Source organism: Curtobacterium sp. 1544 (genome assembly GCF_040544915.1).
GTDB classification, from domain to species: domain Bacteria; phylum Actinomycetota; class Actinomycetes; order Actinomycetales; family Microbacteriaceae; genus Curtobacterium; species Curtobacterium pusillum_C.
In genome coordinates this window covers 173015-229039 of record NZ_JBEPKX010000002.1, presented here as the reverse complement: position 1 = coordinate 229039, position 56025 = coordinate 173015, and the positions used below count along the sequence as shown (strand labels likewise).

General features: G+C 71.8%; 58 protein-coding genes (2 of these 58 only partly in view). 25 read left to right on the top strand and 33 right to left on the bottom strand.

Annotated elements, in window-relative coordinates:
• Positions 1-88, top strand: partial view of an ADP-dependent NAD(P)H-hydrate dehydratase gene (locus ABIC61_RS02625; RefSeq protein WP_354028712.1) — the 3' end only. Its footprint begins 773 nt before the window's first position; 88 of the gene's 861 nt are visible here — the last part of the coding sequence; the start codon falls outside the window, past its left edge; its stop codon occupies positions 86-88.
• Between the two features lie 157 nt (positions 89-245).
• Here ABIC61_RS02625 and ABIC61_RS02620 read toward each other — a convergent pair whose 3' ends face one another.
• Complete coding sequence (locus ABIC61_RS02620; protein WP_354028711.1) at positions 246-956, bottom strand: YceI family protein; 711 nt, start codon at positions 954-956, stop codon at positions 246-248.
• Positions 957-1038: 82 nt separating this feature from the next.
• Between ABIC61_RS02620 and ABIC61_RS02615 the strand changes: the two genes are divergently transcribed.
• From ABIC61_RS02615 to ABIC61_RS02600, 4 genes are all read left to right on the top strand, one after another.
• Complete coding sequence (locus tag ABIC61_RS02615) at positions 1039-2295, top strand: hypothetical protein (RefSeq protein ID WP_354028710.1); 1257 nt, start codon at positions 1039-1041, stop codon at positions 2293-2295.
• On the top strand, positions 2292-2600 hold the full coding sequence (locus ABIC61_RS02610) for a thiamine-binding protein (RefSeq protein ID WP_354028709.1): 309 nt from the start codon (positions 2292-2294) through the stop codon (positions 2598-2600). The genes ABIC61_RS02615 and ABIC61_RS02610 overlap by 4 nt, the downstream gene beginning before the upstream one ends.
• Positions 2601-2718: 118 nt before the next feature.
• Positions 2719-2898, top strand: a complete 180-nt coding sequence (locus ABIC61_RS02605) for a hypothetical protein (RefSeq protein ID WP_354028708.1) — start codon at positions 2719-2721, stop codon at positions 2896-2898.
• A 281-nt stretch (positions 2899-3179) separates the two neighbouring features.
• Positions 3180-4445, top strand: coding sequence for an MFS transporter (locus ABIC61_RS02600; RefSeq protein WP_354028707.1), 1266 nt, complete (start codon positions 3180-3182; stop codon positions 4443-4445).
• Positions 4446-4739: 294 nt separating this feature from the next.
• Here the strand turns inward: ABIC61_RS02600 and ABIC61_RS02595 are convergent, their stop codons facing one another.
• The 6 genes from ABIC61_RS02595 to ABIC61_RS02570 form a co-directional block, all read right to left on the bottom strand.
• Positions 4740-5411, bottom strand: a complete 672-nt coding sequence (locus ABIC61_RS02595) for a response regulator (RefSeq protein WP_079236281.1) — start codon at positions 5409-5411, stop codon at positions 4740-4742.
• 115 nt (positions 5412-5526) lie between these two features.
• Complete coding sequence (locus ABIC61_RS02590; protein WP_354028706.1) at positions 5527-6855, bottom strand: hypothetical protein; 1329 nt, start codon at positions 6853-6855, stop codon at positions 5527-5529.
• On the bottom strand, positions 6852-8009 hold the full coding sequence (locus ABIC61_RS02585; RefSeq protein WP_354028705.1) for an ATP-binding protein: 1158 nt from the start codon (positions 8007-8009) through the stop codon (positions 6852-6854). Before ABIC61_RS02585 ends, ABIC61_RS02590 begins: the two co-directional genes overlap by 4 nt.
• A 168-nt stretch (positions 8010-8177) precedes the next feature.
• The gene (gene metX, locus ABIC61_RS02580; RefSeq protein ID WP_354028704.1) at positions 8178-9377 is read right to left on the bottom strand and encodes a homoserine O-acetyltransferase MetX; all 1200 of its coding nucleotides are present in this window, start codon (positions 9375-9377) and stop codon (positions 8178-8180) included.
• 311 nt (positions 9378-9688) lie between these two features.
• Entirely contained in the window at positions 9689-11020 is a 1332-nt protein-coding gene (locus ABIC61_RS02575; RefSeq protein ID WP_354028703.1) for a bifunctional o-acetylhomoserine/o-acetylserine sulfhydrylase, read from the bottom strand.
• A 242-nt stretch (positions 11021-11262) separates the two neighbouring features.
• On the bottom strand, positions 11263-12342 hold the full coding sequence (locus ABIC61_RS02570) for an acyltransferase family protein (RefSeq protein WP_354028702.1): 1080 nt from the start codon (positions 12340-12342) through the stop codon (positions 11263-11265).
• Positions 12343-12423: 81 nt separating this feature from the next.
• Here ABIC61_RS02570 and ABIC61_RS02565 point away from each other — a divergent pair, with 81 nt between their 5' ends.
• The 5 genes from ABIC61_RS02565 (at position 12424) to ABIC61_RS02545 (ending at position 15873) form a co-directional block, all read left to right on the top strand.
• Positions 12424-13218: an SDR family oxidoreductase gene (locus ABIC61_RS02565; protein ID WP_354028701.1), complete on the top strand. Its 795-nt coding sequence runs from the start codon at positions 12424-12426 to the stop codon at positions 13216-13218.
• A gap of 80 nt (positions 13219-13298) precedes the next feature.
• The gene (locus ABIC61_RS02560; RefSeq protein ID WP_260852455.1) at positions 13299-13832 is read left to right on the top strand and encodes a phosphoribosyltransferase; all 534 of its coding nucleotides are present in this window, start codon (positions 13299-13301) and stop codon (positions 13830-13832) included.
• On the top strand, positions 13829-14551 hold the full coding sequence (locus tag ABIC61_RS02555) for a Type 1 glutamine amidotransferase-like domain-containing protein (protein ID WP_354028700.1): 723 nt from the start codon (positions 13829-13831) through the stop codon (positions 14549-14551). The genes ABIC61_RS02560 and ABIC61_RS02555 overlap by 4 nt, the downstream gene beginning before the upstream one ends.
• A 4-nt stretch (positions 14552-14555) precedes the next feature.
• Positions 14556-15260, top strand: coding sequence for a uracil-DNA glycosylase (locus ABIC61_RS02550; protein ID WP_354028699.1), 705 nt, complete (start codon positions 14556-14558; stop codon positions 15258-15260).
• 10 nt (positions 15261-15270) lie between these two features.
• On the top strand, positions 15271-15873 hold the full coding sequence (locus ABIC61_RS02545) for a GNAT family N-acetyltransferase (RefSeq protein ID WP_144749447.1): 603 nt from the start codon (positions 15271-15273) through the stop codon (positions 15871-15873).
• A 303-nt stretch (positions 15874-16176) separates the two neighbouring features.
• On the opposite strand, the gene ABIC61_RS02540 is transcribed toward ABIC61_RS02545, so the two are convergent.
• Positions 16177-16875 (bottom strand): FadR/GntR family transcriptional regulator, encoded by a 699-nt coding sequence (locus ABIC61_RS02540; protein WP_144749449.1) that lies wholly within the window; start codon positions 16873-16875, stop codon positions 16177-16179.
• A gap of 206 nt (positions 16876-17081) precedes the next feature.
• On the opposite strand from ABIC61_RS02540, the gene ABIC61_RS02535 reads away from it, so the two are divergent.
• Both ABIC61_RS02535 and ABIC61_RS02530 read left to right on the top strand, forming a co-directional pair.
• Positions 17082-18653: a GntP family permease gene (locus ABIC61_RS02535; protein WP_354028698.1), complete on the top strand. Its 1572-nt coding sequence runs from the start codon at positions 17082-17084 to the stop codon at positions 18651-18653.
• Positions 18650-19162: a gluconokinase gene (locus ABIC61_RS02530; RefSeq protein WP_440130690.1), complete on the top strand. Its 513-nt coding sequence runs from the start codon at positions 18650-18652 to the stop codon at positions 19160-19162. Before ABIC61_RS02535 ends, ABIC61_RS02530 begins: the two co-directional genes overlap by 4 nt.
• Here ABIC61_RS02530 and ABIC61_RS02525 read toward each other — a convergent pair.
• Together ABIC61_RS02525 and ABIC61_RS02520 are read right to left on the bottom strand one after the other, a co-directional pair.
• Positions 19134-19865, bottom strand: coding sequence for a 3-keto-5-aminohexanoate cleavage protein (locus ABIC61_RS02525; protein WP_144749451.1), 732 nt, complete (start codon positions 19863-19865; stop codon positions 19134-19136). The genes ABIC61_RS02530 and ABIC61_RS02525 overlap by 29 nt on opposite strands.
• Before the next feature lie 32 nt (positions 19866-19897).
• Positions 19898-21562 (bottom strand): ABC-F family ATP-binding cassette domain-containing protein, encoded by a 1665-nt coding sequence (locus ABIC61_RS02520; protein WP_354028697.1) that lies wholly within the window; start codon positions 21560-21562, stop codon positions 19898-19900.
• A 103-nt stretch (positions 21563-21665) separates the two neighbouring features.
• Between ABIC61_RS02520 and ABIC61_RS02515 the strand changes: the two genes are divergently transcribed.
• On the top strand, positions 21666-22082 hold the full coding sequence (locus ABIC61_RS02515) for an HIT family protein (protein WP_354028696.1): 417 nt from the start codon (positions 21666-21668) through the stop codon (positions 22080-22082).
• A 13-nt stretch (positions 22083-22095) separates the two neighbouring features.
• On the opposite strand, the gene ABIC61_RS02510 is transcribed toward ABIC61_RS02515, so the two are convergent.
• Genes ABIC61_RS02510 through ABIC61_RS02500 form a run of 3 tightly spaced genes read right to left on the bottom strand, consistent with a single transcriptional unit; the run spans position 22096 to position 24358 of the window.
• Entirely contained in the window at positions 22096-22968 is an 873-nt protein-coding gene (locus ABIC61_RS02510) for a 5-oxoprolinase subunit C family protein (protein WP_354028695.1), read from the bottom strand.
• Positions 22965-23591 carry a 5-oxoprolinase subunit B family protein gene (locus ABIC61_RS02505; RefSeq protein ID WP_354028694.1) on the bottom strand — a complete coding sequence of 209 codons (627 nt, stop codon included), beginning with the start codon at positions 23589-23591 and terminating at the stop codon, positions 22965-22967. Before ABIC61_RS02505 ends, ABIC61_RS02510 begins: the two co-directional genes overlap by 4 nt.
• Positions 23588-24358 carry a LamB/YcsF family protein gene (locus ABIC61_RS02500; protein WP_354028693.1) on the bottom strand — a complete coding sequence of 257 codons (771 nt, stop codon included), beginning with the start codon at positions 24356-24358 and terminating at the stop codon, positions 23588-23590. Before ABIC61_RS02500 ends, ABIC61_RS02505 begins: the two co-directional genes overlap by 4 nt.
• A 51-nt stretch (positions 24359-24409) precedes the next feature.
• On the opposite strand from ABIC61_RS02500, the gene ABIC61_RS02495 reads away from it, so the two are divergent.
• Positions 24410-24715 carry a hypothetical protein gene (locus tag ABIC61_RS02495; protein ID WP_354028692.1) on the top strand — a complete coding sequence of 102 codons (306 nt, stop codon included), beginning with the start codon at positions 24410-24412 and terminating at the stop codon, positions 24713-24715.
• A 21-nt stretch (positions 24716-24736) separates the two neighbouring features.
• On the opposite strand, the gene ABIC61_RS02490 is transcribed toward ABIC61_RS02495, so the two are convergent.
• Together ABIC61_RS02490 and ABIC61_RS02485 are read right to left on the bottom strand one after the other, a co-directional pair.
• A complete protein-coding gene (locus ABIC61_RS02490) occupies positions 24737-25360 on the bottom strand; it encodes a TetR/AcrR family transcriptional regulator (protein WP_354028691.1) in 624 nt (207 codons plus the stop codon).
• 9 nt (positions 25361-25369) lie between these two features.
• Positions 25370-26158, bottom strand: coding sequence for an acetoacetate decarboxylase (locus tag ABIC61_RS02485; RefSeq protein ID WP_354028690.1), 789 nt, complete (start codon positions 26156-26158; stop codon positions 25370-25372).
• 89 nt (positions 26159-26247) lie between these two features.
• Between ABIC61_RS02485 and ABIC61_RS02480 the strand changes: the two genes are divergently transcribed.
• From ABIC61_RS02480 to ABIC61_RS02465, 4 genes are read left to right on the top strand one after another with little or no spacing between them, the layout of a single operon-like run.
• On the top strand, positions 26248-27111 hold the full coding sequence (locus ABIC61_RS02480) for a 3-hydroxyacyl-CoA dehydrogenase family protein (protein ID WP_354028689.1): 864 nt from the start codon (positions 26248-26250) through the stop codon (positions 27109-27111).
• Between the two features lie 38 nt (positions 27112-27149).
• Positions 27150-27455, top strand: a complete 306-nt coding sequence (locus ABIC61_RS02475) for an EthD family reductase (protein WP_354028688.1) — start codon at positions 27150-27152, stop codon at positions 27453-27455.
• Positions 27452-28351, top strand: coding sequence for an NmrA family NAD(P)-binding protein (locus ABIC61_RS02470; protein WP_354028687.1), 900 nt, complete (start codon positions 27452-27454; stop codon positions 28349-28351). The genes ABIC61_RS02475 and ABIC61_RS02470 overlap by 4 nt, the downstream gene beginning before the upstream one ends.
• 20 nt (positions 28352-28371) lie before the next feature.
• A complete protein-coding gene (locus ABIC61_RS02465) occupies positions 28372-28974 on the top strand; it encodes a dihydrofolate reductase family protein (RefSeq protein ID WP_354028686.1) in 603 nt (200 codons plus the stop codon).
• A gap of 4 nt (positions 28975-28978) precedes the next feature.
• Here ABIC61_RS02465 and ABIC61_RS02460 read toward each other — a convergent pair whose 3' ends face one another.
• From ABIC61_RS02460 to ABIC61_RS02450, 3 genes are read right to left on the bottom strand one after another with little or no spacing between them, the layout of a single operon-like run.
• Positions 28979-29650, bottom strand: a complete 672-nt coding sequence (locus ABIC61_RS02460; protein ID WP_354028685.1) for a response regulator — start codon at positions 29648-29650, stop codon at positions 28979-28981.
• Positions 29647-30981 (bottom strand): sensor histidine kinase, encoded by a 1335-nt coding sequence (locus ABIC61_RS02455; protein WP_354028684.1) that lies wholly within the window; start codon positions 30979-30981, stop codon positions 29647-29649. The genes ABIC61_RS02460 and ABIC61_RS02455 overlap by 4 nt, the downstream gene beginning before the upstream one ends.
• Entirely contained in the window at positions 30968-31894 is a 927-nt protein-coding gene (locus ABIC61_RS02450; protein WP_354028683.1) for a CPBP family glutamic-type intramembrane protease, read from the bottom strand. Before ABIC61_RS02450 ends, ABIC61_RS02455 begins: the two co-directional genes overlap by 14 nt.
• A gap of 104 nt (positions 31895-31998) precedes the next feature.
• Between ABIC61_RS02450 and ABIC61_RS02445 the strand changes: the two genes are divergently transcribed.
• Positions 31999-33438 carry an amidase gene (locus ABIC61_RS02445; protein WP_354028682.1) on the top strand — a complete coding sequence of 480 codons (1440 nt, stop codon included), beginning with the start codon at positions 31999-32001 and terminating at the stop codon, positions 33436-33438.
• A 189-nt stretch (positions 33439-33627) separates the two neighbouring features.
• On the opposite strand, the gene ABIC61_RS02440 is transcribed toward ABIC61_RS02445, so the two are convergent.
• From ABIC61_RS02440 to ABIC61_RS02430, 3 genes are all read right to left on the bottom strand, one after another.
• A complete protein-coding gene (locus tag ABIC61_RS02440; RefSeq protein WP_354028681.1) occupies positions 33628-35280 on the bottom strand; it encodes an extracellular solute-binding protein in 1653 nt (550 codons plus the stop codon).
• 96 nt (positions 35281-35376) lie between these two features.
• Positions 35377-36270 (bottom strand): carbohydrate ABC transporter permease, encoded by an 894-nt coding sequence (locus ABIC61_RS02435; protein ID WP_079236243.1) that lies wholly within the window; start codon positions 36268-36270, stop codon positions 35377-35379.
• Complete coding sequence (locus tag ABIC61_RS02430) at positions 36267-37250, bottom strand: ABC transporter permease (protein WP_354028680.1); 984 nt, start codon at positions 37248-37250, stop codon at positions 36267-36269. The genes ABIC61_RS02435 and ABIC61_RS02430 overlap by 4 nt, the downstream gene beginning before the upstream one ends.
• 119 nt (positions 37251-37369) lie before the next feature.
• Between ABIC61_RS02430 and ABIC61_RS02425 the strand changes: the two genes are divergently transcribed.
• The 4 genes from ABIC61_RS02425 to ABIC61_RS02410 all read left to right on the top strand — a co-directional run bounded on the left by ABIC61_RS02425 (position 37370) and on the right by ABIC61_RS02410 (position 42202).
• Positions 37370-38494, top strand: coding sequence for a substrate-binding domain-containing protein (locus ABIC61_RS02425; protein WP_354028679.1), 1125 nt, complete (start codon positions 37370-37372; stop codon positions 38492-38494).
• An 84-nt stretch (positions 38495-38578) separates the two neighbouring features.
• Complete coding sequence (locus ABIC61_RS02420; RefSeq protein WP_354028678.1) at positions 38579-39649, top strand: hydroxyacid dehydrogenase; 1071 nt, start codon at positions 38579-38581, stop codon at positions 39647-39649.
• Between the two features lie 16 nt (positions 39650-39665).
• The gene (locus tag ABIC61_RS02415; RefSeq protein WP_354028677.1) at positions 39666-41537 is read left to right on the top strand and encodes a heparinase II/III domain-containing protein; all 1872 of its coding nucleotides are present in this window, start codon (positions 39666-39668) and stop codon (positions 41535-41537) included.
• Positions 41534-42202, top strand: a complete 669-nt coding sequence (locus tag ABIC61_RS02410) for a ThuA domain-containing protein (RefSeq protein WP_354028676.1) — start codon at positions 41534-41536, stop codon at positions 42200-42202. The genes ABIC61_RS02415 and ABIC61_RS02410 overlap by 4 nt, the downstream gene beginning before the upstream one ends.
• A 301-nt stretch (positions 42203-42503) precedes the next feature.
• Here the strand turns inward: ABIC61_RS02410 and ABIC61_RS02405 are convergent, their stop codons facing one another.
• The 7 genes from ABIC61_RS02405 to ABIC61_RS02375 form a co-directional block, all read right to left on the bottom strand.
• On the bottom strand, positions 42504-44090 hold the full coding sequence (locus ABIC61_RS02405) for a DUF4832 domain-containing protein (RefSeq protein WP_354028675.1): 1587 nt from the start codon (positions 44088-44090) through the stop codon (positions 42504-42506).
• 280 nt (positions 44091-44370) lie between these two features.
• Complete coding sequence (locus tag ABIC61_RS02400) at positions 44371-45153, bottom strand: ABC transporter ATP-binding protein (RefSeq protein WP_354028674.1); 783 nt, start codon at positions 45151-45153, stop codon at positions 44371-44373.
• Entirely contained in the window at positions 45150-45992 is an 843-nt protein-coding gene (locus tag ABIC61_RS02395) for an ABC transporter ATP-binding protein (RefSeq protein ID WP_354028673.1), read from the bottom strand. The genes ABIC61_RS02400 and ABIC61_RS02395 overlap by 4 nt, the downstream gene beginning before the upstream one ends.
• A complete protein-coding gene (locus tag ABIC61_RS02390) occupies positions 45989-46894 on the bottom strand; it encodes an ABC transporter permease (protein ID WP_354028672.1) in 906 nt (301 codons plus the stop codon). The genes ABIC61_RS02395 and ABIC61_RS02390 overlap by 4 nt, the downstream gene beginning before the upstream one ends.
• The gene (locus tag ABIC61_RS02385) at positions 46891-47844 is read right to left on the bottom strand and encodes an ABC transporter permease (RefSeq protein WP_354028671.1); all 954 of its coding nucleotides are present in this window, start codon (positions 47842-47844) and stop codon (positions 46891-46893) included. The genes ABIC61_RS02390 and ABIC61_RS02385 overlap by 4 nt, the downstream gene beginning before the upstream one ends.
• 37 nt (positions 47845-47881) lie before the next feature.
• Complete coding sequence (locus tag ABIC61_RS02380) at positions 47882-49420, bottom strand: ABC transporter substrate-binding protein (RefSeq protein ID WP_354028670.1); 1539 nt, start codon at positions 49418-49420, stop codon at positions 47882-47884.
• 57 nt (positions 49421-49477) lie between these two features.
• On the bottom strand, positions 49478-50428 hold the full coding sequence (locus ABIC61_RS02375) for an alpha/beta fold hydrolase (RefSeq protein ID WP_354028669.1): 951 nt from the start codon (positions 50426-50428) through the stop codon (positions 49478-49480).
• Between the two features lie 64 nt (positions 50429-50492).
• Here ABIC61_RS02375 and ABIC61_RS02370 point away from each other — a divergent pair, with 64 nt between their 5' ends.
• The gene (locus tag ABIC61_RS02370) at positions 50493-51389 is read left to right on the top strand and encodes a siderophore-interacting protein (protein WP_354028668.1); all 897 of its coding nucleotides are present in this window, start codon (positions 50493-50495) and stop codon (positions 51387-51389) included.
• A complete protein-coding gene (locus ABIC61_RS02365) occupies positions 51386-52192 on the top strand; it encodes an ABC transporter ATP-binding protein (protein WP_354028720.1) in 807 nt (268 codons plus the stop codon). Before ABIC61_RS02370 ends, ABIC61_RS02365 begins: the two co-directional genes overlap by 4 nt.
• A gap of 194 nt (positions 52193-52386) precedes the next feature.
• On the opposite strand, the gene ABIC61_RS02360 is transcribed toward ABIC61_RS02365, so the two are convergent.
• The 5 genes from ABIC61_RS02360 to ABIC61_RS02340 all read right to left on the bottom strand — a co-directional run.
• Positions 52387-52743, bottom strand: coding sequence for a Fe-S oxidoreductase (locus tag ABIC61_RS02360; RefSeq protein WP_186321857.1), 357 nt, complete (start codon positions 52741-52743; stop codon positions 52387-52389).
• 2 nt (positions 52744-52745) lie between these two features.
• Positions 52746-54149: a dihydrolipoyl dehydrogenase family protein gene (locus tag ABIC61_RS02355; protein WP_354028667.1), complete on the bottom strand. Its 1404-nt coding sequence runs from the start codon at positions 54147-54149 to the stop codon at positions 52746-52748.
• An 89-nt stretch (positions 54150-54238) separates the two neighbouring features.
• On the bottom strand, positions 54239-55060 hold the full coding sequence (locus tag ABIC61_RS02350) for an arginase family protein (RefSeq protein WP_354028666.1): 822 nt from the start codon (positions 55058-55060) through the stop codon (positions 54239-54241).
• A 45-nt stretch (positions 55061-55105) separates the two neighbouring features.
• The gene (locus tag ABIC61_RS02345) at positions 55106-55831 is read right to left on the bottom strand and encodes a PspA/IM30 family protein (RefSeq protein WP_354028665.1); all 726 of its coding nucleotides are present in this window, start codon (positions 55829-55831) and stop codon (positions 55106-55108) included.
• 72 nt (positions 55832-55903) lie between these two features.
• Positions 55904-56025, bottom strand: the final stretch of a protein-coding gene (locus ABIC61_RS02340; RefSeq protein WP_354028664.1) for a TPM domain-containing protein. 1867 nt of this gene lie beyond the right edge of the window; the window shows 122 of its 1989 coding nt (coding positions 1868-1989); its start codon lies beyond the right edge, outside the window; it ends in the stop codon at positions 55904-55906.

Genomic DNA, 56025 nt, shown 5'->3' with positions numbered 1-56025 from the left:
CGGCGGGCCGTTCACGATGGCGGCGCTGATCGAGCAACTGCCGGGCGTGGTGCGGGACCTCGTGGTCGAGGGCGACGCGCGGGGCTAGGTGCGGTGCGGGCCCGGCGTGGCCGACTCGGGACGACAATTCCGACGTCGTACGACAGCGCGCATGTCGCCTCGTGCAGACGCGACCGGATGCCGGACTGGAGGCGCGGTGCGGGCTGGCACCGCGCCTCCAGTCCGGTGGACGGGAACGCCCGGCGTCAGCTCCCGGGGGTGGCGTGCACGAGGAACTCGACGGCTCCGGCGTCGTCGACCTTCACGAAGCCGAGGCTCGGGGCCTGCACGCCGTAGTCGGAGAACGTGATCGGGATCGAGCCGGAGATGTCGACGCCGTCCCCGTTCAGGCCGACCTCGAGCGTCGCGGTGACCGCCTTCGTCACACCGTGCAGGGTGAGGTTGCCGGACGCCTCGACCTTCGTCGTGCCGGAGCCGCTCGGCACCGCGTCCGCGACCGGCTCGGTGAGCTCGAACGTCGCGGTGGGGAACGCCGACGTGTCCATCGCCGAGTCGCGGAAGTACGAGTCGCGCTGGTTCGAGTCCGTGGCGATGTCCGCGACCTGCACGGTGATGGTCGCCTTCGTGATCGAGGTCCCGTCGACGGTCGCGCTGCCCGTGACGCTGTCGGTACGCCCGGTCACGGTGACGTCCGAGCCGTTGAGGACCTCGTGGACGCGGTACCCGGCCTCGGAGTTCCCGCCGACGGTCCACTCGCCGGACAGGTCCGAGTCGTCGATCGTGGACGGCGCGCGACTCGCGGCGACGGACGGCGCTGCCGATGCCTTCGCGTTCTCGCTGCTCGTGTAGAGGTTCGTGCCGACGATCGCCGCGACGACGCCGATGACGACGACGGCGGCGATGACGGAGATCCAGATGACGGCCTTGCGGCGCTTGCGCGGGGTGTCGGTGGTCACGAGCAGAACGGTGACACGTCATGCTCGGGAAGCGCTGTGTCCGCCCAGTGGCTTGCGTGTGTGCTGCCGCTACGCTCGTCCGGTGCAGAGGACGCGGTGGCTCGAGGTGGTCGGCTTCGCCGTGGCGTTCGTGGCCGTGCACGCGGTGCTCTGGTGGCTGACGTCGATCTCGGCGAACCTGCCGCTCGGCGACGTCACCATCACCTACCGGCGGTGGATCGAGACCGGGCACGCGTCCCACTTCTGGGTCGGCATCGACGAGGACTGGGTGTACCCGATCCTCGCGATCGTGCCGATGGCCGCCGCGGCGCTCGGTGGCGTCGCGTCGATCGGCACCGGCTGGCTCGTCCTGATGATCGTGCTGGACGCGGTCGCGTGCGGGTTCCTCTGGCGGTTCCGGGGCCTCGGCGTGCGCGTCGTGTGGTGGTGGCTGGCGTTCCTGCTCGCCCTCGGACCGATCGGGCTCGGGCGCATCGACACCGTTGCCACCGTGCTCGCCCTGATCGGCGTGGCCTACGTCGCGACGCGGCCTGCGGTCGCCTCGGCGCTGTTCACCGCCGGAGCCTGGACGAAGGTGTGGCCCGCGGCGCTCGTCGGGGTGCTCCTGCTGCTCCGGCGCGGACACCGACGGGGTGTCCTCGCCGGGGCGCTCGTGCTCACGGCGCTCATCGTCCTCGTCGACGTCCTGTACGGGGGAGCGGCGCACCTGCTGTCGTTCGTCGGGCAGCAGACCGGGCGTGCCCTGCAGATCGAGGCGCCCCTCGCGACGCCGTTCATGTGGGCGGCCGCCTTCGGGGTGCCCGGGGCCGCGGTCTACTACAACCAGGAGATCCTGACGTTCGAGGTCTCCGGCGCCGGGACGCACGCAGCCGCTGCGGTGTCCACGCCCCTGATGGCCGCGGTCGTCGTGGCCGGGGTCGTGCTCGCGCTGTGGGCCGTCCGCCGCGGTGCCCACCGCGCCGAGGCCGCGCCGCTGCTCGCACTGCTGTTCGTCGCCGCGCTCGTCGCCACCAACAAGGTGGGGTCGCCGCAGTACATCGGGTGGTTCGCCGTGCCGATCGTGTGGGGGCTCGTCGCCGGCCGTCCGAGCGCCCGGCGCTTCCTGCCGGTCGCGGTGGCCGCGATCCCGATGGCCCTGCTCACCCAGGTCATCTACCCCGGGTTCTACGACCAGGTGCTCACCGTGCAACCGTGGATCCTCGTCGTGCTGACGCTCCGGAACGCCCTCGAGGTCGGCGTGCTCGTGTGGAGCGTCGTCGCGATCGTCCGGCTGGGACTCGGGGCGGCGCGCCCGGCGGCTGGGCGTGCGGTCGTCACCCCGGGCAGGATGGACTCATGATCGTCGCGTTCTCCGTCGCCCCGTCCGGTGGTCCTGCCGCAACCTCGGACGGCTCCGTCCACGACGCCGTCGCCGCGGCCGTGCGGGTCGTGCGCGAGAGCGGCCTGCCGAACCGTACCTCGTCGATGTTCACCGAGGTCGAGGGGGAGTGGGACGAGGTCATGGACGTCGTCAAGCGCGCCACCGAGGCCGTCGAGGCGTACGGGACGCGGGTGTCGCTCGTGCTGAAGGCCGACATCCGTCCCGGCCACACCGGCGAGATCGACGGCAAGCTCGAGCGACTCGAGGCCGCGCTCGGGGAATGACCGTCGTGCGTGCGCTGAGGCGACACGCCGGTCGCCTCCCACGGATGTCGGTGGTCGGGTGTGTCCTGTCGGTGTCGGACGCGAGTGGCGTCCACACGACGACGACGAGGAGCGCGTGATGATGCACGACGGCTGGTGCCCCGACTGCGACCTGCGAACGGTCGTCATCGACACGGACGAAGCAGGGACCCACGCCTGGGCGAGCTGCACCGAGTGCGGCGCCGGGTGGGTCCACCGTGACGAGCTCCCCGGGCTCGTCGCCGTCGCTCCTGCGCAGGTCGAACGCCGCGCCGCCTGACACGGGTCGAATCGATTCGTCCGCCGGACTTCCGTTGGGGTTTGGAGCGGTCTACACTGCTGAGACCGGACGCCCGCAGCGCCCGGTCGTCCCCGTTCGCCGCTGAACCAGGACCGCCCTCCACCCGATCGGGTCGCGGCGCAGGCTGCTCCGGCCGCGTCGTCCCGGGACCCTCGGATCGGAGGCCCGGTGCGGCGACCACGCACACCGACGGTCCCAGCCGACTCACGCGAGTCGACGTCCGGAACCCGTCCCGCTCCTCCCGTCCCGAAACAGGCACCATGTCCCAGCTCACGCCTGCGCGCCGCGCACTCGCGCTCATCGCCCTCGCCCTCGGCGGGTTCGCCATCGGTTCGACCGAGTTCGTCGCGATGGGCCTCCTGCCGAACATCGCCCAGGCGCTCCTGCCGCACCAGTACGGGATCGACCCGGACGCCGGGATCGCCCACGCCGGCTGGCTCGTCAGCGCGTACGCCCTCGGCGTCGTCGTGGGTGCGCCCACGATCGCGGCGATGTCGGCGAAGTTCCCGCGCAAGGGACTGATCCTCGTGCTGCTCGTCGGGTTCGTCCTGGCGACGGTGGCGAGCGCGGTCCTGCCGTCGTTCGGCCTGGTGCTCGTGGCCCGCTTCGTCGCGGGGCTGCCGCACGGCGCGTACTTCGGCATCGCGTCGATCGTGGCGGGCGACATCATGGGCCCGGGCAAGCGCGGCAAGGGCATCGCGATGGTGCTGCTCGGTCTGTCCGTCGCGAACGTCGTGGGCGTGCCGTCGATCACCTGGGTCGGACAGGTCGCCAGCTGGCGCATCGCGTACGGCGTCGTCGCCGTGCTGTTCGCGCTGACCTTCCTCGCGGTGTGGGCCTTCGTGCCGCGCAGCGCCCGGGACGAGCACGCGACGATCGGCCGGGAGCTCCGCGCCTTCCGCGTGCCGCAGGTCTGGATGGTCATGGGCCTCGGCGCGGTCGGCTTCGGCGGGTTCTTCGCCGTCTACTCGTACATCTCGCCGCTCGTGCAGAACGTCACCGGGCTGTCGGAGTCGTTCGTGCCGCTCGTCCTCGTGGTCGTCGGCATCGGCATGGTCATCGGTGGCGTCCTCGGCGGGCACCTCGCCGACCACAGCGTCAAGCGCACGATCTACGTCGGCATGTTCGCGCTGATCGGGGCCCTCCTCGTCACCGTCCTCACCGCGCAGTGGGTGTGGGGCATCTTCCTCGGCGCGTTCCTGCTCGGGGCGACCTCGTCCGCGATCCCGCCGGCGGTGCAGTCCCGCCTGATGGACGTCGCCGGTGACGCGCGCACCATCGCGGCGGCGCTCAACCACTCGGCGTTCAACATCGGCAACTCGATCGGTGCGGCCCTCGGTGGCGCGGTCATCGCGGCCGGGTTCGGGTTCACGGCCCCGGGGTGGCTCGGCATCGTGCTGGCGCTGCTCGGAGTCCTGATGACGATGGTCAGCTACGGTGCCGAACGCCGCAGCACCCGCCGTGCCGCCCTGCGTTCGCCGTCGCCGTCCACCGGCCCGATCACCGCGCCCGTCCGGGTGGTCTGAAGCGCGCGCAGCGCGCGGCGCGCGGCGTCGCTGGGGTTCGCCCCTGCGAAAGCGACAGGGTGCCGCGGAACGTTCGCGGCACCCTGTCGCTTTCGCGGCACAGCAGCCGCGGCATCGCGCGCATCTGTCGCTTTGGCCGATTTCGGACTCGACCGCCCACCGGCCTGGAGGCACGCGTCGGCCCCGCCCCGCTCCTCCAGGCCGTCACGTGGTGCGGCAGACAGCATCCAGTGAGCAGGAATCGTCGGGTCCCTTTTCGGGACCCGACGATTTCTGCTCAGTCGAACGAGCGCACTACAGGCCCAGCGGGCTGCCGTCCTGGACGATGATGCCGTCGGTGATCGCACGCTTCCGGAGCGCCACCTTCGTGCCGACGTCGAAGCCGGCGACGCGGTACTTCTCGCGGATGCGCTTGAGGTAGCTCTTCGCGGTCTCCTCGGAGATGCCGAGCTGGTACGCGACGCTCTTCACGGGCTCGCCGCCGCCGTACAGGGCCATGACGCGACGCTCCTGGGCGCTGAGCTTCGGCACGCCGCCGACGTCACCGCTGTTGATCGCCAGGTCGAGTTCTGCCGACACGTACTGCTCGCCACGCTGGGCGGCACGGATCGCCTCGACGATCATGTCCGCGTCCTCGCTCTTCACGAGGTAGCCGAGGGCGCCGGATGCCAGGGCCTCGCGGACGACGTTCGGCTCGGAGTACGTGCTCATGACGACGGTCTTCACGCCGGCGGTCTTGAGCGTCGAGATCTTCAGCGAGACCGGGATGGAGTCCTTGAGGTCCAGGTCGAGCAGCACCACGTCCACCGGGAACGCCGGGCTGGTGAGCAGCTCGGGCCAGGTCGTGACGGCGGCGACGAGCGTGATGTCGTCGGCGGCGCTGCGGATCCACTCGGTGAGCGCGCCGAGGAGCATCCTGTGGTCGTCGACGAGCGCGAGTCGGATCGGTTCCTCTGGAGTCGCCATGGTGGCGTCCTTTCTCGGGGGCGGTCGTGGCCGATCCTAGGGGGACGGGCCACGTGACACGGGCAGGCTGGTCAGGGTGTCCGGCAGTTCGGGCCCAGCCGGTTCCGTGCGACGACTACATCGACGGATGTCGGTTCACGACGCAGTGCGCGACGACGTGGAGTGCTCCGTCACGGACGGAGTCGGTGTAGGGGCCGATCCGCTGGAGCGCGCTCCAGGCGGTCGGACCGAGTCGGCGGCGGGGGACGCCGCGGGACTCGAAGACGATCGGGACGTCCATGGTCTCGTCGGTGACGGGGTGGCCGTCCGAGCCGACCGGGCCGAGCGTGACCGAGACGACGGGCGACCCGGCCTGGGAGCTCCGGCCCTCGGCGACGCCGACCATCTGCCACAGCGCCTGCAGCAGACCGTCGCGTTGCGCGGGGGAGAGGTGGCCCGCGAGCGACTGCGGATCGGCGACGCTGACGGACCGGCCGAGGTTGTCCGACTCGGTGATGGCGTGGTACAGCCAGGTCTCGCGACGGCCCTCGATGAGGTGCAGACGGAGCTCGGTCGCGAGCGAGGACGCGACCGAGGCCGAGGCGTCCGACAGTGGTAGTGGGTCGCTGCCGTTGGCGACGGCGTCGAGGAGCTTCTCGGCGGCGAGGTCGAGGCGGGCGAGCTCGTCCGAGGCGAGCATGCCGACGGCGAACTGCGGTGCCTGCACGTTGCTCTGCGTCAGGACGCGGTCGAGTTCCCGCTGCACGAGCTGCCGGAACCGGTGCACGACGAAGATCGCGATCGACGGCGGCACCGTGACCAGCGCGAGCGTGGAGACCAGCGCGGGCATCGTGTCGCTCGTGATCGGGGTCGAGGCGATCGCCATCCCGACGAACGCCAGGCCGAGGACGGCGATGGCGGCAGCGACCTCGCGGGCGGGCCGCAGCGTCGCGACCGGGAGCAGGGCGAACCCGGCCGCGACCGAGGCGGAGGCGGTGTGTGCGAGGTCGTGTTCGGGCCAGATGCCGACGAAGTCGAGGGTGACCACGCAGGCGAGGACGACGCAGATGAGGATGAACGCGAGGCCGGTGAGGCGCTCCCCGTACGTGAGGAGGCTCAGCCCGACCCCTACGGCCGCGACGAGGTACAACGCCCAGGCCGCTGCGGGCAACCACGGGTCCGTGAACTCGGTCCAGCGGATGAGGAAGAAGACGATGCCGGCGACGGCCTCGATCCCGGTGAGCACCGCCGCGCCGAGACCGAGGTACCCGGCGCCGAGCGAGGCACCGGGCTTCGCGGCCTGCCGCAGCGACCGCGCACCGGTGGAGGTGGAGGGGAGGCCGCGCGCCTGCCGACGCTCGCTGCCCCGGTACCGTTCCCGGGCCTCCCGTCGGGTCCGCGGGGCGGGCTGCACGGTCTCGCCGGGGAGGCCGTGGCTGATGGTGTCCTCGGGGATACGGGTCATCGCGGCGCCTCCAGCACGACGGTCGTGCCGGAGCCCGGCGCGGAGAAGAGCTTCGCGTCGCCGCCGACCTCGCGGAGCCGGTTCACGACGCTCTCCTTGAAACCGAGACGCTCGGCGCTGACGTGGGTGAGGTCGAAGCCGACACCGGAGTCGGTGACCATCGCCCGGACCATCTCGTTGTCGTGCACGATCGTGACGTGCGCCTCGCCGACCCCGGCGTGACGACGGACGTTCTCGAGGCACTCACCCAGGGCGAGCAGGAACGCGTCGAGCACGTGGGACGGCAGCAGCACCTGCCCGGTGCCGTGCCAGCTGACCTCGAGGCCCATGCGGCCGAAGCGCTGCTTGACGGACTCGAGGGTCTGACCGAGCGGAGACTCCTCTTCGCGGGTGAGCGAGTAGTCGCCGGACTGCTGCGGTTGCGGCGTCGCACCGAGGCGGAGGTGGCGGAGGAGCCGGGCGTCCTCGGCGGCCTGTTCGCGCATCGCCTGCTCGGACACACCGACCCCGGAGTGCGCCAGGAGCGTCAGGGTCGCGAGCACGGTGTCGTGCAGGAGCCGGGCGCCCTGGCGTCGCTGGGCCTCGGTCTCGCTGGCCTGGCGTTCGGCGCGGTGCGCGGTGCCGATGCTGTAGATGCGGCGTGCCACCCTCGGGATGGCGCGGGAGATCCAGATGGTGACGACCGCGATGAGGACCCAGCCGAGCAGAGCACCGGTGACGGGCGCGGCGAGGATGCTGCCGCTGGCCCAGACGATCCCGACGACGACGGCGGCACCGGCTGCGATGGTGAGGCCGAGTCCGACGGGCTGGCCGCGCTGCGCCATGAGCGGGGCGGAGATGCTGCCGGCCGCGAGGGGAACCACGGCGCTCGCGATGACCGGGCGGACCGTGTCGTCGACGCCGAAGAACAGGAGCGCGAGTGCGCCGAGCCCGGACGCGAGGATGAGCGCCGTCCACCACACCGACCCGTTCCACCCGAAGACGAGGAAGCCGCCGATCATGATGGCGATGCAGGCCAGGGCGCCGAGCAGGGGGATGATCGGTACCGCGAGGGCGCTGACGATGCCGATGACCGACACCAGGGCGCAGACGATGCCGACGACACGGGTCGTCGACCGCAGCAAGCGGTCGCGTTCCTGTGCGATGAAGTCCATCGGTGTCCTGGTTGGTGACGTGGTGTGAGGGAAAACCGAGCCTCGGTCAGCCCGGGCACCACGCCATCATTCCACGCGCGACACCCGTTGGGGGGTGTTCGGCGCGCCTGGTCGTGTCGGATGGTGTCGGGATCGTTGTTGCGAGCGTTGTGTGAATGGGTGAGGGCCTCAGTCCAACAGGCGACGCAGGTGTGCACCGACGGCCTCGTGCTCGATCAGGAACCCGTCGTGCCCGAACTCGCTCTCGATCACCGCGGCACGGTCGCCGTCGAGCGTGTCCGGGACGCCCGCCGCGATCCGGTGCTGGTCCTCGATCGGGAACAGCCGGTCGCTCGAGACACCGACGACGAGCGTCCGCGCCGTGATCTGCGCGAGGGCAGCCGACACCCCGCCGCGGCCGGCCCCGACGTCGTGCGAGTCCATGGCGTGGGAGAGCGTCACGTACGTCGAGGCGTCGAAGCGCCGGGTGAACTTGTTGCCGTGGAAGTCGAGGTAGCTCTCCACCGAGAAGCGCCCGTCGTCGCCGAGCGGGGAGACGTCGCTCTGCCACGACCGGGCGAACCGGCCGTTGAGCTCGTCCGAGGCGCGGTACGTCATCAGGGCCATCCGCCGTGCGAGGGCGAGTCCGCGGTGGGGTCCCTCGCCGGCATCGGCCTCGTAGTAGTCGCCACCGGCGAACGCGGGGTCCATCTGGATCGCCGCGCGCTGGAGCGAGTTCGCCGCGATCTGGTCCGCCGTGGTCTGCGCCGTCGAGGCGAGCACCGCCAACCGCTGCACCCGTGACGGGTGTGCGACGGCGAACTCGAGAGCGTGCATACCGCCCATCGAGCCGCCGATGACCGCCGCGAACGTGTCGATGCCGAGCCGGTCGGCGAGTTGCGCCTGCACGGCCACCTGGTCGCGCACGGTCACGAACGGGAACCGCGACCCCCACTCGAGACCGTCCGGGGACACCGAGGACGGACCGGTCGTGCCCTGGCAGCCGCCGAGCATGTTCGGTGCGATCACGAACCAGCGGTCGGTGTCGATCGCGCGGCCCGGGCCGACGACGTCGCCCCACCAGCCGGCGGTCCGGTGACCCGACCCCGGGAGCCCGGCGACGTGCGAGTCGCCCGTCAGCGCGTGGAACACCAGGACGGCGTTGTCGCGCTCCGGCGACAGGGTGCCCCACGTCTCGTACGCGACCCGGACCGCGGGTATCCGGCCGCCGCGCACCCACTGCTCGCCGAGGGCCTCGAAGTGCCGGGCACCGGGGTGGTCGCCCGGGCGCCAGGCGCCGGTGACGGGCGGCTTCCCGAGCGTGCCGAGTTCGGTGCCGGGCACGAGGGTGGACGGCACGGAGTCCTCGGGTGTCGTCTGCCAGTCCATCGGGTCCAGTCTGCCGGGAGGCGCGGCTCGCGGCCGCCGTGTTACGTCACGCCCGGCGCGTCGCGGCTCCACGGCACGTGGTTGCGTCGGGTCGGCGGGAGGCCGGGCGGGCGGGTGCGGCGGTCGATGTGGTGCGACAACGTCGACGTCGTGCGACAGCGGTCTTGTCGCAACCGCGCTCGCGCATGAGTTGCATGCACGCAGGAACGACGAAACCGCTGTCGTGCGACAGCGGTTTCGTCGTTCGGAGTCGGCAGGCGACAGGCGGCAGGCGGCAGGCGGCCGGCGTGCGCCGACGCCAGCCCGGGGTGCTATGCGCGCAGCCCCTCCTGCGAGACCGCACGAGCCGCGGCGAGCCCGGCCTCGAGGTCGGCCTTGAGGTCGTCGATGTTCTCGATGCCGACCGACAGGCGCACCAGACCCGGCGTGACACCGGTCGTGAGCTGCTGCTCGGGCGTGAGCTGCGAGTGCGTGGTCGACGCCGGGTGGATGACCAGGGAGCGCACGTCGCCGATGTTGGCCAGGTGCGAGAAGAGCTGCAGGTTGTCCACGAACGCCTTGCCCGCCGGCACGCCGCCCTTGAGCTCGAACGACAGCACCGCGCCGACGCCCTTCGGCGCGTACTTGTTCGCCGCGGCGTACCAGGGCGACGTCGGCAGTCCGGCGTACGCCACCGTGGCGACGTCCGGGTGACGGTCGAGCCACTCGGCCATCTCCTGCGCGTTCGACACGTGCCGCTCGATGCGGAGCGACAGGGTCTCGATGCCCTGCAGCAGGGCGAACGCGGTGTCGGCGGAGTTCGACGCCCCGAGGTCGCGCAGCAGCTGCACGCGCGCCTTCACGACGTAGGCGAGCTCGTTGCCGACCGCCTCGGCGAACACCGCGCCGTGGTACGACGGGTCGGGCGTGTTGAACTCCGGGAACTTGTCCGGGTGCTGCGACCATGCGAACTTGCCGCCGTCGACGATGATCCCGCCGATGACCGTGCCGTGCCCGCCGAGGAACTTCGTCGCCGAGTGCACCACGATGTCGGCACCGTGCTCGAACGGACGGATGAGGTACGGCGTCGCGATCGTGTTGTCGACGATGAGCGGGACCCCGGACTCGTGCGCGACGTCGCTGACGCCGGAGATGTCGAGGACGTTGATCTTCGGGTTGCCGATGGTCTCGGCGAAGAAGAGCTTGGTGTTCGGGCGGACGGCGCGGCGCCACTCCTCGAGGTCGTCCTGGTCCTCGACGAACGTCGTCTCGATCCCGAGCTTCGCCAGCGTGTACTTGAACAGGTTGTACGTGCCGCCGTAGATCGACGACGACGAGACGATGTGGTCGCCCGCACCGGCGATGTTCAGCACCGCGTACGTCTCCGCGGCCTGCCCGGACGCGACGAGCAGGGCACCGCTCCCGCCCTCGAGCGCGGCGATGCGCTGCTCGACGACGTCGTTCGTGGGGTTCATGATGCGCGAGTAGATGTTGCCCGGCTTTGCCAGGGCGAACAGGTCACGGGCCTCGTCCGAGTTCGCGAAGACGTACGAGGTCGTCTTGTAGATCGGGGTGGCGCGGGCGCCGGTGGTCGGGTCCGGCTGGGCGCCGGCGTGGACCTGGGTGGTCTCGAACCGCCACTGGGCGGCGTCGTTCGTGCTCATCTCGTGCTCCTGTCGGGCTGTCGGTGCGGTCGGTCGTCGGGTCGCCGTGCGCCGGCCTGGAGGAACGGCGCGCCTTCGCGTCGGCACTCACGGTACGCAGGTGGTCGCGCTGGTACCAGCGCACCCGCCTCGGGACGTAACGCGCCCGCCGGAGCCGCCCCGCGCCTCCAGTCCGGGAGTGTCCTACGGCCTGGCAGCGGCGGCCACGGGGGATGGTCGCGGCCTGCCGCGATGCGGGGATGTCACCTGAACAACCAGCGCACGTTCGGTTCCAGCAGCCAGCGCATCCCGCGCCGCACGAAGGGCTGCGCGAGGAACAGGCTCACCGCGCAGGCGATCCCCACCATGAGCAGCACGTACGGCCAGGCCGAGTGCTGTCCGGCGAGGATCCCGGACTCGCGGATCGGGTAGAGCAGGAACGTGTGGAGCAGGTAGACGTACATCGTCGCCGCGCCGAACTGCGTGATCCAGATGTTCCGGCGGGGCACGAGGAGCAGGAAGCACGCCGTCAGCAGCGCCGCGAGCAGCATCAACCCGAAGCGGACGGCACCGGCCCACCAGGCGTCCTCACCGAGACCCGAGTACGAGTCGTCGTAGAAGAACCAGTGGTGCAGGTCGAACTCCTTGAACTGCGGGATCCAGATGGCGCACGCCACCGCCCACGCCGCGAACACGGCCGCAGCGGCGATGCGGATCCGGACGACCACGCGCCTCGGAGCCTCGTACCAGCGGTCGAACAACCCCCACTGCTTCACCTGCCAGCCGACGAGGAAGAACGGCAGCAGGCTGATCGCACGCGACAGGGACAGCGTGGAGTCGACGTTGTCGAAGTAGCCCACGCCGATGCTGAACACGACCGCCCAGAACAGCGGCCACCGCAGCTGCGCCAGGTACGGCAGGATCAACCGGAAGATGCCGAGGGCCAGCAGGAACCAGAGCGTCCAGGTGGGCTGCGTCGGGTTGAACTTCTTCCCGCCCTCGACGAGTCCCTGCACCACGGTCCAGATCGTCTGCATGATGATGTACGGCACGACGATGTCCGTGATGGTCCGGCGCATCCGCTTCGCCGTCGGGGTGTCCGCGGACGAGAAGTACCCGCTGATCACGCCGAACGCGGGCATGTGGAACGCGTAGATGAACGTATACAGCGCCAGGGCGTGCTCGCTCGCCGTGGTCTGCCGCTGGATCGCGTGGCCGATGACCACGAGCGTGACCGCGAGGAACCGCGCCGTGTCCCACATCGGGATACGACGCTTCGCACGACCCGGTTCGAGCTGCGTGGCGGGCGCCGAGGGCGCGGGAGGAGCGGCATCCGTCGTCATCGCCCGTCACGTTACCTGATCGTGACCTTGCCTGATCGGTACGGTTGTCAGGACATCCCACCCGATCCCTGGAGGAACCACATGGCATCTCGTGCCGAAGCCGCACCTCGTCGCGCAGTCGTCACCGGAGCGAGCTCGGGCATCGGGGCGGCGACCGTCCGGCTGTTCCGCTCGCACGGGTGGGACGTGCTGGCCGTCGCCCGCCGTGCGGCGAAGCTCGAGGCGCTCGCCGCGGAGACCGGCGCCGACGTGCTCGTTGCGGACATCACGGACGCTGCCGACGTGTCGGCCCTCGCCGCCCGCGTCGAGGAGCTCGGGGGAGCGGACGCCCTCGTGAACAACGCCGGCGGTGCGTTCGGTTCGGCGAGCGTCGAAGAGTCGGACGTCGACGACTGGCGGGCCATGTTCGAGGTGAACGTGATCGGGACGAAGCGCGTCGTCGCGGCCCTGCTCCCGCACCTCCGCCGTCGTGCGGCGACCGCCGGCAGCGCGGACATCGTGACGGTGACCAGCACCGCCGGGCACGTGGCGTACGAGAACGGCGGCGGGTACAACGCCGCGAAGTTCGCCGAGCACGCGCTCGTCGGTGCCCTGCGCCTCGAGCTGAACGGCGAACCGATCCGCGTCGTCGAGATCGCGCCGGGCCTGGTGAAGACCGACGAGTTCGCCCTCACGCGCTTCCGTGGCGACGAGGACAAGGCGGCGGCGGTGTACGACAACGTGCCCGAGCCGCTCGTCGCCGAGGACGTCGCCGAGGCGATCGTGCACTCGGTCGAGCTGCCCGCGCACGTCAACCTGGACCTGGTGACGATCCGGCCGGTGGCGCAGTCGGCGCAGCACAAGCTGGCGCGGGGGACCCTGACGCCGCGCGTCTGACGGGTCGGTGTGCGGGTCCGCACGCGCCCGGGCGTGCGTGCGGGTCGCGGGCGTGGGGTCCGTGCCGGTACCGTGGTCGGATGCCGATCAGCAGCGAATCCGGGCCACCCGCCCAGGCTCCCTCGACCGTGACCGTGACGAGCGGGCCCGAGGTGCTCGGCTGGCTGGAGTTCGGGGACGCGGCGCGCCTGCTCGCGAAGGACGTCCTGTCGTCCGGCTTCGAACCCGAGGTCGTCGTCGCCGTGGCCCGCGGTGGGCTCATCATCGCCGGTGCCGTGGCCTACGCGCTCGGCACCAAGGAGTGCGGCTCGATCAACGTCGAGTTCTACACCGACGTCGAGCAGCGCCTCGACGAGCCCGTCATCCTGTCGCCCGCCCTCGACGCCCCGAGCCTCGCAGGCAAGCGCGTCCTGGTCGTCGACGACGTGTCCGACTCCGGCCGCACGCTGCGCCTGGTGGTCGACATCATCCGGAACGCCGGTGCCGACGTCCGCAGCGCCTGCCTGTACTCGAAGCCCGGTACCGTGCTCGAGCCCGACCACGTCTGGCGTCGTGTCGACGGGTGGATCACCTTCCCGTGGAGCGCGCTCGCCCCGGTGACGGCCGAGTCGTGAGCATCCACCTCGTCGGCGGCGGACCCTTCGCCGCCTCGGACGCCGCTGCGCCGTTCCTCGCCGAGGCCACCGCGCGGTCCGCGGCCGTCGGCCGGACCGTGCCGCGCATCGGACTGCTGTCGGTCGCCGGGCCGTCGGCCGCCGGCGTCTCACCGTCCACCGCGGACATCGCGGAGGTCCTCGGCGGCGCACGCCAGGCCGAGGTCCTCGTCACCGAGATCGCGCCGGGCGAGGTCTTCAGCACCACCGTGCTGAGCGACGTCGACGCCCTGGTCGTCGGCGGCGGGGTCACCCCGCACTACCTCGACGCCGTCGCCCCGCTCGTCGACCAGATCCGTCTGCTCGTGTCCGACGGCCTGCCCTACCTCGGCTACTCGGCCGGCGCGATGATCGCCTCCGACCGTGCCCTCATCGGCGGCTGGCGCATCGGCGGCGTGGAGATCTGCCCCGAGGGCGCGTCCGAGGGGCTCGACGAGGTCGAGCTCCGCGAGGGACTCGGACTCGTCGACCTGACCATCGACGTGCACGCGGTCCAGGCCGGCACGCTCGCACGACTCGTCGCGAGCGCCGAGGCCGAGTTCGTCACCGCGGGCATCGCGATCGACGAGGACACCACGCTCGTCGTCGGCGAGGGCGCCCTCGAGGTCCGCGGCACCGGCAGCGTCTGGCGAGTCGTCGCCGGCGAGGAGTCGGTCGCGGTCGCGACGATGGGCGCCTAGCGTCGTGCAGGCCCACCCGCTCGCCGACCTGGTCGACCCCGGTTGGGCCGGCGCGCTCGCCCCGGTCGAGGAGGACGTCCACCGCATGGGCTCCTGGCTCCGGGGCGAGGTCGCCGCCGGTCGTCCCTACCTGCCCGCCGGCGACCACGTCCTCCGGGCCTTCGCCGACCCGTTCGACGCCGTGAAGGTGCTCGTCGTCGGGCAGGACCCCTACCCGACGCCCGGGCACCCGATCGGCCTGTCGTTCGCGGTCGACCCGCACGTGCGACCGGTGCCACGGAGCCTGGCGAACATCTACCGCGAGCTGGAGTCCGACCTCGGCCCGACGCCGCCCGCCCACGGTGACCTCCGGGCGTGGTCCGCGCAGGGCGTGCTGCTCCTCAACCGCGTGCTCACCGTCCGGTCCGGCGAGGCGGGCAGTCACCGCGGCAGGGGCTGGGAAGCCGTCACCGACCAGGCCGTCCGTGCGCTCGTCGCCCGCGGGAAGCCCCTCGTCGCCGTGCTCTGGGGCAACCAGGCGGGCTCGGTCCGGCCGCTCCTCGGCGACACCCCGGTCGTGGCGTCCGCGCACCCCTCGCCGCTCAGTGCGTCGAGGGGGTTCTTCGGCAGCCGGCCGTTCTCGCAGGTGAACGAGCTGCTCGTCGCGCAGGGCGCGTCACCCGTGGACTGGACGCTGCCCACCGAACCGGTCGGACCGCCTGCGGCATAGGCTCGGACGCGTGCTCGAGGAGGAATACCAGCGACGGCGGGTCCTGCCGCGACACCTGCGTGCCCCGGTGCCCGCGGAAGCGGCGTTCGCCTACACGATCCGTGCCGCGGAACCCACGGACCTTCCCGACATCCGAGAGATCCACACGCACTACGTCCGCAACTCGTCGGTGACCTTCGACCCGTCCGCGTTCACCTTCGCCGCGTGGAAGCGCCGGTACGACGACATCCGCCGCCGGGGTCTGCCGTTCCTGGTGGCCCAGAACCCGTCCGGGCAGGTGCTCGGGTACGCCCTCGTCGACGCCTGGAACCCGCGGGACCGTTCGAACCGCGTCGTCGAGGACTCGATCTACCTCGGTGCCGCGTCCGGCGGGAAGGGCCTCGGGCGCGCGCTCATGGAGGCGCTGCTCGACGAGTGCCGGTCGGCCGGGGTCCGCGAGGTCGTCGCGGTCATCGCCGACCGTCAGGCCGAGGCGTCGATCCGTCTGCACGAGCGACTCGGCTTCGAGGAGGTCGGCCGCATGGGGAAGGTCGGCTACAAGTACGACCGGTGGCTCGGCACGGTGACGATGCGGCTGCGCCTGCGGGGCCCGCGGCTCTTCGCGCGCCGGTAGGGGCGCGGCCGGGCCCGCGGTACCGGGCTGAATCGGGCGTACCGAGCGCTCCCGGGCGTACCTGCCAGGAAGTTCCGACCAGGTACGCCCGTTCTGACTTTCCATCGCGCGCGTTCTGGGAAAGAACGTGCGAACCACCGGACTGGAGGCGCGTGGCGGCGCCGCCCCGCGCCTCCAGTCCGTCGTCTGTTCACCACCCACCCGGCTGTACCGGGCGCTTTCGGGCGTACCTGCCGGAACGTTCCGACCAGGTATGCCCGTTTTCATATTCCATCGCGCGCGTGATGGGAAAGAACGCGTGCGTCAGGACGCCGGCGCCTCCGCGATGAACTCGTCCCGCGTCACGCGCACCAGCTCGCCCGCGGCCGCCGACGCAGCGACGCCGTCGCCCGCGACGAGCGCCCGCCCCACCGCCTCGTGCCGGGCCGCCGCGTCCCGCGTCCAGCGCGTGATGGTGTCCCGCGACTCCGACGTCCGGGTCCGCAGCAGCGCCTCGACCGTCCCCGCGAAGTGTGCGAACACGGCGTTGCCGGAGGCGGTGAGCAGCGCGCGGTGGAAGCGCACGTCGGCCTCGAGGTAGGCGCGGCTGTCCTCCCGGCCACACGCGTCGAGCATGTCCGACGCCGCCGCGAGCACCGCGGACGCAGCGGGTGTCCCGGCCGCGAGCGATGCCGCGACGGGTTCGACGCCGAGCCGGAGTTCGAGCAGCTCACGCTGCTGGACGAAGTACGACGGCGAGGCGCCGCGCCACCGGATGACCGTCGGTGCGAGCAGTTCCCACGACCCGATGCCGAGCACCTGCGTGCCGACCCGCTGTCGGGGCTCGACGAGGCCGAGGGACTGCAGGACGCGGAGGGCCTCGCGGACGACGGACCGCGACACGCCGAACTCCTCCGCGACGAGCTCGGGCCGGACGACGGTGCCGGGGGCGAGCACCGCGTCGACGATGCGCTGCCCGAGGGTGTCGAGCACGTGGGCGTGCAGGCCGCGTCCGGTGGGCATCGTTCCTCCATGCAGTACGCGTCACGCAGTCGGCGTGACGCGGTGTCCATCGAATCGGCAGACTGCCCAGGAGGGCGAGTGCCGCGCGGTGGATCGTCGTATAGTCTGATTAATCAGATTATTGACGGTGGACGCGCAGCACGCCACACCGTTCTCGACACGAAGGCGACGGAGCCGCGCGGCAGCGGCTCCAGGAAGGGGCACCGATGCCTCACGCTCTCCTGGCCGATCCGGCCACGACCGGCGCGGTCACGGCCCACACGGCCACGGCCCACGCGGTCTCCGTCCTCGCAGCAGAAGGCGGCGGGACCGAGACCGTCGACCCGTCCGGCCCGGTCGCACAGCTGATCATCGCGGCGGTGATCGGCATCGTCGTGATCATCGCGCTCATCACCTGGCTCAAGGTGCACCCGTTCATCGCGCTGACGATCGGTGCGCTCGGCGTCGGCATCGGTGCGGGACTCGCGCCGGACAAGGCGGTCACGAGCTTCGGCAACGGGTTCGGCGCGACCATGACGAGCGTCGGCATCCTGGTCGGCCTCGGCTCGATGTTCGGCAAGATGCTCGTCGACTCCGGCGCCGCCGACCGCGTGGTCGACACCCTCGTGCGGAAGTCGTCGAAGGCGGCGCTGCCGTGGACGATGGCCCTGATCGGTGCACTGATCGGCCTGCCGATGTTCTTCGAGGTCGGCCTCGTCCTGCTCATCCCGATCATCGTGCTGGTCGCGAAGCGCAGCTCCGTCCCGATCATGAAGATCGCGGTACCAGCGCTGGTCGGCCTGTCGACGATGCACGCCTTCGTCCCGCCGCACCCCGGCCCGCTCGTCGCGATCTCCACCGTCGGCGCGAACCTCGGCACGACCCTCGCCTTCGGCATCGTGCTCGCGATCCCCGTCATCGTCCTGGCCGGCCCGGTCTTCGCCCGCTTCGCGGCGCGCTGGGTCGACATCCCCGCCCCCGACATGTTCGGCTCGCGCGGATCGGGTTCCACCTCCGACGACCCGGCACAGGCCGGACGGGAGGCACGGCGCGGCCCCGCCACGCAGGACACCGCCTCCCTGCCCCACGGCAAGAGCGACTTCACCCGCGTCATCAGCGAACCGCGCAGCCCGTCGTTCACCGTCGCGCTCGTCGGCATCCTGCTGCCGGTCGTCCTCATGCTCGCCCAGGCGATCCGCGAGGCCACCGTGCCGAACGCTTCCGGCTCCTGGGTCAGCCTGCTCGACTTCCTCGGGTCGCCGATGATCGCGATCGGGATCGCCGCCGTCTACGCGATGATCTTCTTCGCCATCGGTGGCGGCATGGACCGATCCGCGGTGTCGAAGTCCCTGGAGAGCGCGCTGCCGCCGGTCGCTGGCGTCCTGCTCATCGTCGGGGCTGGTGGTGGCTTCAAGCAGGTCCTCATCGACACCGGGATCGGTGGGGTGATCGCCGACGCCGTGAAGGACTCGGGGATCTCGGTGCTGCTCGTGGCCTGGGTCGTCTCGGCCCTCGTCCGCGTGGCCACCGGTTCTGCGACGGTCGCGACGGTGACCGCGGCCGGCATCATGGCCCCGATCGCGCACGACCTGTCCTCGCCGATGACCTCGCTGCTCGTGCTCGCGATCGGTGCCGGTTCGGTCTTCCTGTCGCACGTGAACGACGCCGGGTTCTGGCTGGTGAAGGGGTACCTCAACACCACGGTCGGGCAGACGTTCAAGACGTGGACGATGCTCGAGTGCCTCATCTCGGTGTTCGGCCTCGCCGGGGTCATGCTCGCGGGGGTGTTCATCCATTGAGCACCGTCGACGCACGCGTCCTGGTGGTGATGGGCGTCTCCGGGTCGGGGAAGTCCACCGTCGCCGCGATGGTCGCCGAGCAGCTCGGGTGGGACTTCGCCGAGGGTGACGCGATGCACCCGCAGGCGAACGTCGACAAGATGCACGCCGGCACTCCGCTCACCGACGAGGACCGCTGGCCGTGGCTCGACGTCATCGCGACGTGGATCCGCACGCACCTCGACGCCGGGACACCGGGGGTCGTGACCTGCTCGGCCCTGAAGCGCTCCTACCGGGACGTGCTGCGGGCGCCCGGCGTGGTGTTCGTGCACGTCGCCGGGGACGGCTCCCTCATCGAGGACCGGATGTCACAGCGGTCGGGGCACTTCATGCCGACGTCGCTGCTGGCTTCCCAGCTCGCGACGCTCGAGCCGCCGCAGGCCGACGAGGCACACGTCACGATCGCCGCGGACCGCACTCCCGAGGAGGAGAGCGCCGAGGTCATCGACCGGCTCGGCCTGACCCGCTGACGAGGGCGGCTGCCGCGACGGCGAGCTGGACGTTCGACGTCGCGGCGCTGCCGTCCTCGAGGACCGACGTGTCCTCGAGCCCGGTCCGGATCGCGTGCCCTCGCGCGAGCGCCCGACGGCTGACCTGCCACGACGCCGCACCGATCCCGTGGTGGAGCTGGGGGAGGCGGACGTCGGCGGCGGCGATCAGCGCCTCCATCTCGGCGTCGAGCGCGAGCGCCTCGTCGACGTCCTCGAGCAGCGGCTCGACCACGAGGCGCACGAACCGGTCGTGGCCGCCCTTCCGGACGAACCGCTCGGCGTCCGAGGTGCTCAGCACGCAGGCCTCGATCCCGACGCCGCGGCGGGCGAGCACCTCGCTGACCTCGTCGATGCCGGCTTCGCCCTGGTTCGCGGCGACGAGATCGGGCAGTTCGGTCCACGAGGAGACCAGCGACAGCCGTTCTCGGGGATCGGGGACGATCGCGGCGAACGTCGTGACGTTCAGCGGGATCCCCGGGCACGCGGCGCGCACCGCCCGGAGCATCCGGCCCACGGGCCCGGCCGCGAGTGACTCGGTGCCGTCGTCGTCGAAGGCGTGCAGGTGGAGCAGCGTGGCACCGGCCGCGACGCAGTCGGCGGCGTCCCGGGCGATCTCCTGGGCGGTGCGGGGCATCGCCGGGTGCGTCGTGTCGCCGTTCAGCGCGAGTTGCAGGTCGACCATGCCCGCGAGCCTACGGAGTCAGTGTTCGGTGCTCACCGTTCCGTGACCCGCCCGTCCTCGACCCGCCACTGCCGGTCGAGGCGGACGGTCTCGAGCATCCGGCGGTCGTGCGTGACGAGCAGGAGCGTGCCCTCGTACGACTCCAGTGCCTCCTCCAGCTGCTCGATCGCCACGAGGTCGAGGTGGTTCGTCGGCTCGTCCAGCACCAGGACGTTCACCCCGCGGGCCTGCAGCAGAGCGAGTCCGGCGCGGGTGCGCTCACCGGGGGAGAGTGCGCTCGCGGGGCGTCCGACGTGGTCGGCCTTCAGCCCGAACTTGGCGAGCAGGGTCCGGACGTCGGCGGTCGTGTACTCGGGGACGATCGCCTCGAACGCCGCGGCGAGGGGCTGGTCACCGGTGAAGGCCGCACGGGCCTGGTCGATCTCGCCGATCGCGACGTTCGAGCCGAGCGAGGCAGTGCCCGTGGTCGGTGCCTGCTTGCCGAGCAGCGCCCGGAGCAGGGTGGACTTGCCGGCGCCGTTCGGACCGGTGATGCCGATCCGGTCGCCGCCGTCGACCTGCAGCGAGACCGGCCCGAGCGTGAAGTCGCCCTGCGTGAAGGTGGCGTCAGCCAGGGTCGCGACGACCGCCGACGACCGGGGCGCGCTGCCGATCGTGAACTCGAGCTGCCACTCCTTGCGGGGCTCCTCGACCTCGTCGAGCCGGGCGATGCGGGACTCCATCTGCCGGACCTTCTGCGCCTGCTTCTCGCTCGACTCGCTCGCGGCCTTGCGGCGGATCTTGTCGTTGTCGGGCGCCTTCTTCATGGCGTTGCGGACGCCCTGACTCGACCACTCCCGCTGCGTCCGGGCCCGCGAGACGAGGTCGGCCTTCGTCGAGGCGTAGTCCTCGTAGGCGTCGCGCTTGTGCTGCTTGGCGATCTCGCGCTCCTCGAGGAAGGAGTCGTACCCGCCGCCGAACAGCCGGTTGGACGACTGCGCGAGGTCGAGCTCCAGCACGGCGGTGACCGATCGCGCCAGGAACTCGCGGTCGTGGCTGACGAGCACGACCCCGCCGCGGAGCCCCCGGACGAAGCCCTCGAGCCGGTCGAGACCGTCGTGGTCGAGGTCGTTCGTCGGCTCGTCGAGCAGGACGATGTCGAACCGGGAGAGCAGGAGGGCCGCGAGGCCGACGCGCGCGGCCTGCCCGCCGGACAGCGCCGTCATCAGGGAGTCCGGGCCGACCCCGTCCCCGTCCGACCCGAGCTCGAGGCCGAGATCGGACAGCACTGCGGGGATGCGCTCGTCCAGGTCCGCCGCACCCGCAGCCAACCACCGGTCGAGCGCGGCCGAGTAGGCGTCCGCGACCGCGTCGCCCGCGTCGGGCGCACCGAGTGCCGCCGCTGCTGCGTCCATCGTCGTCGTGGCCTCGGCGCAGCCGGTCCGACGCGCGATGTACCCGGCGACGGTCTCGCCCTCGACGCGCTCGTGCTCCTGCGGGAGCCACCCCACGAAGGCGTCCGTCGGTGCGAGCGACACCGTGCCGGCGAGCGGCTCGTCCACGCCGGCGAGGAGCCGGAGCAGCGTCGACTTTCCGGCCCCGTTGACGCCGACCACGCCGATCACGTCACCGGGCGCGACGGTGAGGTCGAGGGAGTCGAACAGCGTGCGTGCGGCGTAGCCGCCGGCGAGGCCCTTGGCGACGAGCGTGGCGGTCATGCAGCAATCGTCCCATCCCGGCACGGCGGCTCCGGACACACCGTGGCGGACTGGAGGCGCGGTGCGGGCCCGCCACGCGCCTCCAGGACAGCAGAATGGCCGGATGGAACCCTGCACCTTCTGCCGCATCATCGCCGGGGAGGCTCCCGCGACGTGGGTCGAGCGCGAGGAACACGCCGTCGCGTTCGCGCCGCTCCCCGACTCGGCGCTCGCGCCGGGGCACACCCTCGTCGTGCCGGTGGAGCACACGGACGACCTGCTGACGGCCGGGCCGGTGGGGCTCGCCGCCACGTTCGCCCTGGCGCAGCGGGTCGCCCGCGCGATGCGCGGGGCGCTCGGCGCGACCGGGACGGTGCTGCTGCAGGCGTCGGGGACGGATGCCGGGCAGAGCGTGCGGCACCTGCACGTCCACGTCGTGCCGTGCTGGTCGGACGACGGCACCGTGCACTGGCCGGAGCCCCCCTCGGCCCACGTCGTGCAGGGGGATCCGCACGCGGCGCTCGCCGAGATGTTCGAGTGACCCGACGCGGGCCTCAGCCGACGAGGCGGAACCGGAACGCGTCGCCGGGGCGGAGCTGGGCGGAGCGGTCGACCGAGGCCGGCGTGAGCACGGCCACGACCGGGTAGCCGCCCGTCACCGGGTGGTCGGCGAGGAACAGGACGGGGTGCCCGTCCGGCGGCACCTGGAGCGACCCGGTCTCGACGCCCTCGCTCGGCAGCTCCCGGGTGACGGCCCGGACGAGCGGGCGTGCTGCGGTTGTCCGGACCCCGACGCGGTCGCTGTCCTGGGTCACCCGGTGTTCCTGGCCCGTGAGCAGGCCGCGCCACGACGGCAGGAACCAGTCGTCGCGGGGCCCGGCCACGACGTCGAGCACTGCGTCGCCGGACACCGGGGGAACGACGGCGTCGACGTTCGGCCAGGCATCGGCGGCGTCCCCGATCGGCAGGACGTCGCCGATCCGCAACGGTGCGGGGCCGAGCCGCGCGAGGGAGTCCCACGATCGACTGCCGAGCACGGGCTCGACCGCCAGCCCACCGCGGACGGCGAGGTACGCGCGGAGTCCGCTCGTCGGTACGCCGAGCCGGAGGACGTCGCCCGGTGCGAGGTGCAGGACCTCGTACGCGGCGGCGCCGCGGACCCGGCCGTCGGCGGACGCGACCTCGACCGGGCAGGGTGCGCCGGTGGTGGCAGCGACCACGTGCGCATCGGTGCGGAGCGTGACGGAGCCGAGCAGTGCCTCCAGGACGGCCGCGTCGGGACGGTTGCCGACCATGCGGTTGGCGAGCGCGGCGGAACCCCGGTCGGCGGGGCCGGCCGCACCGAGACCCGTGTCGCTGAACCCGGGGCGTCCCGTGTCCTGCGTGGACGTGCCGGGGCCGACCTGCAGGATGGTGAGGGTGCTCATGCGCGATCCGCCGCGACGAAGCGGAGGCGGGTGCCCGCCGGGGCGAGTGCGGGCGGGTCGCGGTCGAGCGACCACATCGGGACCGACGTGCGGCCGATCAGCTGCCACCCGCCGGGCGAGGTGCGCGGGTACACGGCGCTGAACTCGCCGGCGAGGGCGACGCTCCCGCTCGGGACGGCGGTGCGGGACGTGTCCCGCCGCGCCAGGTCGAGCGACGGCGCCGTGCCGGTGAGGTAGCTGAAGCCGGGCGCGAAGCCGCAGAACGCGCTCGTCCAGACCTGACCCGTGTGCCACGCGACGAGCTCGTCGGTGGTCATGCCGGTCGTGGCGGCGACGGCGTCGAGGTCCTCGCCGTCGTACGTGACGGGGACGACCACCGGGTCGTCGTCTGCACGGTCGCCCGCGGCGACGGGGACGACGTCGTCGAGGCGTCCCCGCAGAATCCGGGCGTCGGTGCGCGCAGGGTCGAACCGGACGAGGAGCGTGCGTGCTCCGGAGACCACCTCGGTGACGCCCGGCAGCGCCGCCCGGGTGAGTCCGCCGTGGAAGGCGACGACGTCGGCGAGCGTGCGGAAGGTGACGAGCAGCGCGCTCGTGCCGGCCGGACGGACGTCGACGATCACGGCGTGAACGGCGTGAACGGTGCGATCGTGACGCCGTGCGTGGTGAGCAGCTCGCGGATCGCCCGTGCCATCGCGACCGCGCCGGGGGAGTCCCCGTGGACGCAGACCGAGTCCGCGTGGACCGGGACGTCCGAACCGTCGACGGCGGTCGCCACGCCCTCGGTCACGATGCGGAGCACCCGTTCGGCGACCTCGTCGGCGTCGTCGAGCACGGCACCCGGCCGGCTGCGCGACACGAGGGATCCGTCGGGTTCGTAGGCGCGGTCGGCGAACGCCTCACCGACGGCGCGGAGGCCGTGGGTGGTGGCCGCTCGGAGGAGCTCGGAGTCGGGCAGGGCGAGCACGGCCAGCGACGGATCGACGTCGGCGACCGCGCGGACCACCGCCGAAGCCTGCACCGGGTCCGCGCAGGCCGTGTTGTAGAGGGCGCCGTGCGGCTTCACGTACGTCACGGTGGTGCCGGCAGCGCGCGCGGTGGCGACGAGGGCACCGAGCTGGTGGACGACGTCGGCGTACAGCTCGTCCGGCGTGACCTGCACCGCCCGGCGGCCGAACCCGACGAGGTCGCGGTAGGACACGTGGGCACCGACGGACACCCCGCGTGCGGCGGCGGCACGGGCGGTGTCGAGCATGATCACCGGGTCGCCGGCGTGGAACCCGCACGCGATGTTCGCCGACGAGACCACGTCGAGCATCGCCTGGTCGTCGCCCATGCTCCAGGCGCCGAAGCCCTCACCGAGGTCGCTGTTCAGGTCGATCGTCGTCACCCGGCCAACCTAGCGTCCGACTCCGGCACGCTGCTCCCGTATCCTGCGGCAGTGGAAGCGACACAGCCCTCCGGCACGACGAAGCGCCGCGTGGAACTCCGGATCACCCGACCCGTCCTGGCGTGGTTCGCGCGTCCGACGGTCACGATCGACGGCGTCGGACACCCGGCGCAGTGGGGCATCGGGACGTGGGCGGTGCCGGACGACGGCGGGACCGTCATCGGCGTGTACCTGTACAACCGCGTGTGGCGGTTCGGGACGGCGACGCGGACCGTGGGGACGGACGAGACCGAGGACCGGGTCGTGTACCGGGCCGGCTGGCTGCCGTTCGGCCCAGGCCGGCTCAGCCCGCGCTGACGGGCGTCGTCGACGGGCTGGTCAGTCGGCGGCGGGCGTCGTCAGGCCGAGGATGCACCCCTCCACTGCTGCGATCCGCACGGCGTCGGTCGCGTCGAACAGCACGCTCTGGCTCACCGCGCCGACGTGCGCCGCCACGACCGCCCTCGTGTAGAGCGCGTCGTCCACCGTCGGCACGCGCCCGATGCGGCGCAGTGAGGCGATCAGCAACGGCTGCAGGGTGTCGTGGAAGCGGTCCGTGTGCGCGCGGAGCAGGGCGTTCACGTCGGCGTCGTGACGCGCCCGGGTGAGGAGCACGGACCGGATCGCGTACCACTTGTCCTCGGGGGGCAGGCCACGGACGACGCCCTGCACCACGTCGTCGACCGTGCGGTGCTCGCCCTCGAGGGCGTCGCCGAGCTCCCGCTCGAGCACTGCGAACACCGCTTCGGCCTGCTGTTCGTAGACGGCGAAGAACAGCTCGTCGACGGTGCGGAAGTTCGAGTAGAACGCCCCGCGGGTGAACCCGGCACGGCTGACGACCGCCTCGACGCTGACCGAGGTCGAGCCGGTCTCGTCGAACAGCGCCTCGGCCGCGGCGATGAGGGTCGCCCGGGTGCTGCTGCGCCGCCGGACGGCCCGGTCGGGTGTGGGGAGATCGCTCACCGGACCAGGCTAGACGGCGGAGTACCCGGTGGCGGCGGCACGCGCACCGAGGTAGTCGTGCGCGGGCTGTACCGGTGCGAGGGTCAGGTCGGTCACGACGTGCGACGCGCTGACGACCTCGAGCACGGGCAGGTCGGCCATCGGGGCGAGCGCGTGTTCGAACAGCTGGAGCCGTGCGGGACCGGTCCAGGCCTCCTTCACGACGACGTCGGTGATCTCGGTCCGCACCAGGTCGGCGGCCCGGAGCTCGCCGGTGAAGACGTTCGGCACGATCTTCACCATGTAGGTCGGCACGGTGATCTGCGCCCGTGCCTCGTCGAGGTCGAGCGGCTCCCACTTGTACGCCATCGTCGCGGTCGCGACCCGTTCACCGCTGCGGTCGAGCGTGCCGACGAGGGCGCCCTGGTCGACGCGCAGCCGGGGCGTCCCGATGACCTTCGGGTAGGCGCTGAGCTCTCGTCCGGAGACCGTCGCGGCGAAGTTGTCGAGGTACATCGTGTGCAGGTACTCGCCGCGCTCGCCGTCGAGGGTGACCTGGATCGCCTGCCCGGACTCGACGTACGGGCCGTAGCCGTCGACCTCGGCCATGTTCATGACCTCGAACCGGACGAGCGGCTCGTCGATCTGCAGGGGCTCCGGCACGACCGCGCGGAGGGCGTCCGGGTCGGTGCGGTAGACGACGTTGAGGTACTCCCGGTCGGTGAAGCGCGTCGGTCGCGGCGGGTACACGGGCGCGGTCAGCGGGGTCGTGAGGTGGTGGAGGACGTCGGCTTCCTGCATGGTGACCTTCCGGAACAACGATACGATCTGTATCGAGTACAGTCTGTATCGAACCAGTACGCCACGCAAGCGAGCGGACGAGCACCGCACCGAGGGAAGGACCCCCAATGACCCACCAGCTCCCCGAGAACGTCCGCGACCGACCGGTCACCGTGGTCGGCGGCGGCACCCTCGGGCGTCGCATCGCCCTCATGTTCGCCAGCGGCGGCACCGAGGCACGCGTCCACGACCTGTCCGCCGACGTCCGCGCTGCAGCCGTCGCGTACGTCGAGGAGACCCTGCCCTCGGTCGTCGCGAGCCGAGAGGGCGCCGAGGCCGGCACGATCCGGGCGTTCGACGACCTCGACGAGGCCGTCGCGGGCGCCTGGCTCGTCATCGAGGCGATCCCGGAGCGCCTCGACCTGAAGACCCCGCTGTTCGGTCGGCTCGACGCGACGGTCGCCCCCGACACGATCCTCGCCACGAACTCGTCGTCCTACGCGAGCCGGCACGTCATCGACGAGGTCACGCACCCCGAGCGCGTGCTCAACATGCACTTCTACATGCCCCCGCAGCAGAACGCGGTCGACCTGATGAGCGACGGACAGACCGAACCGGCAGTGATCGAGTTCCTCCGCGGTGAACTCCCGCACTACGGCGTGCACCCCTTCGTCGCCCACCGCGAGTCGACCGGGTTCATCTTCAACCGCATCTGGGCCGCCATCAAGCGCGAGTCGCTCGCCGTCGTCGCCGACGGTGTCTCCACGCCCGGGGACGTCGACGCCATGTGGACCGTCAACACCGGAGCGCCGGCCGGGCCGTTCCGCATGATGGACCAGGTCGGTCTCGACGTCGTCCTCGACATCGAGGACCACTACGCCGCCGAGGACCCGCACCTGCCGGAGGGTCCCCGTCGCCTGCTCCACGAGTACGTCGACGCGGGGCACCTCGGTCGGAAGACCGGGCGCGGGTTCTACCGCTACGACGACTGACCGACACGCGATCAGCCGGGGGAGCGGACACTGGGCCCATGACCACGAAGATCACGCTCATCATCGACAACCCGACCGACCCGGCTGCGTTCGAGCAGGCGTACCCGGCACTCGAGCAGGCGGCCGCGGCGCTCCCGGAGCTGCGCCGCCTCGAGGCGGGCAAGGTCTGGCCGAAGGAGGACGGCACGCCCACGCCGGCCCACCGCACCCTCGACCTGTACTTCGACTCCTACGACGACGCGTCGGCCGCGGTCGCGGGCGAGGAAGCCGGTGCGCTCTTCGGGCAGCTCGGTGCCACGGGTGCGACGTTCACCGGCCTGTTCTCGGACGTCGAGAAGGCGTGACCACGACCGTCCTCGTCGCCGGCGCGACCGGCGACCTCGGCCGACGGATCGTCCGCGCGCTCGGCAGCCACGACACCCGCGTCCGCGTCCTCACACGCGGCAGCAGTCCCGCGGCCGGACGCCTCGCCGCTGCCGACGACCTCGACGTGGTCACCGCCGACTACGCCGACCACGCCGCACTGACCTCGGCGCTCGCCGGGGTCGACGTCGTGGTCTCGGCGGTGAGCGGCACCCGTGCCGTCATCGTCGATGCCCAGCGTGCACTGCTCCGGGCCGCGGTCGAGGCCGGCGTCGAACGGTTCGTCCCGTCCGACTACGCCGCCGACTACCGGTCGATCACCCCGGGCACCAACCGGAACTTCGAACTCCGCAGGGAGTTCGCCGCCGACCTCGACGCCGCACCGATCCGGGCGACGTCGGTGCTCAACGGTGCGTTCACGGACATGCTCACCGGGCAGGCACCCCTCATCCTGTTCGACCGCCAGCGCGTCCTGTACTGGTCGTCGCCCGATCAGCTCCTCGACTTCACCACGAAGGACGACGTCGCCCGCACCGTCGCGCACGTCGCCCTCGACCCCGCAGCACCACGGGTCGTCGAGGTCGCGGGCGACCGGGTCACCTCACGCACGATCGCCGACACGATGTCGCAGCTGACCGGCACGCCGTTCCGCCTGCAGTGGGCGGGCACCGTCGGCACCCTGTCGGCGATGGCCCGGGTCGGCCGGCGGCTGTCGAAGGCGGGCGACGACGAGCCGTTCCCCGCTTGGCAGGGCATGCAGTACTTCGTCAGCATGTTCAGCGGCGAGGCCGAACTGCGTCACGTCGACAACGGGCGGTACGGTGACGAGCAGTGGACGACCGTGCGCGAGGTCCTCGCCGCACACGTCTCCGCCTGACCAGGAGGAGCACCCCGCCGATGGCCGACACCACCTGCCACATGTCGATCTCGCTCGACGGCTTCGTCGCCGGACCCGACCAGCGCCGCGACCAGCCCCTCGGCCGTCGGGGCGGGGAACTGCACACGTGGCACATGCCCGGCGCCGATGTCGGCGAGGCGGACCGCACGGCGGCCGGCTGGCTGATGCGGCCACGGGGCGCGTACGTGATGGGCCGGAACATGTTCGGCCCGGTCCGGGGCGCGTGGGACGAGGACTGGCAGGGCTGGTGGGGCGCCGAGCCGCCGTACCACGCACCGGTCTTCGTGCTCACCCACCACCCGCACGACCCGATCGCGCTCGAGGGCACGACCTTCCACTTCGTGACGGACGGCTTCGACGCCGCCTACGCCCAGGCCGTCGAGGCAGCGGGCGACGGTGGGGTGGACATCGCCGGTGGGGCGTCGACCGTCCGGCAGGCACTCGCCGCGGGGGTCGTCGACGAGCTCACCCTCGACATCGCCCCGGTGCTGCTCGGGTCCGGGGAGCGGATCTTCGAGGACGGTGCCGAGGCGTTCGACTTCGAACCCGTCGAGGTGCTGCACTCCCCGCTGACGACGCACGTCCGGTACCGCCGCCGCTGAGCGGTCAGGGGCCGTCCGGCACCTGCACGATGCGGTTCTGGTAGGCCCACACGACGGCCTGCAGGCGGGACCGCACCCCGAGCTTCGGGAGCATCCGCGCGAGGTGCGACTTCACGGTGGACACCTCCACCACCAGGGCCGCGGCGATCTCCTCGTTCGACATCCCCTCGGCGAGGAGCAGCAGGACGTCCCGCTCGCGAGCCGTCAGCACGTCGTCCAGGCGGTCGCCGGACACCGGCTGCAGGCTCCGCCGTGAGACGAACTCGCGCAGGACCCGCCGGGTCAGGGTCTGGTCGATGGTCCCGTTGCCGGCCGCGACCTGCCGGACGGCGCCGACGATGACGTCGGGCTCGGCGTCCTTCAGCAGGAACCCGGACGCTCCGGCCTCGAGCGCGCCGAACACGAGGTCGTCCAGGTCGAACGTCGTCAGCATGAGCACCGGCACCGCGGGGTCGGCCCCGGGAGCGCAGAGTTCGCGGGCGACCTCGATGCCGTTCCGCACCGGCATCCGGATGTCCAGGCACGCGACGTCCGGTCGGGTGCTCCGCGCGAGGGCGAGGGCCTCGCCGCCGTCGGCGGCGACACCGACGACCTCGATGTCGGGCTCCGCGGACAGCAGCGCCGAGACGCCGGCCCGGACCAGCGGCTGGTCGTCCGCCACCAGCACGCGGATCACCCGGCCACCTCCGGATCGTGCGCCGACGCGTCGGCGGTGGGTCGTGCCTCCCGGCCCGTCACCAGCTCGACCACCCACCCACCGGGACCGGTGGGACCGGCCTGGAGGCGCGCCCCGACCAGTTCTGCCCGCTCGCGCATGCCTCGGAGTCCGTTCCCACCCGACGGGCTGCTCCCGACGGACGGTGCGGTGGGCACCCCGTTCTCGACGCGCACGGTGAGGTGCGCGGGGTCGCGGTCGTCGACGGTGACGGTGCACGCCGCACCGGCGGCGTGCAGCGCGACGTTGGCGAGGGCCTCCTGCACGGTCCGGTACGCGACGAGCTGCGTCAGGGGGCCGATCCCGTCGGCGAGGGGGTGCTCGCCGTCGAGGACGACGAGCTCGACGGCGGTCCGGTGCCGCGCCTGCTCGACCAGGTCGACGATCCCGGTGACCGTCTCGACCGCGCGTTCGGCCGGTGCGTCGTCACGGAGGAGCCCGACGAGTCGGCGGAGGTCCTCGAGGACGGCGGTGCTCTGCTCGCGGACCTGCCGGACGCCGTCGTGGGCGCGCTCCGGGTCGGTGTCGATCTGCCGGTCCACGACGGCCGACATGAGGGCGATCCCGGACAGGTGGTGCGCGGCGATGTCGTGGAGCTCGCGCGCCATCGCGGCGCGCTCGCGGGAGACGGCTGCGTCGACGCGGGCGTCCTGTTCGCGGGAGACGGCGGCGGCCTCGGCGCTGCGGGCGTCGGCCTCGGCGGTGCGGGCTGCTGCCTCGTCCCGCCGTGCAGCGCGCAGCTCGCGTCGGGACCGGACGATCAGCGTGACCACGAGCGGCAGGCCGACCGCGCCCACTGCCTGCAGGACGCCCTGGCCGAGCGATCCGGTGAGGCCACGGGCGACCCCGCCACGGAACGCGCCGCTGGTGTCGCCCCATTCGATCGCGGTCCCTGCCACCACGAGGGCTGCCGTGAGCGCGACGGTCGGCCAGAGCCGGGGGAGCGGTACCCGGAGCGCGGCGAGCACGACGGCGACGACGACCGGGAGCGCGGTCAGCCCGAACACGGTGCTCGTCGACACGATCGCCAGGGCGACCGGGAGGGCCGCGACCACGACGAGCGTGACGCGGGGCGACCTTGCAGCGGCGAGGAGCACCGCGGACTGGGCGACGAGCGCCACAGCGAGGAGTGTCCACGCGAGACCGCCGACCTCGGGGTACCGAAGGCCCACCGAGTCCGGGTCGAGCGCGTCGAGCGGCGGCAGGCCGAGCAGCAGGCCGAGCGAGAGGACCGCGGTGCCGACGGCGACGAGGACGTCCGTCCGTCGGGTGCGCGCGTCAGCGGGTGCCATCGTTCGATCCTACGAGTCGGGGGTACCCCAGGTGCCCGCGGGTCGCGACGAGGAGCACGACGGCAGCCACGGTGGAGACGATCGTGAGGCCGTGCATCATCGTGCCGGCGGTCATCCCCGGGTACATGTCGGCCCACAGCGTCGAGATGGTGTTGTTCACGCCGACGTGCAGGAGCAGCGCGACGGGCAGGCTCTCCCCGGTGCGGTTGAACACCCACATCATGACGACGTTGAACGTGATCGTGAACAATGCGAACACGAGCGGCTCCGTCCAGTGCGCGTCCGGCCAGCCGCCCCAGTCGCTGAGGTACAGCGGCATGTGCCACAGCGCCCACAGCGGCCCGAGCACGGCGGCGGCGCCGAGCGGACCGAAGCGCTCCTGGAGACGCGGGAGGGCGAAGTCGCGCCAGCCCGGCTCCTCGGACAGTCCGGTGGTGAACAGCTGCACGACGAGCCCGGGGACGAGGGCGAGCAGGGCGAGGGCGCTCGGTGCCTGGACCTGGCCGCCCGCGAAGGGGAGCCCGGTGGCCACGATGAGCGCGGGCACGCCGACGAGGGCGAGGGCGTACCAGTACCAGGCCACCCGCCAGCGCCAGAGCCGGCCGACCCAGCGGCGGAGTCCCGGTCGGCCGTCCGCGAGCGCGGTCACGAGGAACGCACCGCCGAGCGGGCCGAGGAGCGCACCGGGCAGGACACCCGTGAACTGCGCCGTGCCGAGGAACTCGGGGAAGTGCAGGTCCCAGACGCCGAGGCCGTGCGGCGACAGGATGTACGGGGTCCACGCGAGCCAGCTGAGGCCGAGTGCGAGGGTGGCGAACGCGACGAGGGGGTGCCGGGCGACGAGTCCGCGCACCCCCGGCCGGTCCGTGGGGACGGTGCCGGTGGTGTGCCGGTCTTCGGTGGTGATCGTCATGACATCGACGCTAGGAACCGGCGGCGCGCTGGACGACCGGCGAACGGACGCACCCGGCGGGGTTCCTCCGAAGGATGCAAGCCGTCGGCCTAGGCTCGGGAACCGTGTTCGAACTCCACCACCTCGCCGCGCAGGAACTCTGGGACTGGATCCGACGGGGCGAGGCCACCGCGCTCGAGGTGACCGAGCACTACCTGGACCGCATCGCCCGACTGGACCCGGGCCTCGGAGCCTTCGTGACCGTCACGGCGGACGCCGCGCGCGACCGGGCCGGCCACCTCGGCGACCGCGTGCCGACGTCGCGACCGCTGTGGGGCCTCCCGTCCGCCGACAAGGACCTGTACGACCGCGCCGGGGTCCCCACGCGGAACGGGACCGCATCGCTGCCGCTGCGCCCTGCCGGGGCCGACCACCCGCTCGTCGCCGCGCTCGACGCTGCCGGCACGGTGAGCCTCGGCAAGACGACGAGCCCCGAGTTCGGAATGTCCTCGTCGTCGGAGACCCGGTTCGGCGTCACCCGGAACCCGTACGACACCTCGCGGGCTCCTGGGGGATCGTCGAGCGGGGCGGCCGTCGCGGTCGCCGCCGGGCTGCTGCCGGCCGCGGTGGGCTCGGACGGTGGCGGATCGGTGCGGATCCCGGCGGCGGCCAACGGACTGGTCGGCCTCAAGCCGAGCCGCGGTCGGGTGCCGTCGATGCCCGGCCGCTCCGGTGTCGGCGGGCTGTCGGTCGCGGGGCCGCTCACCCGGAACGTCGCGGACGCCGGCATGCTGCTCGACGCGCTCGTGGCACCGACCGGGCTGCCGTCGCCGCAGCCGTACGCGCTCGTCACGCCCGACGTCGGCGAGGGGCCGTTCACCGCGGCGGCCGTCCGCGGCGAGGGCCGCTTCGTCGTCGGGCTGCTCGACGGGTCTCCGTGGGACGACACCGTCGACGTGGTGGTCGACCCTGCTGCCCGGGCGGTGGTCGAGACCGCGGTGCGGATGCTCGGCGAGGTCGGACACGGCGTGGAGGACGTCGCGATGCCCCGCGCGCCGTACGCGGACGCGTTCCGGGTGGCGTGGGAGTCGAGCGCGGCCCGGCTGCCGATGGTGCCCGGGATCGACCTGTCGGCGCTCACCCCGCTCGTGTCGTGGCTGGTGGCCCGTGGGCAGGCGTTGACCGGCACGCAGGTCCTCGACGCGATGACCGCCCTCGACACGTTCTCCGCCGCGCTCATCGGCACGTTCGACCGGTTCGACGCCGTCCTCACGCCGACGCTCGCCCTGACCCCGCGGCCCCTCGGGTGGTACGGCGACGACCCCGAGGAGGACTTCCGTCGGCAGTGCGCCTACTCGCCGTGGACCTCGATGGCGAACGTCGCGGGGCTGCCGGCGATCACGCTCCCCGTCGGGGTCACGGAGGAGGGACACCCGGACGGCTCCGGCCTGCCGATGGGTGTGCAGCTCATCGGTCGGCCGGGCGGGGAGCGTGTGCTGCTGGCGATCGGTGCGCAGCTCGAGCGGCGGCTGCGGTGGCAGCGGAGGCACCCGCCGATGTGGTGAGGCGGTGCGTGCGGGGTGCGCGGGGCCGGCGTGGTGCGCTGCGGTGCGACATCGTCGACGTCGTACGACATCGGAAGTGTCGCAACCGCGCGGCCGCAATCGATGCAGACGCGGGGGAGCGACAACGCCGACGTCGTACGACATCGGATCTGTCGCTCCGAGTCCGCCCGCGCCGCCGCCCGCGCCCCCTCAGCCCTGCTTCTCCATCGCCTCGGTGTACTCCTTCCGCATCGTGTTCCCGGCGGCCGCGGTCCAGGTCGTCACGCCGGCCTTGACCGCCGCCAGGTTCGTCCGCCCGAGCACGTAGTCGTTGCAGACGCTGTTGAACGCCTGGCTGGCCGACTGCGTGGACGACGCTGCGGGGGAGTAGTACCCGTCGACGGGGTTCGTGAGCAGCATGTCCTGCGTCGCGACCTGCCACTTGTGCGACTGCCGCAGCTGCTCGTCGATGCGCACCGCGGTGTTGAGGACCTGCGGCCCGGCGCCGAGACGGTAGAGCGCACTGGCGTTGATCATCTGCTCGCCGGCGCTGGTGAGCGCGGCGTTCGGTCCGCTGCCGGTGTAGTGCACGTTCTTCTTGCCGTGGGTGAGGGTGAACGCTTCCTTGGATCCGAACGGTGCGGACAGGTAGTCGATGAGCCGGAGCTGGGCCTTGATGCGCTCGCGCGTGGTCTTCTTCAGCGCCGCGAAGGAGAAGCTCGAGGTGCCCTGGTAGTTCGCACCCTTCCCGCCGTCGGCCCCGAACGGCACGATGCCACCTGTGACGATCCCCTTCGGCATGGTGACGTCGAGCAGCGCCGAGATGCCGTCGAGGTGCATGAGCACGGTGCCGTTGTTGATGTAGGTCTTCGCCTTGGCGCTCTCGAGGCTCGGGGTGTCCGGGTGGAAGACGCCGGCGTTCCAGAGCTTCTTGATGTAGCTGAGGGTCTCGAGCCACGCCTCGGTCTCGTTCTTGTGGACGAGCGTGCCCCCGTCGGACTTCGTCCACTGGTTCGGGACGCCGAAGGTCGCGCCGATGAAGTCGTAGGACCAGTCCACACCGGACGAGCCACCGCCGCCGGCGATCGCGTACCGACCGGCCTTGGCGTCGGTGACGGCCTTGCACATCTCGAAGAAGTCGTCCTTGTCCTTCGGCGCCGGTTCGGCACCGGTGTACTGCTCGATGAGGTCGGGGCGGCAGATCATCACCGACCCGAACGGCGGCCGGTGCTCCGGGACGCCGTAGATCTTGCCGTTGATGCGAGCGCTCCGCCACGACGGGGTGGGGATGTTCGCGAGGTTAGGGTACTCCTTGACGGCGTCTCCGGACAGGTACTCGGACAGGTCGGAGAACTTCGCGTCGAGCAGCTGCGGGAACCGCGGCGGCATCGCGAACGTGAGGAACTCGACGATGTTCGGGATGTCGTTGCCCGCGGTCATCGTCGCGAACTTCGTGTCGAACGAGTCGCCGGGGACGAAGGTGAGGTCGTACTTCGTGTCCGTGACGTCGCCGATGTAGTCGAGGAACGAGTTGTTCGCGGGCGGAGGCGCGGCGTAGGTGACGACGAAGCCGGTGGTGGTGCCGCCGACCTTCACGTCCCTCGTCACGGAGCGGAAGAGCTCGCTGTCCTCCGGGTACGAGTAGTAGACCGGCTGGACCTTGTCGTTGCCCGGCAGGTCGGGCTCCGGCCCCTTCGTGATCGGGACGTAGGTGGGGAGTGCAGCCACCGTGTCGGAGATGGTCGCGGCGCTCCCGCCGCCGGAGCACCCGGCGAGCGACCCGCCGGCGCCGAGCGCGACGAGGCCGAACGCGGCGCCGGAGAACAGGGTGCGGCGGCTGATGCCGGTTGTGGTTTCGGACATGGCTTCTCCCTTGAAGCGAGGGTCGGGTGGTGATGGACGTCGGACTGGAGGCGCGGTGCGGGGCCGCCCCGCGCCTCCAGTCCGTGGACGGTTGCGTCAGCCCTTGACGGCGCCGGTCAGGACGCCCTTGGTGAGGTGTCGTTGCACCATCGGGTAGGCCGCGAGTATGGGGATGATCGCGATCATCACGACGGCCATCTGGATCGACTCGGCCGGCGGCTGCATGGTGGCGTCGGAACCGGCGCCGGACACCAGGTTCGATCCCTGCAGCACGTAGGTGCGCAGGACGAGCTGCAGCGTCCACTTCGTCGAGTCCGACAGGTAGAGCAGCGCGTTGAAGAACGCGTTCCAGTACCCGACCGCGTAGAACAGTCCGACGACGGCGATCACGGCGCGGGAGAGCGGCAGGACGATCTGCCACAGCACCCGCAGCTCGCCCGCTCCGTCGATCTTCGCGCTGTCGATGAGCTCCTGGGGGATGCTCATCATGAAGCCGCGGACGACGACCATGTTGAAGACGCTGAACGCGCCGGGCAGGATCAACGCCCAGTAGTTGTCGAGGAGTCCCAGCTGTTTGACCATCAGGTACAGCGGGATCATCCCGGGAGCGAACAGGAACGTGATGAGCACGAACGTGAGCAGCGGCCGCTGGAAGAGCGAACCGGTCCTGCTGAGCGCCCACGCCGCGAGCACCGTCGACGCCAGGCTGATCGCGGTGCCCACGACGGTGACGAGCAGGGTGACGACCACGGCGCGGGTGACGACGCCGCCGGACAGGATCTGCACGTAGGCGGTCAGGTCGAACGACCGCGGCCAGACCACGTACCCGCCCGCGGCGGTGATGTCGTCCTGGCTCGAGATGCTCGTCGAGAACACGATCAGGAACGGGAACAGGACGACGGCCAGGATCAGCACGATGCCGACCGCCTTGAGCCCGAGCACGACGGGCTTCGGTTTGCCGGCCCATGCCGGACGGACGATGGTGCTCATGATCGCGAATACACTCCCTGCTCGCCGAGCATGTGGGCGGCCTTGTTCGCCGCCATGATGAGGACGAAGCCGACGAGGCCCTTCACCAGGCCAACGGCGATGCCCGTGGACCAGTTCCCGTCGATGACGCCGTGGTAGTAGACGTACGTGTCGAGGACCTCGGCGGCGTTCGCCCCGACGGCGTTGCGTTGCAGGATGATCTGCTCGAAGCCGACGGACAGGGCCTCGCCGAGACGGAGGATCAGCAGCAGGACGATGATCGGACGGATGCCCGGCAGCGTCACGTGCCAGAACCGACTCCACGCCCCCGAGCCGTCGATCGCCGCCGCCTCGTAGAGGTTGTCGTCGATCGCGGCGAGGGCGGCCAGGAAGATGATCGTGCCCCAGCCCGCGTCCTTCCAGATCACCTGGCTCGTGAGCAGCAGCTTGAACGTCGACGGGTCGCTCATCACCGTCATGGTCCCCATGTCCAGCTGCCGGAGCACGTGGTTGACCACGCCGCCGGACCCGAGGGACTGCTGGAAGAACCCGACGACGATCACCCACGACAGGAAGTGCGGCAGGTACAGCACCGACTGCACGGTCGCCCGGAGCCACGGCCACACCAGCGAGTGGATGAGGAGCGCGAGGGCGATCGGCACCGGGAAGAACAGCACCAGCTGGATGAACGTGATCTCCAGCGTGTTCACCGTCGCGCGCCAGAAGTCGGCGTCGGCGAACATCACCTGGAAGTTCTGGAAGCCGACCCACGGGCTCTGCGAGATCGGGATGTACGGCTGGTAGTCCATGAACGCGATCACGTTGCCGATCAACGGCACGTACACGAACAGCAGCAGCAGGATCACCGCGGGCGCCACCATGAGGAGCAGCGGGTAGTCGCGTCGCAACCTCGCGAGGAACGAGACCTTCCGCGCCACCGGGGCTGCTCCGGACGGTTCCGTCCTCGCCCTGGCGGCCGGGTCGACCAGCGTCGCGCTCATGTGGCTCCTTCGCTCACGTAGCTCGGGTCGCGCAGCCTCGACGGGCCGCGGTTTCGTCATCCTGTGACGTCCGTATGATGACGGTCAAGCGGGCGTATTCACCCGCACACGAAACGAACATGGGAGCAACGGTGCACCCCACGAAACGCCAGGAGCGGATCCTCGCCGAGCTCCGCGTGCACGGCAGCCTGTCCGCGTCCGACTTCGCCGAGCGCGAGGGCATCTCCGCGATGACGGTTCGACGAGACCTGTCCGAACTCGCCGAACGCGGACTGGTCCGACGCGTGCACGGCGGCGCCGTGTCCGTCGAGACCCTGCCCACCGCCGGCGCGCCCCATCGACCACAGCCCCGGCCGGACGCCACGGTGCGACACGGCACCGACCCCGCAGCCCTGTTCACCCTCGGCCTCGTGGTCCCGGATCCCGGGTACTACTTCCCGAAGATCGTCGCGGGTGTCGCCGAACGGACCGAGGCCCTCGGCGGACGGGTGGTCCTCGGCGTCTCCCGGTACGACCCGGCACGCGAGCGACAGCAGGTCGAACGGCTCATCGCCGCCGGCGTCGACGGCCTGCTCGTCACGACGACCGTCGCGGACGCGTTCGACACCCTCGAGCTCCTCGACCACGCACCCATGCCGGTCGTCGTCGTCGAACGATCCGTCTCCGAAGCACCCGTCGGCGCCGACCTCGAATCCGTCCGCAGCGACCACGCATCCGGCGCGGCGCTCGCCATCCGGCACCTGGCGTCCCTCGGGCACCGCCGGATCGGCATGGCCGTGTTCGACACGCCGACCACCCCGCAGCTCCGCACCGGGTACGAACGCACCGTCCGCCAGCTCGGCCTCGACGAGGACGCCCCCGTCGAGGTCATCGACGAGACCGCCGGCGTCGGCGTGGCCACCGCCGCGTTCGTCCGCCACTGCCTGGACACCGGCACCACCGCGGTGTTCGTCCACTCCGACCACTACGCCGTCGAGTTCGTCGAGACGGTCACCGAGATGGGGCTGTCGATCCCCGACGACCTGTCCGTCGTGGCGTACGACGACGAGGTCGCCGCGCTCGCCGACGTGCCCCTCACCGCCGTGGCCCCGCCGAAGCACGACGTCGGCCGGTTCGCCGCGACCATGTGCTTCGAGCGGATCTCGGCCGCCGCCCAGACCGGGTTCGCCCGGCGGCACATGACGCTCGCCCCGACGTTGAGCGTGCGTGAGTCGACGGCTGCGCCTGCAGTGTTCGAATCGTGATCGTTTGACGACCCCGTCTTGACTCCGCACATCCGCGGGCGCTGGCATGGGGAGCGCCGCACTCCGGAGAGGAGCCGTCCGACGATGACGTCACGCCCCGTCACACCGCCCGCCACGACCATCCCGCTGCCGAACGGGCACACCCCGGTGCCCGTCGCCTTCGTACTGCCCGACGCGACCTTCACGCGGGTGTTCGACACCGGGGACATCGCTGCCCTGCACTCCTCCGCGGCCGTGCGGCTCGTCGCCGATCGGCCGCTCGACTCCGACGAACCGCGCGACGCCGGGCTGCTCGCCGAGGTCGAGGTGATCATCACGGGCTGGGGCAGCCCCGTCCTCGACGGTGCGCTGCTCGACCGGATGCCGAGGCTCCGCGCGATCGCACACTCCGCTGGGTCCGTGAAGCCGGTGGTGGACGACGACGTGTGGGACCGGGCCCTGGCCGTCACCTCCTCGGCCGCCGCGAACGCCGTCCCGGTCGCCGAGTTCGCCGTGGCGATGATCGTCCTCGCCGCGAAGCGGGCCTTCGCCACCGCCGCCGCGATCGCCGCCGACCCAGACGGTGGCCCGGTCGACGTCGAGGGTTCCTGGCCGGTCATCGGCATGCACGGCATCACGGTCGGGGTCGTCGGAGCGTCCCGCGTGGGCCGCGCCGTCATCGAACGCCTCCGCGACTACGACGTCCGCGTGCTCGTCAGCGATCCGTTCCTCGACGACGAGGACGCCCGCGCGCTCGGCGTCACGGCGGTCGACCTCGAGACCCTCGCCGGCCGGAGCGACGTGATCACGCTGCACGCGCCGCTCCTGCCGTCGACCCGCGGCCTGATCGACCGGTCCGTCATCGCCCGGATGCGGCCGGGGACCACACTGGTCAACACCGCACGCGGCGGCATCGTCGACCAGGACGCCCTCGCCGACCGGCTCGACCACGGCGACCTCGCTGCCGTCCTCGACGTCACCGAGCCCGAGCACCTGCCCACCGGGGCCCGGCTCCGCTCCACGCCGAACACCTTCATCACCCCGCACATCGCCGGCTCGCTCGGCAACGAGCTCCGACGCCTCGCCGGCAACGCCGTCCGCGAGACGATCGCCTTCGCCGCCACCGGTGCGTTCACCGACCCCATCGTCCCCGACGGCTTCGCCGTCCAAGCCTGAGGAAGCCGTTCCCGTCATGACCGTCACCGTCGACGTCCCGACCACCCTCGCTGCGACGTTCGGACCCGCCGCGAGGCGGGCGCTCCGTCCGCGCACGTGGCGAGCCGCGCCTCCCGTCACCGACCGCGCCGCCTGGGCGGGCACCACCGACGCCGACCGGGAGGCACTGCTCACGATCGCGGCGGAGCGTCGCGACGCGGCGCGGGTCGAGTACCCGACCCTCGCTCGCTGGGCGACCTACAGTCGCGACGGCGACCGCCGTCCGTACGAGCGATCGCTCCGGAACCTCATGGAGTGCGCGGCCACCGCGACCCTCGCTCTCGGCGTCACCGGCGACCAGACCTGGGTCCCGACGCTCGGCGACGCCGTCTGGCAGCTGTGCGAACTCAGTGCCTGGTGCCTGCCGTCGCACTACGCCCTCCCGGAGGACGGCTCAAGACCGTTCCTGCCCATCCCCGGGCGGGACGTCCTCGACCTCAACGACGCGTCACTCGGCGGGATGCTCGCGGCCATCGACACCGTCGCGGGGGAGCGCCTCGAGCAGGAATTCCCCGGCATCCGCGCCCGCGTCCACCACGAGATCCGACGCCGTGTGCTCGACCCCTGGGAGCAGGAGGAGTACTTCTGGCACGGGGTCGACGCGCCGCCGAACAACTGGGCGCCCTGGATCGTGTCGAACGTCCTGGTGTGCGCCGCCGTGGTGGAACCCGACGTCGACCGGCTCGCCGCCACCGTCGAACGCGCCCTCGTGATCCTGGACCGCTTCCGCAGCGGCTACGACCCCGACGGCAGCTGCGACGAGGGTGCGACCTACTGGTGGTGGGCCGGGGCCACGCTGTTCGAGGGACTCGACCTGCTCAGCACCCTCACCGGCGGCGCCTGCGATGGGTTCACCGTGCCGCCGGTCGCGGCGATGGCGCGCTTCCCGATGAGCATGCAGATCGACGCCCGACGCCAGGTGAACTACTCCGACGGGTCGCCGGTCCTGCCCGAGAACGCCAACTGGCACCTGCTCGCGCGCTTCGGCGAGACCGTCGGCGACGACCAGGTCATCGAGCACGCCCGCTGGATGGGCCGGCAGCACGCGTTGCGGTTCGACGGCCAGCTCGCGCCGCTGTTCCTCCGGACCCTCGCGGAGCTCCGCGCTCCGGGGTGGCAGGACAGTGGTCCCGCAGCCCCCGGCATGCCGCGCTCGCTGTACCTGCCCGGCACCGAGGTCGCCGTCGCCCGCTCCGAGGCGCTCTTCCTGTCCGCGAAGGGCGGACACAACGACGTCAGCCACAACCACAACGACGTCGGGAGCGTCATCGTCTCCCTCGACGGCGAACCCGTGGTCGTGGACGCCGGCGTCGGCGTGTACCACCGCGAGACCTTCATGCCCGAGCACCGTTACGGCATCTGGACGATGCGGTCGAGCTGGCACAGCGTGCCCTGGCCGAACGGCGTGGAACAGCACGAGGGCGCCGAGTACCGAGCCGCCGACACCACGTTCTCCGACGACGGGGACCGTGCGAGCCTGGCGGCGGACCTCACCCGTGCCTACCCGGAGGCCGCCGGACTCGTGCGCGCCGAGCGCACCGCAGTGCTCCACCGCAGCACTGAGAGCGTCGAACTCCACGACGACTGGGCCTTCGTCGAGCCGGGCACGATGACCCTCGTGCTCATGACCCTGCACGACCCCCGGCTCGTCGACGGCGGGCTCGCGGTCGGTCCCGCCCGCATCTCCTACGACGCCGAGCGCTTCGAGGCGGTGGTCGAACGCCGTGACCTCGACGACGAGAAGCTCCGCGCCGCGTGGGGTCCGGCACTCCACCGCATCCGGCTCGTCGAGCGGACCGCCGCCCCGTCCGGATCGCACACGGTCCGCATCACCCGGGGGACCGCGTGAGCGCACTCCTGCTCGGCGGCACCGGACGCTGGACCGATCCCTGGCACCCGTTCGCCGACACGAACCGCGCGATCGTCGACACCGCGGCCGATGCGGGAGTCCGGCTGACACTCGTGCCCGATGTCGACGATGCACTCGCCGGGTTCGCCACCGGGACGCTCCCGGACCTCGTCGTGTGGAACGTGGGGCTGCCGCGGGACGGTCTGCCGGTGCCGCTGGCTCGAGCGGACCCGGGGTTCCGGCGACTCCTGCAGAGTGCGGTGCCGATGCTCGCGCTGCACGTGTCGTCGACGTCCTTCGCTGACGACCCGGACTGGGAGCGTGCCCTCGGCGGTGTCTGGGTGCGGGGAAGGACGATGCACCCGCCGTCTGGGACGTGCACGGTCCGCGTGGTGGACGCCGGGCACCCGGTCACGGCCGGCCTGGAGGACTTCACCCTCGACGACGAGCGGTACTCCTACCAGCGGGTGTCGCCAGCGGTCCGGGTGCTCGTCGACCACGACCACGACGGCCGAGCGCACCCGATCGTCTGGGTCCACGAGCGCCCGGGTGGCGGCACCACGGTGTACAGCGGCCTCGGTCACGCGGCCGCGTCGTTCGAGTCGGCGTCGCATCGCCGGCTCATCGGGCAGGCGCTCCGGTTCTTGGCGGGGCCTGCCGCCTGACGCGCCGCGCGCTGCGCGCCGCGCGCTGCGCGCCGCGCGCCGCGCGCAGCGCGCGGCCCGTCCCGTCCCGTTCGCGAACGGGCGAAATGTGCGCCGTTCGGCATGCGATCGGAACACATTTCGCCCGCTCGCGCCCGCTCCTCCCGTTGATGCCGGGGCCTGGTTCGGCGAGCGGGCGACATGTGCGCCTGTCGGCATACGATGGGGACAAATTTCGCCCGCTCGCGGGAGCGGGCCAGGTGACCGCCTGGAGGCGCGGGGCCGGTCTCCGGGACCGGCGCCGCGCCTCCAGGCGGTCGGGTCAGGCGACCGTGACGTCGCCGACGACGAGCCAGCCGTTCTGCTTTGCGCCCTGCGCTGCGAGCTGGATCGCGGGGACGTTGCCCGCGGTCGTGTCCACGAGCGCGATGCCCCAGCGGTAGGAGCCCTTCGCCACGCTGGACAGCGATGGTCGGAACGCGTACGAGGTCGGCGTGCCCCGGAGCCACTTCGACGGGTCGGACGCCGCGTCGACGACGGTCTTCGCGACCGTCCCGTCCGCCCGGAGCAGCGCGAGTGCGGCCTTGTACTTGCCCTGCCAGACCGGGATGTTGTCGGGCAGGTAGCCCCAGCCGATGTTCGTCCACTCGTGCGTGACGTCGACGGTCGCTCCGGCGGTCACCGTGCCCGGCGCGACGACCCTCGACGGGTAGATGCGGTAGCCGCCCTCGGCGTCGAACCGCTGCGTGAGCGGGTACGTCTCGGCAGTGAACCACGAGAGCGTCTCGCCGTTGCGGAGGTCCATCATGTTCACCTGGGCCTCGACCGAGTCGTCGAACTCGCCCTGCCGGACGTCGGCCACCGTCTCGTAGCCGCGAGGGTCCTGCGTGACGTCGTGCTGGGCGGTGACCCAGCCGCCCTCCATGATGATCGGCCGCTTGTACCGCCACTTCGCGGCCATCGACTTCTCCCAGTCGGAGTAGTACGTGGTCATCCCGAAGGCGTCGTGGCGGAGGACGTAGCCCTTCTCGTACGCGCCGTCGAGCATCCGCTCGCTGTCCGGGTCCGGGCTGCCCCAGTCCTTCCCTGCACCGATCATCCGGTGGTAGTTCAACGCGAGGGGGACCTTCGTGAAGTGCTCTTGGTACAGGTCGATGATCCAGTCGAACACCGGCTCGCGATTCGCGGCGTCCCGGTAGATCATCGAGTGGCCCTCGCCCCACTTGCCGAGGCCGTACCCGTCGATGAAGTCGGTGGTGGCGGCGTCGTCGTACTCCGCGGCGAACGCGGCGACGAACGCGGCGTACTTCGCCTGGAACACCGGGTCGTCCGGGTACGGGGACCACACCGTCTTGCTGCCGGTCTGCGTCTCGTAGCCGGCGGCACCGGCTGCCCGCACCCAGTCCGGTGTGAAGTTCGACGCCTTGTCGCGGCTGTCGACCACGACGCGGAAGGCCAGGCGGAGTCCGCGGCGGCGGGCCTCGGCGAGGATGCCCGCGAAGGCTGCGTTCGTGTCCCAACCGTAGACGCCTTCGGACGGCTCGAGGATCGTCCACGACACCCGCATGTACATCACCGAGGCGTAGTCCGACACGGTGATGGTCGTGCCGTCCGGCAGCGGGACGTCGTCGTACTGCGTCCAGTAGTCCGCGGGTGGGGCCGACGAGCCGTAGAGCGCCCAGCCGTTGAGCGGGTTCTTCAGGAGCGTGGTCGTGTCGGCCTGGAACTCCTTGCTGACGGTGGCGGCGAGGTGTGGGTCGCCGTGGCCCCGACCCGGACCCGGGATCGGGTGGCCGGCGCCGTGCGCGGAGGCCGGTGACGTGCCCAGCAACCCGCTCGCTGCCGATGCGGTGGCGACGATGCCGAGTCCGAGTGCCGTCCGCCTGGTGATGTCGTTCGACGTGCTCATGCGTTCTCCCCTTCGAGAAGCGATCGATGCACGTCGATGCTCCCGAGGGTCCCGCACAGTGGGCAAGGGGTCCCGCCCAGTCGAACAGGACTCGCACACGGGGTGGCGTGGCGGTGGGGGCGTGCGACAAGTCCGATGTCGTACGACATCGGACTCGTCGTTCCTGCGCGTGTGCAACAGTTGCGGACGCGGGACTGCGACAACGTCGACGTCGTACGACATCGGAGTTGTCGTTCCGAGTCGGAAACGCGGCCCGCGCCCGCCCCGCGCCCCGCCGCCGCTACGGCAGCGTCGGCGCCGCCTCCACCAACGCCCGCGTCACCGGGTGCTGCGGCGCGTCGAGCAACGACACCGGCCCGTGCTCCACGATCCGCCCCGCGGACATCACCGCGACGGTGTCGCACAACCGCTGCACGACGCCGATGTCGTGCGACACGAGGACGAGCGTCAGCCCGAGGTCGTCGGCGAGCGACCGGAACAGCTCGATCACGCGGGCACGGACCACCACGTCGAGGGCACTCATCGGCTCGTCCCCGAACAGGATCCGCGGCGAGTGCACGACGGCCCGGGCGATCGCGATGCGCTGCCGCTGCCCGCCGGAGAACTCGTGCGGGTACCGGTCGACGACGTCGGCGGGCAGGTCGACGCGCTCCAGCACCGAACGCACGAGCGCGGCGTGCGAACCGTCGATCCGCAGTGCCCGGAGCGGCTCCGCGACGATCGCCCCGACGCGCATCCGTGGGTCGAGCGAGGCGTACGGGTCCTGGAACACGACCCCGGTCTCGCGACGGAACCAGCGCATCGCTGCCGCGGAGCCGGACGCCACCACCGGACGACCGGAGCCGGTCACGGTGCCGGCGGAAGGTGCCTCCAGGCCGGCGAGCAGCCGCACCAGGGTCGACTTGCCGGAACCGGACTCGCCGGCGATCCCGAGGCGTGCGCCGGGGGCGACCGTCAGGTCGACGCCGTCCACGGCGGTGCGGACCGGACCCGGTTCGAACGGGCCCCGGCGGGGGAGTCGGTACGTGCGGTGCAGGCCGACCCCGTCGAGGACCCCGGTCACGACGCACCCCCGGTCCGGCGTGCTGTCGCACGGGCGGCGTCGACGAGGGCGACCGTCGCGGGGTGCTGCGGTGCGGCGAGGAGTTGCGCCACCGAGCCCTCCTCGACGATCCGGCCCGCCTCGAGGACGACCGCCGTGTCGGCGATCCGGGCGAGCACGGCGAGGTCGTGGGTCACGAAGACCATGCCGGCGGTCAGTCCCTCGAACAGTTCCAGGATGCGGGCCTCCGTCGTGACGTCGAGCGCCGTCGTCGGTTCGTCGGCGACGAGGTACGACGGCTCGCCGGCCATCGCCATCGCGATGCAGATCCGCTGCCGCTGCCCGCCGGACAGCTGGTGCGGGTACTGCCGCAGCAGCGACTCGGGGTCGGACAGCCCGACGGACACCGCGAGCTCCAGTGCTGCTGCAGCCGCTGCGCGTCGGTCGAGCCCACGGTGCAGGCGCAGCGGTTCGGCGATCTGCGCACCGACCCGGCGGAGCGGGTCGAGGGCGGTGCCGGGCTCCTGGAAGACCATGGCGATGCCCGATCCGCGGTGCCGGGCGCGCTCCCGGTCGGGCAGGCCGACGAGTTCGGTGCCGTCGAGCAGGATGCTGCCGGACACGTCCGTGCCGGTCGGCTCCAACCCCATCAGGGCGAGCGAGGTCATGGACTTCCCGGATCCGCTCGCGCCGATCACGCCGACGCGACGGCCTGGAGGCACGGTGAACGTCACGTCGTCGAGGATCGTCCGGCGGTCGATGCGGACCGTCAGGCCACGCACCTCGAGTCCGGAGGCTGCGGTCCGGTCCGTGGACGCGCTGCGGTCCGTGGTCGCGCTGCGGTCCGTGGGGGCGGTCATGCGGTCACTCCCGTGGTGGTCGCGGTGGGGTCGTCGGCGGCACCCCGTCGGTCGTTCACGGTCCGGTCGTTCGCACGGTCGTTCGTCGTCAGTCGCGGGTCGGTCGCGTCTCGCACGGCATCGCCGAGCAACGACAGCGCCGCCACCACGAGGGCGATCGCCGCACCCGGCCAGGTCGCGCTCCACGGGTGCACGCCGATGTAGGTCTGCAGGTCGGACAGCATGCTGCCCCAGGACGCCGTGTTCGACCCGGCGCCGTAGCCCAGGTACGACAGACCGGCCTCGGCGAGGACCGCGGTCGCCATCGCGAGCGAGAGCTGCACGGTGAACAGGGGCGCCGCGTTCGGCACCAGGTGCCGGAACAGCACGCCGGACCCGCCGACGCCGGACGCCCGCGCTGCCGTGACGTAGTCGCTGCGGGCGATGCGGCGGATCTCTCCGCGGGCGACCCGGGCGATCGTCACGCCGAAGGACAGCCCGACGCTGACGATCACGACGCCGAGCGATCCGCCGGCGATCGCGGTGAGGAGCATCGCGGTCAGGAGGGTCGGGAACGCCACCAGGATGTCGAGCAGGACGGCCGTGCCCTCGCGGACCCAGCGTGCGGTGAGCGAGCCGATCGCGGTGAGGACGATGCCGACCACGCTCGCGATGACCCCGGAGCCGACCGCCACGAGCACCGTCGTCCGGGTGCCGGCGAGCAGGTAGCTGGCGATGTCCCGGCCGGAGGCGTCGGTACCGAACCAGTGTGCAGGGCTCGGCGGTTCCCACTGGTGGAACGGGTCGGTACGGAACGGGTCCTGCGGCGTCCAGAACAGCGACACCACGGCGAGCACGACGAGCAGGCCGAGGACGACCACGGCGAACACCCCGGTCGGTCGGGCGAGGAGACGGCGGATCACTCGGACACCTCACGTTGCCGGGGGTCGAGGGTGCGGTGCACGACGTCGACCGCGAAGCCGACGAGCAGCACGAGCCCGGTGAGCACGAGGAGCTCGGACTGCACCTTCGTGATGTCCCGGCGCCCGACGTCGGTGACGAGCATGCGCCCGACGCCGGGGAGCGAGAACAGCTGCTCGACGACGACCGCGCCGACGAGGAGTCCGGCGATCTGCACGCCGAGGACGGCCAGCACGGTGAGCGCCACCGAGGGGAGCCCGTGCCGCAGGAGCGCCTGCGTCCGGGTGAGGCCGATCGCCGCCGCCGTCCGGACGTGGTCGGCGTCGAGCACCCCGAGGGTGGCGGAGCGGGTGAACCGGAGGATCACGGCACCCTCGACGGCGCCGATCGTCAGCGCCGGCAGCACGAGCGACGAGAACGCCCGACCGGGTTCGTCCCATCCGTCGAGCGGGAACCCCTGCGTCGGCAGCCAGTGCAGCGTCACCGCGAACAGCGCCACGAGGAGCATGCCGGCCCAGACGATCGGGACCGCTGCGACGGCCTGTGCCACGAACGCGATGACCGCACCGCCGGCGCGACGGCGGAGCACCGCGGCGAGTACGCCGAGCGGCACCCCGATGACGAGCGCGGCGACGAGGGACATGCCCGCGAGCGGCAGCGTGACGCTCAGCTTCTGCGCGATCTCGGGTGCGACCCGGCCGTCGGTCACGAGCGACCGGCCGAGGTCGCCGCGGAACACCCCGCCGATCCAGTCGAGGTACTGCACCACCACGGGACGGTCGAGACCGAGCTGCTGCCGGAGTTCCTCGACCTGCGCCGGGGACGCCTGCGTGCCGGCGACGATCTGCGCCACGTCGCCGGGCAGCACTCGCAGCGTGGCGAAGATGATGATGCTCGCCACGAGCAGGCCGACGACGAGCAGCAGCAGCCGCCCGACCAGGAACCGGGTCACGAGTCCGATGCTACGGGTGGCCGGCCGAGGGCACGCGTCACTTGACCGCGAGCTTCGACAGGTCGAGCCGCGAGTTCGTGCCGTCGTACGGGAAGCCGGTGACGCCCTTCCGCACCGCGGTGATCGACGTGGCCGTGTAGAGCCACTCGCCGGCCGCGTCCTCGCTGACGAGCTTGGCGGCCTTCTGCAGGTCGGCGACCTTGTCGGACTCGTTCGTCGCGGCGACCGAGTCGGCGTACAGCGACTGGACTTCGGCGTTGTCGTAGCCGAAGTAGTAGTCCGGGTTCGCCCAGTTGCCGAAGTCGCGCGACTCGACGTGGTTCACCATCGAGAGGTCGAAGTCCTTCTTCTCGAACACCTGCGACAGCCACGTGGCGAAGTCGACCCGCTTGACCGTCAGGGTGATGCCGACGTCGGCGAGCTGCGACTTGAGCACGTCGCCGATCGTCGCCGAGTAGACGTTCGCGTACGTCAGCGTCAGCTTGAGGTTCGTCGCGCCGGCCTCGGACAGCAGCTTCTTCGCGTTCGCGGGGTCGTACGCGTCGATGTCGGTCAGATCCTGGTAGCCCGGGTCCAGCTCGGGGATGGGGCCGCCCTGCTCGACGCCGGTGCCGCCGATCGCCTTGATGATCGCCTTCGAGTCGATCGCCTGCCGGATCGCCTGGCGCACCTTCTTGTCGGTGAACGGTGCCTTCGCGTCGTTGAACGCGAGCGTGTACTTGTCGGTCGTCTTGCCGGTGTGCAGCGTGATGTCCGAGCTGTTCTCCAGCTGGCTCTTGAGCGTGCCGTCGACGGCGGTCTGCACGTCGAGGTCGCCGTTCGCCATGGCGTTCACCGCGGTGGACGGCTGGGTGATGTACCGGAAGACGACCTTCGCGACCTTCGCCTTCGTGCCCCAGTAGTCGGCGTTGCGCTTGAACGTGAGCGAGTCGCCCTGCTTCCAGCTGGACACCTCGTACGGCCCGGTGCCGTTGGCGGAGTCGGACAGGTCGTTCCCCGCGGCTTTCTCGAGCACGAGTCCGGCGCGTCCGGTGAGGTTCCAGAGCAGGTCGGAGTCGGGCTTCGCGAGCTTGAGCTCCACCACACCGGAGGACGGCGAGGTGATCGACGTCACGTTCGCGAGCTGTGCGGAGTCGACGTACGACTCGTTCGACTTGACCTGCTGCAGCGACCAGACGACGTCGGCGGCGGTGACGTCCTTGCCGTCCTGGAACGTCGTCCCGTCGCGGAGCGTGAAGGTGTAGGTCAGCCCGTCGGACGAGACCTCGTGCTTCGACGCGAGCACGTCGCGGACGTCACCGTCCGCGGTGCGGCCGACGAGTCCCTGGTAGACGTTGTCGATGAGGACCTGGTCGAGCGCGGCACCGGCCTGCGTGCGGATGTCGAGGCTGGTGGGCTCGAGTACGAGACCGACGCGCACGGTGGCGTCGGTGCCGCCGTCCTCGTTCGACGATCCGGAGCAACCGGTGAGCACGAGGGCCGAGGCGACGGCGACCGCGGTGGCGGCCAGGGCTGCACGGCCGAAGCGAGTTCGGCCGGGACGGGCACGGTCGAGACGGGCGGAGAGCGGACTCATGGGTGGTGGGTTCCTTCCGGCGCGGTGGCGACGGTCGTCGCGCGCGCTTGGACGAGGTTAGCGGCGGCCGGTGTCGTCCGGCGACGGTTCTTCGATCCGGTGCAACAAACCGTTACGTTCCGCCCATGCCCGAATCGCCGTGGCCAGTTCGAGGGGCGCCTGGTTCTGTACGGCGTGCCGGGCCTCGACGGTGACGATCGAGGCCCCCGGCAGGCGCTCGGCGAACTGCGCGTGGAGCTTCGGCGAGACGTAGCCGCGGTCGCCGCGGACGAGCAGGATCGGCACGTCGAGGGCCTCGAGGTCGGGCCACGCGTCGGCGAAGCGCCCCACGGACGACGTCCGTCCGGCGGGCAGGTGCGGGAAGTGGTGCCGGCGGACCAGCCGGCCGTCCGCACCGAGCCGCGTGGTGTGCCGGGCCTCGCGGAGGAGCACGGCGCGGTCGTCGCCGACCCGGGCCTCGACGGCCCGGTCGACGACCTGGTCGAGGGACGTGAACGGCTCCTCGGCCTCGAGCGCACGAGCGATCCGGTCGACCGCGCGCTGGGCGAAGTCCGGCGACATGTCGACGAGCACGAGGCCGGTGACGCGCTCGGGCGCGAGGGCGGCGAGGCGGGCGGCGAGGATCGCGCCGAGCGAGTGCCCGACCACGATGCCCGGCGGGACCTCCAGGGCGTCGAGCGCAGCCAGCACGTCGGGGGCGGTCGCGTCCGCCGCGTAGTCGGCGTCGTCGCGCCAGCCGGATCGGCCGTGCCCCGGCAGGTCGAGGGCGACCGCGGGCTCGCCGACGGCGAGCGCGGTCTGGTCGAAGCTGTGCGCGTCGATGCCGAGCCCGTGCAGGTAGGTGATCCGTGCCTCCCGGCTCTCCGCCGTGTCCCATCGGATCGCGGCGATCTCCTGTCCGCCCGTGGTGCGGACCACCTGCCTGGAGGCGCGGAGCAGCTCCGCCACGCCGCTCGCGCTGGCGAGGTCGGTCAGGTCAGCGAATTCGTCGTCGGGATCGGTGGGCACGGGCTCGATCCTCGCACCGTCCGGGGGTCTGGTCGCGTTAGGTAAGGCATGCCATACTCGGGGTGTGGCAGCCCGGTACCGTGTCTTCTCCGTCCGCGTGGCCGCCGTCACGTCGCTCACCCCGAGTTTCGTCCGGGTGACCCTGACGGGCGACGCCCTCGCTGAGTTCTCCTCCGTCGGCCTCGATCAGCGGATCAAGATCGTGCTGCCCATCCCCGGGCACGGGTTCACCGACCTGCCGGACGGCGAGGACTGGTACGGCGCGTGGCGTGCCCTGCCGGACGCCGTCCGGAACCCGCTGCGCACCTACACGGTCCGGTCGTTCCGGCCCGACGCCCGCGAGCTCGACATCGACTTCGTCGCGCACGGCGACACCGGCCCGGCGTCGCGCTGGGTCTCGGAGTGCCGCGTCGGCGAGGAACTCCGCATCGTCGGACCCGCCGTGCCCGACTCGCCCGCCGAGCTCCCGACCGGCGCCGCCGAGTTCGACCCCGGCACCGCGAACCGGATCCTGCTCGCCGGCGACGAGACCGCCGCCCCCGCCATCTGCGCCATCCTCGAAGCGCTCGACGTCACCACCGTTGGGCACGTCTTCATCGAGGTCCCGACCGACGCCGACCGGCTGCCCGTGTCCGCGCCCGCCGGGGTCGAGGTCCGCTGGATCGCCCGGAACGGTGCCACGCACGGCGTCCGGATGACCGACCAGGTGCACGCCTGGGCGTCCACCGTCGCCTCCGGACCGGCCTGCGGGGACACCGTCGAGCTCGCTGACGTCGACGTCGACGAGCAGGTGCTGTGGGACATCCCCGCTGCCGCCGAGTCCCGCCCCGTCTACGCGTGGATCGCGGGTGAGGCTGGCTGCGTGAAGGAGCTCCGCCGCCACCTCGTGCGCGGTGTCGGGCTCGACCGGAAGCAGGTCGCGTTCATGGGGTACTGGCGGCACGGCAAGGCCGAGAACTGAACGCCGCGGCCGGGCTCCCGACCACCGCGCTCGGTGCCCGCGGGCTGACCCTCGCGTACGACGACCGCGTCGTGGTGTCCGCGCTCGACGTCGACATCCCGGACGGTGAGCTGACGGTCATCGTCGGACCGAACGCGTGCGGGAAGTCGACGCTGCTGAAGTCCTTCGCGAGGACCCTCAGGCCGACCGCGGGCACGGTGTACCTCGACGGATCGCCGATCTCCTCCCTCCGTCCGAAGGCCGTGGCGCGCCGGGTCGGGATGCTCCCGCAGACGCCGATCGCGCCCGACGGCATCACCGTCCGCGACCTCGTGTCCCGCGGCCGGTTCCCGCACCAGGACCTGCTGCACCCGTCCTCCGGGTCGGACCGGATCGCGGTGCAGGCGGCGCTCGAGCAGACCTCGACGGTGGAGTTGGCTGATCGCAGCGTGGACGAGCTCTCGGGTGGGCAGCGGCAGCGGGTGTGGATCGCGATGGTGCTCGCGCAGGAGACCGACATCGTCCTGCTCGACGAGCCCACCACCTTCCTCGACATCGCGCACCAGTACGACGTGCTCGAGCTCGCGTCGGCCCTGCACGCGGCCGGCCGGACGGTCGTCGCGGTGCTGCACGACCTCAACCAGGCCGCGCGGTACGCCACCCACGTGATCGCGATGCGCGACGGGTCGATCGTGGCGTCCGGGCCGCCTGCCTCGGTCGTGACGGCCGACCTGGTCGAGGACGTGTTCGGGCTGCCGTGCGTGGTCGTTCCCGACCCGGAGACGGGCACGCCACTCGTGGTCCCGCGGCGCCGCGCCGCCTGACGCGCGGGCGGTCGCGCCGGGCGGCCGAGGTCGCACGAAGTGCCGCTCCCGTGCGCCGCGCGCGGCACATCGTGCGACCTCGACACCGGACGCGACACCGCCGCGAGGTCGCGAGATCTGCCGCTCGCGCGCGCCGCGCGCGGCACTTCGTGCGACCTCGACGACGTGCGCGCGGCGCGTTGCGCGACCTCGGGTCAGCGGTAGTTGCCGTCCTCGAGGCCGGCCTCGATCTCGAAGCGGTTCCGCAGCGGGTCCCGGCCGGCCAGCGCGTAGACGATCGGCATGAGCATGCCGTACCGCCGCCACTGGTCGACGTGGACGCGCTCGTGCCGGAGCACCCGGTCGCCGTCGTTGTCCCGCGTCAGGTACACCGAGCCGACGCACGTGCCACCGCGCCGGAACACCCAGCGCGGCAGGCCGGAGCACACGACCAGCCCATCGACGACCCGCACCTTCCCGGTGGAGAGCGGGACGCCGACGGCGAGACCGACGGCGGTCGCGAACAACCACCCAGCCCGGGACACGGGGGAGTCGAGCAGGGGGTTCCGCACCGCTACTCCGGGCGGCCGTAGGTCTCGAGCAGTCGCAGCCAGATCTCGTTCATCGTCGGGTAGGCGGGGACGGCGTGCCAGAGGCGGTCGACCGGGACCTCGCCGACGATCGCGATCGTCGCGGCGTGCAGCATCTCGGCGACGTCCTGCCCGACGAAGGTGACCCCGACGACGACCCCGCGGTCCTCGTCGACGACCATCTTGGCGCGTCCGGTGTACCCGTCGGCCTGCAGCGAGGCACCGGCGACGTTGCCGAGCTCGTACTCGACGGCGCGGACGTTCAGGCCCTGCTCGCGGGCCTTCGCCTCGGTGAGGCCGACGCTCGCGACCTCCGGGTCGGTGAAGGTGACCTGGGGAACCGCGGCGTGGTCGGCAGTGGCGACGTGCGCGCCCCACGGCTCGGTGTGCAGCGGCGTGCCCTGGTGGCGGGCGGCGATCGCCTCGCCAGCAGCGCGCGCCTGGTACTTGCCCTGGTGGGTGAGGAGGACGCGGTGGTTCACGTCGCCGACGGCGTACAGCCAGTCGGTGCCCTGCACGAGCATCGTGTCGTCGACCTGCAGCCAGTCGCCGGCGCTCAGCCCGACGGACTCGAGACCGAGGTCCTTCGTCGTCGCGGCACGACCGGTGGCGGCGAGGACCTCGCTCGTCACCAGGGTGCTGCCGTCGTCGAACGTGGTGGTGACGAGGCCGTGCTCGTCGCGGTCGACGCGGGTGGGGTTCACGCCGGTGCGGACGTCGACGCCGAGCTCACGGAGCGAGGCCGCGACGAGTTCCCCGGCGAACGGCTCCATGCCGCCGAGCAGCCCGTGCCGTGCGACGAGGGTGACCTTCGCCCCGAGGGACGCCCACGCGGTCGCGAGCTCCGAGCCGGAGACACCGCCGCCGATGACGAGGAGGCTCTCCGGGACCTGCTGGGCACTCGTCGCCTCACGCGTGCCCCACGGCTTCGCGTCGGCCAGGCCGGGGACGTCGGGGAGGGTGTGCAGCGACCCGGTGACGACGGCGATCGCGGCGGCGGCCGTGTAGGTCGTCCCGTCGACCTCGAGCGTCTTCTCGCCGGTGATGCGGGCGTGTCCGCGGATGAGGTCGATGTCGGCGGAGTCGAGCCAGGAGACCTGCCCGTCGTCCTTCCAGTCCGAGGTGAACGAGTTCCGTCGGGCGAGGACGTGCGCGGCGTCGAGGTCACCGGTGACCGCCTGCTTCGCGCCGTCGAGTCGCTTCGCCGCAGCGAGGGCGTGACCACTGCGCAGGAGGGCCTTCGACGGCATGCACGCCCAGTAGGAGCACTCGCCGCCGACGAGCTCGGCTTCCACGATCGCCACCGTCAGGCCGCGCTTCTTGGCGTAGTCCGCCACGTTCTCGCCGACTGCGCCGGCGCCGATCACGATGAGGTCGTAGTCCGTCATGGGGCCGAGCGTACGCGGATCGGCATGGGTCTCGCCGAGCGCGGTGCGTCGGGCGGACGTGCCACCGTGTCAGCGTGCCGGACGCGCGATCAGGCGGTTCGGGACGCGCTCGTCAGGGCGCCGACCGCGCGCAGGATCACGCCCAGGTCGTCGACGGCACGGTCCGGGTCGACCGGTGCGAACCCGGTGAGGGCGGCACCGGCGAGCCGACGCCCACGGGTCGCTGCCTGGATGCGCTCGACGAGCCCGGCACCGTCGAGGCCGAACGGCACCGGTTCGAGCAGTCCGTCGACCTCGGACGGGTCGAGCACGTCGAGGTCGACGTGCACGAAGACGGCGTCCGCGCCGGTGGCGTCGACGGCGGCGGCGATCGCGTCCGGGGTCGCTGCGTCGACGTCGAGGTGCACGATGCCCGCCCGGTCGAGGGCGTTCGTCTCGGCGTCCTCGATCCCGCGCACACCGGCGACGACGACGTGCGACGCAGGCACCACGGGGAGGGCGGGGAAGAGGTCGTCCGGACGGTCGACGAGCAGTCGGAGCACGGCGGTCTCGGCCGCGACGGGCTGCGCGCGGTTCAGGGCACGGAAGCCGCTCGATCCGGCGATGCGCACGAACGCGGTGTCCGGTCCGAGCCCGACGGTGGCACCGAGGATGCTCGCGCCGTCACCGCCGACCACGAGGACGGGTTCGCTGGCGACGCCGGTCTCCTCGGCGACCCGGTCGGCCACGGCGAGCACCGAGGTGTACCGGGCGACCGCGGTCTCGAGCCGGTCACCCGCACCCGCCGGGACGTCGATCACGGTGGTGGACGCCCGGGGGAGGTCGGCACCGATCGCCGTCGCTCCGTCTCCCAGGCGCATCGCACGGGACGACGCCGAACCCTGCCACTGACCGACCACGAGGAACTGCATCGTCTCAGTCTGTCAGGTGGGGTCCGACGTCGCCCGTGGACGGGATCAGAAGCTCGACGAGCCGCCGGACTTCAGCGCGGCGAGACGCGCCTCGACCTCGGCGTCCTTGCCGACGTCCTCGAGGCTCTCGAACTGCGAGTCGAGGCTCGACGACTGGAGCTCCTGCTGGCCGAGGACCTTCGCTTCCTCGCGGCGGACCTTCTCCTCGAAGCGACCGAGGTCGCTCGTCGGGTCGAGCACGTCGATGTTGCCGAGCGCGTCGTTGACCTTGGACTGCGCCTCGGCGGTCTTCGAGCGGGCGACGAGGTTGTCGCGCTTCGAGCGGAGCTCCTCGAGCTTCTGCTCCATGCCCGCGAGACCCGCCTTGAGCTTCTCCACGGCCTCGTTCTGCGAGGCGAGGTTCGGCTCGGCGTCCTTGACCTCCTGCTCGGCGGCGATCTGCTTGCCGATGGCGATCTTGGCGAGATTGTCGAACTTGTCGGCCTCGGCGGTCTTGCCCTCGCCGCGGTACTTGTCCGCGGCGACGGAGGCGTTCGCTGCCTTCTGGCCCCACTCGGTGGCGGCCTTCTTGTCCTCCTCGTGGTCCTGCTCGAGCAGGCGCACGTTGCCGATCGTCTGCGCGATCGCCGTCTTCGCGTCCGCGATGTTGTTCGTGTAGTCGCGCACGAGCTGGTCCAGCATCTTCTGCGGGTCCTCGGCGTTGTCGATGAGCTGGTTGATGTTCGCTCGGACGAGGGTCGAGATGCGTCCGAAGATCGTCTGCTTTGCCATTGCTGTTCCCTTTCGTGGAAGGTCTGGTGTGGTGCTGTCGATCTGGTCTGCGGTGCTGCGGGGGGGGGGGGGCTAGAAGCGGCCGCCGCCGGAGAACCCGCCTCCGCCGCCACCCCCGCCGAAGCCGCCGCCGCCGAAGCCGCCTCCGCCGCCCCCGAAGGAGCCGCCCCCGAAGCTGCCGCCGCGGCCGCCGA

Coding starts and splice junctions, on each gene's coding strand:
- ABIC61_RS02520 (WP_354028697.1), bottom strand. CDS start 21,562: ATGACCGCCACGCTCGTCGCCAAGGGCCTCGCCGGCGGCTACGCCGCA.
- ABIC61_RS02430 (WP_354028680.1), bottom strand. CDS start 37,250: ATGAGCGCGACGCTGGTCGACCCGGCCGCCAGGGCGAGGACGGAACCG.
- ABIC61_RS02535 (WP_354028698.1), top strand. CDS start 17,082: ATGCCTCACGCTCTCCTGGCCGATCCGGCCACGACCGGCGCGGTCACG.
- ABIC61_RS02610 (WP_354028709.1), top strand. CDS start 2,292: ATGATCGTCGCGTTCTCCGTCGCCCCGTCCGGTGGTCCTGCCGCAACC.
- ABIC61_RS02515 (WP_354028696.1), top strand. CDS start 21,666: ATGGAACCCTGCACCTTCTGCCGCATCATCGCCGGGGAGGCTCCCGCG.
- ABIC61_RS02475 (WP_354028688.1), top strand. CDS start 27,150: ATGACCACGAAGATCACGCTCATCATCGACAACCCGACCGACCCGGCT.
- ABIC61_RS02565 (WP_354028701.1), top strand. CDS start 12,424: ATGGCATCTCGTGCCGAAGCCGCACCTCGTCGCGCAGTCGTCACCGGA.
- ABIC61_RS02350 (WP_354028666.1), bottom strand. CDS start 55,060: ATGCAGTTCCTCGTGGTCGGTCAGTGGCAGGGTTCGGCGTCGTCCCGT.
- ABIC61_RS02455 (WP_354028684.1), bottom strand. CDS start 30,981: ATGGCACCCGCTGACGCGCGCACCCGACGGACGGACGTCCTCGTCGCC.
- ABIC61_RS02435 (WP_079236243.1), bottom strand. CDS start 36,270: ATGAGCACCATCGTCCGTCCGGCATGGGCCGGCAAACCGAAGCCCGTC.
- ABIC61_RS02480 (WP_354028689.1), top strand. CDS start 26,248: ATGACCCACCAGCTCCCCGAGAACGTCCGCGACCGACCGGTCACCGTG.
- ABIC61_RS02355 (WP_354028667.1), bottom strand. CDS start 54,149: ATGACGGACTACGACCTCATCGTGATCGGCGCCGGCGCAGTCGGCGAG.
- ABIC61_RS02575 (WP_354028703.1), bottom strand. CDS start 11,020: ATGAGCACGAACGACGCCGCCCAGTGGCGGTTCGAGACCACCCAGGTC.
- ABIC61_RS02440 (WP_354028681.1), bottom strand. CDS start 35,280: ATGTCCGAAACCACAACCGGCATCAGCCGCCGCACCCTGTTCTCCGGC.
- ABIC61_RS02590 (WP_354028706.1), bottom strand. CDS start 6,855: ATGACCCGTATCCCCGAGGACACCATCAGCCACGGCCTCCCCGGCGAG.
- ABIC61_RS02595 (WP_079236281.1), bottom strand. CDS start 5,411: ATGGCGACTCCAGAGGAACCGATCCGACTCGCGCTCGTCGACGACCAC.
- ABIC61_RS02560 (WP_260852455.1), top strand. CDS start 13,299: ATGCCGATCAGCAGCGAATCCGGGCCACCCGCCCAGGCTCCCTCGACC.
- ABIC61_RS02540 (WP_144749449.1), bottom strand. CDS start 16,875: ATGCCCACCGGACGCGGCCTGCACGCCCACGTGCTCGACACCCTCGGG.
- ABIC61_RS02380 (WP_354028670.1), bottom strand. CDS start 49,420: ATGAGTCCGCTCTCCGCCCGTCTCGACCGTGCCCGTCCCGGCCGAACT.
- ABIC61_RS02510 (WP_354028695.1), bottom strand. CDS start 22,968: ATGAGCACCCTCACCATCCTGCAGGTCGGCCCCGGCACGTCCACGCAG.
- ABIC61_RS02465 (WP_354028686.1), top strand. CDS start 28,372: ATGGCCGACACCACCTGCCACATGTCGATCTCGCTCGACGGCTTCGTC.
- ABIC61_RS02525 (WP_144749451.1), bottom strand. CDS start 19,865: ATGGTCGACCTGCAACTCGCGCTGAACGGCGACACGACGCACCCGGCG.
- ABIC61_RS02345 (WP_354028665.1), bottom strand. CDS start 55,831: ATGGCAAAGCAGACGATCTTCGGACGCATCTCGACCCTCGTCCGAGCG.
- ABIC61_RS02600 (WP_354028707.1), top strand. CDS start 3,180: ATGTCCCAGCTCACGCCTGCGCGCCGCGCACTCGCGCTCATCGCCCTC.
- ABIC61_RS02425 (WP_354028679.1), top strand. CDS start 37,370: ATGGGAGCAACGGTGCACCCCACGAAACGCCAGGAGCGGATCCTCGCC.
- ABIC61_RS02405 (WP_354028675.1), bottom strand. CDS start 44,090: ATGAGCACGTCGAACGACATCACCAGGCGGACGGCACTCGGACTCGGC.
- ABIC61_RS02395 (WP_354028673.1), bottom strand. CDS start 45,992: ATGACCGCCCCCACGGACCGCAGCGCGACCACGGACCGCAGCGCGTCC.
- ABIC61_RS02450 (WP_354028683.1), bottom strand. CDS start 31,894: ATGACGATCACCACCGAAGACCGGCACACCACCGGCACCGTCCCCACG.
- ABIC61_RS02415 (WP_354028677.1), top strand. CDS start 39,666: ATGACCGTCACCGTCGACGTCCCGACCACCCTCGCTGCGACGTTCGGA.
- ABIC61_RS02420 (WP_354028678.1), top strand. CDS start 38,579: ATGACGTCACGCCCCGTCACACCGCCCGCCACGACCATCCCGCTGCCG.
- ABIC61_RS02585 (WP_354028705.1), bottom strand. CDS start 8,009: ATGGACTTCATCGCACAGGAACGCGACCGCTTGCTGCGGTCGACGACC.
- metX (WP_354028704.1), bottom strand. CDS start 9,377: ATGGACTGGCAGACGACACCCGAGGACTCCGTGCCGTCCACCCTCGTG.
- ABIC61_RS02605 (WP_354028708.1), top strand. CDS start 2,719: ATGATGCACGACGGCTGGTGCCCCGACTGCGACCTGCGAACGGTCGTC.
- ABIC61_RS02570 (WP_354028702.1), bottom strand. CDS start 12,342: ATGACGACGGATGCCGCTCCTCCCGCGCCCTCGGCGCCCGCCACGCAG.